Source organism: Aeoliella straminimaris (assembly GCF_024054565.1).
Classification (GTDB): domain Bacteria; phylum Planctomycetota; class Planctomycetia; order Pirellulales; family Lacipirellulaceae; genus Aeoliella; species Aeoliella straminimaris.
On the sequence record NZ_JAMXLR010000006.1, the window covers coordinates 172,576 to 230,246 of the forward strand.

Consider the following 57,671-nt stretch of genomic DNA (forward strand, 5'->3'; position numbering starts at 1 on the left):
GCTGGCGGCAGACCGCCTGTGGGTGTAGACCCCTCGGAGGCTCGCGACCAACAAAGGCGAGTGGGGCGAAGCGACCGCAGCGATGCGAATAGCAAGCTCCCTCCGGTTGCTTCGCCGTCCGCTCGCTCGCCGGGGTAGAAGGCCTGCGGCCCGCTGGAGCGACCCCGACGAGCGACCGGCCGACGAAGGCGAACTCAGCCAAGCCACAGGCTGCTATGCAACAGCAGGGCGACGGGCTGCATAACGCTTGGTGACTCCAGAGGCCGTGGATTGCCCGCTGGCATCCCGGCCGTTCTTTCTCACTCGCGGCTTGAGCAGAAGCGTGCCCCGAGCCTGGTTGCGTGCTGCACCGCAGCTCGCGACGAGGTTCGGCGGCGTACCCTACCTCGCATAAAGGTTTTTTGTGCACCTGCCCGTCGGGCAGTCTTCTTTCACCCCTTCCGAAAGGATGTTCTTCCATGACCAACTTGATGGCCGCGAGCACGGAACTATTCCATCGCTCGCCGGACGAACGGTTTGACTCCCTGGAATCTTTGGCCGCTCACGTCAAACATGAGCAGGCCGTTTCCCGCGAGCACTGGGAACAGCACGTGGAGCCCGAGTCCATCGACGGAGAGACCCTTGGACTTCGCCTGGAAGACGGTTCCCTGCAGTACCTCAATGACTGGAGCTTTGGGCAGCTCTGTCGGCATTGCCGACTGCCCAAGGACACCATCAATCGGCTCTCGCCCGCGACTGCCACGCAGGTGGTTCGCGAGACGTTGCCACGCAGCGGCCGCAAGCCGCTGCAAATCTACAGCGTCGGCCACCAGGCCCATGCTATCCACGGCACGAGTTACACCCGGCTCTACAACGCTGAGTTACTCGACGCCGTGCGTGATTCGGCCTGCGGATTCACTCCGCCGCCAGTCGGCTTTAACGGAGCCACCGGGCTCTACGCAGGAGAGCAGGACATGTTCTGCTTTCTCATCGACGACGACGGCTGGATTGATATTCGCGGGGAGCAATTCGCTCCTGGCTTTTTTGTGTGGAACTCGGAGGTCGGCCGCCGCTCGGTCGGCCTCACCACGTTCTGGTTCCAGGCGGTGTGTCAGAATCACATCGTTTGGGACACGACCGACGTGGTCGAGTTCACGCGAAAGCACACGGCGAACGTCCACGAATCACTCGCCGTGGTTCGCCGGATGATTGGCGACTTGGCCCGCAGGCGTGACGAACGTCGCGATGGCTTCGCCAAGATGGTGAGCCAAGCGATGGACGCCCGCGTCGGCGACACCGACGAGGCGACCACACTGCTTGCCAAGCACGGCTTTGCTGGGAAGCTCGCCCAACAGGCGGTCGAGCTGGCAGAGCTGCGGGACTCGATGAACGTGTTCGGGCTCGTGGACGCCCTGACGCGTATCGCTGGCAAACTAGAGTTTGCCGGTGACCGGTTGGAGCTGGACACGAAAGCGGCAGGGCTATTAGCCCTGGCCGCTTGATGCGTTCGGTTCGATTGTTTTTCTGTTTGGTTTACTAGCTCTTGAAAGGAGCAACTATCATGGCTAAGCAACCAGTCTTTGAAGTTCGTTTGGGCCGCATCAAGGCGGTCGTGTGGGAGAACGAGACCGAGAAAGGGACGCGTCACAACGTCCAGGTCTCGCGGCTCTACAAGGAAGGCGACGAGTGGAAGAGTTCGTCCAGTTTTGGGCGGGACGATTTGCCGCTGGTGGGCAAGGTCTGCGACCTGGCCCATAGTCGCCTTTACGGCGAAGCGGCCTAGCGGTTCTTCAATCGGCCGCTAAGGTTCCCTGCGAGGTTGTCCGGTACGCCGTCAATCTCGCATTTGAAAAGAGCGACAGCGCTATCATTCTTGGCGTTTCGTGCCTCATGATGAGAGACGAGCCGTTTGTTCGGCGACGCCACTCCGCACCGACGCATTTTACACCCAGGAGCCATCCATTCGATGCAGGATGTATTGGTTGACTACGAACACTTGGAGAATTTGCTCGTGGGCTATCCCTACCCACTCCTGTACGTCTCCGCGTGCGGACCTCATCAACAAGGATTCGGCCCCGCCGATTCACGCGTTGAATTACGTGGTGTGCACTCCGTGCCACATAGCCAGATTTCACCGGACGGCTCGTTCGAGGAACTAATTCACCGCTCCATCTACTACAAGAATGGCAGGGTCGACATAGTAACCCTGGATATTGAAGTTTTTAACCGCATGCTGCTTGGAGGTGACAGTCGGGCCTTAGAAGATTTATACTCCCCGTTGATTGTTGTTACCTCTGCCGTCCATTCACTACTGAAAGCGGCTGCCACGCACTACGTCTCTTGCACTCATTTCGACGATTACCAAAAGCGTGTGCAGCACTGGAAAGGTGTATGCTTTGCCGACGGAGCGGCAGCACCGACTCACGCACTGCTACAAGTGTACCGAATCCTGCTGACAGCCGTTCGCTTTCTCAGAACAGGGGACGTGGAAACGAATCTCCTTGCTCTCGTCCGAACGGCAAATCTTAGCCATTTAGAAAGCATGCTAGATGGTGATCGCTTTGAGAAGGAATTCGGTCGGCATCCTGTATGCGACCCGGGATTTCACAAACACCAAATCAGCCAGCTCGAAGCAGAACTTGAGTCCGCAATGTCGAATGCGACCTTATCGGAGTCGCAGTCCGACGAAGGGGTGTTCGGCCAGATGTTAACCTTCTCAAGATTCTATCTTCCCTCTTCCTCGAACGGTACTGACCAATGAGGCCGTCCGCATCGATGGTAGATCGCAATCGCAGCAGAGCATTCATTCACTCAAACAATCAATTGGTCGCTGCTATATCGACCACGTTCTGCACTAGTTTGGACGTGGGTCGACCAGATAGCGAGGGAAGAGTGAATGGCCTTTCTGGACTCTCGCCCCTGGGACCAGTTGTCCCCATCTTGACCATGATTGGAGGTCGCCCACTCCGGTATCTGCCAATGCTTCTGTGTAGTGCGAGCAGTCAAGCCATCTCCAGAACCGTTCACAAGCATCTGGGATAAATGGCCACAGCATGACGGATGCAATTCTAAGTGCTTCTGCGCTCTCGTAAAGAACCGAACCAACCTGCGGTAGTAAGGAGGCGTCCTTCGCCATACGGAACGGTTGCGTCCGTTCAATGTGGGCATCTACTTCCCTTATGCCAAACAACGCTGCTTCACCTGCTCGTCCCAGCTCAAGGTCATTAAACTGGCGGATGTAGTCCGCCACCCACTCCGACGCCGCAAAGGTAGGTTTCTCCGTGTGGACGTTCACCAAACATTCCGGCAAATGGCCATCGAAATACTTCAAGATCATGTTGACGACCCGGGAGCAGGAGTTACCGAATGTATTCGCCAAGTCCGTGTTATAGACCTCCATGAAGAGACTAGGGCTGAAAGCGCTGTCGGAGACCCCAAGCGGACCGCGGGTGGCTAGAAAATAGCGGAGTGCGTCCAGGCCAAACTCATTGACATAGCCGTGGAGCGCTTCTGGATCGAGAAAATTGGCAAGCGACTTGCTCATTTTTTGCCCCGACGCGCTAACCCAATAGCTGTGGGCATACACTTGTTGCGGTAGATTGACCCATTCGTATCCGGGGCATTTTCTAAGTGCCAGCAAGAGGGCAGGCCAAATCGCTGCGTGGAACCATAGAATATCTTTCGCAATGAAATGCACCGCCCCAGCCTGCCAGTAGTGACGACGATCATTTGTATCAACATAAGTGAGGTAGTTGAACAGCGCATCGATCCACACGTAGATCGTTTGCGCTGGGTCACCAGGAACAGGTATCCCCCAACCGCCAGACCCTGTGCGGCTAATGGGGATGTCCTCCATCTCCTTTATGCGGTTTACCACCTCGTTTTGGCGTGCCTGGGGTTGGACGAAGGGACGTTGCCTTCGGATGCGGTCGTCATAAAACCCAAGTAACGGTTCGCGGTAGGACGCGAGCTTGAAGAAGTAGTTTCTTTCGGCCTTGCGAACCAGCGGTTTCCCGTTCACTTCGGATTTGTAGTCGTTTTGGTGAGCCTTGCTTTCGGTGACGTACTCCTCCTGCCCCGTGTCGTACCAACCTTCATACTCCCCCTGGTAAACATCGCCAGATTCAAGCAGTGCCTCCACATACTGTGACACTCGCTGCTTGTGCCTCGCGCCGCTCGTGCGGACAAAGTCGTTGTTCGTCATCTCAAGGCGGTCAAACACTTCACAAAATGCACCGGCATTCTGATCAGCCCACTGCTGTGCTGACAGTCCTCGCTCCGCTGCCCGGTCTGCTACTTTCGACGCGTGCTCATCGACGCCAGTAAGAAAGAAGGTATCGGTGCCCTTCAAGCGGTAATAGCGCGCAACCACGTCGGCGAGCATCGTGGTGTAAACGTGCCCCAAATGTGGCCGATCATTCACGTAATAGATCGGAGTTGTGACGTAGAACGGAGTTGCGCTGGCCATGTCGAAATTGTACCGAGAAGTGCCCTCGGACTCAAAGTCTGATGATGACCCCCAGGAAGTCATCCGTGAAACAACAAGACGCCCCCGAATTTCGCACTCTCGGCTGCCGATAAATCCGATTGCGATCTGCTAGTTGGTCAGGTCGAGAAAACCTTTACGATTTTCCGCCGATGCCGCACGACACGTTTCGCGTCCAGCGGCCTGCGGCCCCGCTGCCGCCGCACGCGATTGACCACTCGGACGATATTGAGCACCTGCTTTCGTACCGGAGCGTAGGGCTCGTAGGGGAACTGGTAGAGCTGGGCAGCCAGTCGCTCAGCAGTCGAACGCTGAGCGAACTCCTCGAAGTAAGCCAGCCAATCGAGATAGACTGGCCGAGTCACCTGCACGCGACTCCGAAAGCGACTATCGCGAAGGGCTTGCTTGCCCATTTCCTTGCGTAGGTAATCACCATGCTTGCAGCCAATCGAATATCCGGCGAACTGAATCGCCACTTCGCGAGCGTCGCGAACTTGCTGTCCCTCATCGGCGAAAAAGTGATGCTTACCATGCGTGGCAAGCAGTACGAAGTAGTACTCGTGTCGCAGGTAGTGCATGCTGGCTGTACCTGTTTTCTTGCGTCGGCAACGCGTTGCACGCGACACAGCGATGTCGTACTTGTCGATAAGCTTGGCGTCGACGTCGCGTGGATCTTTGTCGGGCGGAATCTGGCCGGTGACGTAGAACCAGTACCCGTGGGGCAAGTAATTGCAGGCAAGCTGCTGCACGAATCCAATTTCGGAACTTGCTTCACAGCGGTATTTGGCTTTGCTTCGCACTACAGCCTAGAAATAAAATGGGGCCAGTTTTAAAGGGTCGACCCCGGACCCCGGATTTGCGGAGGGGTAGTGAGGTTAGTTGGATACGGCCCAATTGCTACCCGCCCACGATGAGCATCAGACACTATTCGCAATTAGCGGGAAGTATGCTTCAGAAGAAATGAGGGCGTACGATGCCCGCCCTCAAGGCATCTGCATTCGCGGCAAACCTTCGCTGCTTGGGTATCATCGCTTCGTGCGACGACGCCCGGCAGCAAAGTCCAATCAAAAACCAGGAGAACCTTCGGTAAAACCTTCAGTTCGAACCTAGTTGCAGGAAGCGACGCCTGGCGACGTTGCTATCTGTTTTCCAGATAGCACGTCGCCAATTCCATTGGCGTTCCGCTTCCTACGGATGCCGCCCGGCTGGGACGTTGCTCCCGCAACGCCCAGTCGGACCGCATCCCGTCAAATCAATGAAACGCCCTGAGCTGTGAGCGTCAGGACGTTCGACGCTTTCAGTCGAAAAGCCAGTCGGCCCTTTCGTCCTGCAATGTGCCCGGCACCACCCGTTAGCACGCAGACGGCGTCGTGACTGCCTTGCCACGACTCCGCCGACCGAGCGAATCCTCGCTCGGTCGCTCCTACTCAGGCCCCACTCCCCCACTGCGGCGTTTGAATCACCCAGGCGACCAGGCCCAGGCACCGGGAACCAATCCGGCGGCCACAGTGGTTCCTGCGTTAGTTCGACATGTCACTACCAAGTTCACGTGGCTAGTGGGCTGATGGGCCCACGCTCCATTGGTCGTATGTCCAGCCTCCCGGCACGGCATACTTTCCGTACGCAACAAATGCGTACGATTTCAGAGGACAGAAAACAGAAGCTTCCTCTTACCGACCAACCAACGGACTTCACCGGCGAGCGACTCCAACCGTCGCCCGCACATTTCGGCATCGTCTCCTTGGCAGCTTACCGACAAGCCCTCGCGGGCCTTTCATGGTTGAGCTTTTCACGTTCGCAGACTTGCTGCGATACCCGGATGCGGTCGGCATCCGGCTCGGCCTGTCGCCAGGCACGAGGCTCCCCACGTCGGCCAGAGTTGAACGGAGTCGCCTGAGGCGACTCGCGAACCCCTCGGGAGGATTTGGTCGCTTTGCGACCTCACCTGCTTCACATCGAACGGCTCTGATTGCAGCCAGCGCAAACAGAGTCTGTCCGCATCGCCCGGATTCCTACCGGAACGAACTATCGAGTCGAACGACGGGATTACTCAGTACAAACTCACAACTGCGATACAAAGGCAGCAGTGAGCACAAACAACTGGATTACTCCGCCGAGCCCTCGTTGAGCTGGACAAGCCATTCTCATGGCATCCAGCTCGACCGGCACAACTCTTAGCGGGCGGTTAACTCCGCTCCCTTGGTCGAATGGTGAGTTCGACGTAAATGGGTGAGCTGCTCGACTGAAAGCGTCGCCTGGGATGCGTTGGCATCGCACGCGACGAGCACGGGAATCCTTCCCGTGCTCTCGTTCTCTAGTCGAGTTGCTTCGGCGGGCTGCTCCCGCTGGGCAAAAAATCTGAAGACTGCTGCGGCTCGCTGGCATCCTATCCGGCAGGAACTCAAAAGGAGGACATATCCATGAACCAACCTGTCCAACGTTATCGCTACGGCGCCGTATCGGTCGCTGTCTGGCTCAACCAGTCGCGAACCGGCATCCATTACAACGTCACGGCCAAGCGGTCGTACAAAGATAAAGAAACCGACGAGTGGCACGACTCCGAATCGTTTTCCGACTCAGACTTGCCGGCGCTCGCCAAGGCGGCCTTCGATGCTCACAGCTGGATCCAAGAGCAGAAACGGCAAGCAACGACCACGGTCGTCGGCGAGGATGCTGAGCCCGACGACATCGATTAGGCGTGTCACCGCACCTGCGCCAGCCGCTCCCATAGCAGCGAAAGGACGCGCTGGTTGGGGTCGTAATCGCCGCCGAGAAACGGCTCGGCGTCCAACCCAAGCGACTGAGCCACCGCAGCCGCCACTGCCGACGAGCGACTGACGCCCTCTTCGCAATGCACCATCACGACGCGAGCACGCCGGCAGTTGGCTGCCACGAAATCAAGGATGTCGGCCGCGTCACTGTCTGAAAACAGCCGCCCTTGGGGATGCTCTTTGGTGATGTCGTCGAACGACAGCTCCAGCAAATCGACCCGATTCTCTTCACTCATCTCCGGACGCTCATCGCCCAGCGAGACGATACTGATGCACGCCCACGGCACGCTACACTCAAACTCCTCGGCATGCTCCCGGGAGCAGACAATGACTTCGGTAACTTCTCGCAACCGATAGAACCCTTGGTAATTCGCGTGGCGGACGTCCCGCACCACACAGTCAGACTTATTCACGTAGGGCGGCCCTTAAGCCCAGCGCCCAGCACTTCGCAGGGCCCACGTTTCGCAGTTCGACTGGACCACAGCGCTGTTCACCCCAATCGCCGTCCGCAGCGTTGGCAGACTATTATTCGCCCCGCATCAACTTCGGCAAGATCGAAAACAATAAGCGCGAACCACGACGTCCATCGTGAAACTAATGCGCGACGTTGCCTGCTGCAATGGCGCTCGCCAAGACTGCAATGAATCGGCTATAATGGTGACCAACCGATTCTTTTCACCAAAGTCGCCAGCTATCCGCCTTCACCCATGGAATCCGCCGGGGGCTTGTTGTTGGAGCGTGTTCGATGCCGGACGGCAGTTTGTCCATTGCGCAACTCATAGCGGACGCCAAGTCTGGCGATGCTGTTGCACTGGAGCAACTGCTCACGCAATATCGCCCTTTCTTGCGCATCATCGCCGAGCAGAAGATTGGACCCGCGCTGCGGCGTCGCCACGACGGTTCGGACATCGTGCAACAAACTTGCGTCGAGGCGGTCACCGCTTTCCCTGCATTCCGAGGAGCAACCGAGCCGGAACTCTCGGCATGGCTCAAGCAGATCCTCCGTCGCAATGTCGCCAACCTAGTCCGCGACAATCGGGCCGCCAAACGCGATTTGAGACGCGAGACTGAACTTGACCGCCGCGGCAACGAGTCAGCGACGCTCCAGTGGTTTGAACCAGCGGGGGAGCAATCCTCACCGAGCCAGCGAGCGGTCCGAGGAGAAGACGCGATTGAACTCGCTCAGGCGATAGAAAGTCTGCCAGACGACCAGCGTCGCGCCGTCCAATTACGATATCTGGAGGCCCGATCCTTGGATGAGATCGGTGAAGCGCTGGACCGCAGTTCTTCGGCCGTCGCCGGCCTACTGCATCGAGGGATGCGGTCGCTGAAGTCAAAGCTCGAACCGACTTGACGAAGCGCACGCTGCGTCGTTGGTAATCGTTACTAAAAGTCCGGCTCAAAATCGACGTCGCGTTTTTTGGGCTCCTTCTCGTGGGCCTGGCTCGAAATTCTCGACTGGTCGTGACTAGTAGGTTCGTTGGCAGGTAGCTCAGGTTGCCCTGCCGACCACTCGTCAGACCTGACCGCCGCCCGTTCCGCTGACCATGGCAGGGTTGCCGCGCGGAGATTCGTATTCCGGGCGTACTCCGCGTCAATGTTGGGTTCTGCAGCCCACGCTGCCTCTTCTGGTAAGTTTCGAACAGCGATCACTCGTCGTGTCTCCCGATCGATGACGGCATACTTTGGGCGCGCCTCCAGTTGCTCCGGACCAAGGCCAGCAACCGCCACATAACCGACCCGCTCACCATGCGGATCATGACCGATCATGATGTAGTCACCCTCTTTCAAGTCGACTGTGGATTGAACGCGAACGATATCAACCGCGGGCGAAGTTGACTGTAGCGTGAGAGGATTCTCGGGAACGGGATATTGCTGAGCTATTTCTGCATCTAAGTTAAACGGAATTGGCCGTCCCAGTTCCCGAGACGAACCGACGGCGATCGTGCGTGGCGGAAGTTCGCGTTGGGCTGGCCACGATGTTACGCTCAGCTCAGGTAAACGGCCATGTTCGATGCGATCAGCCAGCGCCAACTCAACGGCCCGTTCTCTGGCGGCATGCGGATCCAGCTCATATCCGCGGCGCCGGAGCGTCCCGTCGCCTCGCGTCTCCCAGATCAGGTAGTGTGGCGGTTCTCCCTCGACTTGAGGCTCTGGCTCGGAGTCCCTTGAACTACGGACTTCAAGCACTTCCTGCTCACTGACCAATCGTCCCAGACTGTGGACTGCGAACTCCGTAGGTTCTCCTGGCTCGTCCCATCGCTCTAGCGCGATCTCAAGGGGAAGCTCGCCAGGCTCATTCCATTCGGTGACAATTACAGCTGGAAGAGGTTGGTTGCACTCAGCTAGCTCCTTCTCATACCGGGAGCTGACGTCGACCACCCTCGCCAGTTCTGTAGCGCTCGTGTACTGCTCGGCGCGGCCCTGCTCGTCGACGACCCACATCACGAACAGTCTGTCTCTCGCCGCAACGGCTCCATACCCCTGACAATCTTGCTTTACCTCCAACCGCTCCGGCCCTAGTCCGTAGTCCAGCGTTTTGGCGGCAATGGCTACCGCCTGCCGCTCGTCGCGAGCCTGGACCAAGCCCAGCAATGCCTCCGCCGCTGACGAGTGCAAGTCTCCACGGCGCACAATCGGCCACCACGCAGCGAGTTGCTCGTCGGCAGTATGTTCTGCAGAGTTCCGTTGGGGCAGCGGAGTCTCCTTGAGTAACACTGCTTGCGGTTGTTGCTCCTGGCTGCTTACCCAGTCTCTCGCTGCACGGAGCGCCTGCTGAACGCCGTTGTGGCTGGCGTCAACAACCGTGGGTAACTCACCCAACGGATTGAAGAAAGAAATGACGTGAGCGCTGCCGTCGTTGAGTCCCGCCGCCAGAGAAATGCGGCATTCTAGCTCGCGATGGATGGCCATCACGTGCGCCGTCTCCAGGTCGACTCGTTCGAGCGGTCGATTGCGCAGTTCAATCTTTGCCGAGGGGTACAACGACGCCGACTCCCACGGCTCGAAAACACCCACCCATTCGGTCGAGTACAGTTGGGACTCGGTGGTATGCTGAGCGCCTTGCTCTACCCCCACAGCATCCTGCTCAACCTTCTCTTGATCGTGCGAGTGAGGGTCCAGCAGCAGCAGATCCTCCTCGCGAAGCCTTGGGCGATTATCCTGGGCCGTAGGACCAGAGCTCTCATGCTGCCAACGCTCGTCGACCCAAGCAGCCGCCTGCGCGGCGGCTACCGCCAGATCCGCAGCGTCGATGTTCGAAGTCCGGGTGAGTCGCTCGGCGTAGCACGAGTGGCTAGGCAGCTCCCCGAACGTCAATTCGTACCAGCGGTAAAGATCGTTTAAATCGCGTTCCTCATCGAGCAGTTCACTCCGCTCCCATAGGAAACAGTGTTGAGCACCGGGCATCTGAAAGCGGGCGGCAAGTTGCGCGTCGGCGCGATCCGTAGGATTATGCGACATGATAGGGGTTTCCGTTGGTGACCAGGTGCGACACTGCCCGATGCGATTCCAAGTGTGCTCGGCTACGGTCTAGGGAACCACCCGCGTTGTCGGCCAGTGGTGAGCTTCTCTACGCAGTCCAGGCCCACTTCAAGATTGGCGTCGATGAAAGGATTGTGCTCGGCGTTCAGGCGCTCCGCCGTGCAACCCGCGACGCTAAGCGTGACGACGGATTTCGCCGCGTCGCGACGAACAATCTCCCGCGCTAAATCGCACCCCAGGTCTCCATCTCCACTTCCAATCACAACAACGTCGATCGACTCTCGGCCGGTCAGATACCCCGACCAAAACAGCATCACGTTGTCGCTATTCGCGCGCCGCACCAGTTTCCCGCGACGACGCACGGTTTGGATTTCATTGGGATGCGGCGTCCAACCCGCTTCGCGACAACGGGCAGCTTGCCCCTGGTCGCCCGCGCGACACGAGAAAAAGGCGTGCAACTCGACCGACTTGAATTGCCGCTGGAGGAGCTTGGCCAACTGGTCGAACTGCAGGCTTAGTTCCCACTCCCTGACGCTACAGTAGAGGTTCTCAATGTCCGCGAGCACCAACACGTGGCGTCCTCTAAGTCCGTCAAGCGGCCCAGTTGTTTTAGCGATCGCAGGCAAGTAAGCGGCCTTCCAGTTTCCGTCGTCGTGCGCGCCATTTAGTGTCGTGAGCATCGATTGTTCCTCGCGAATTGGGGATGGATAGTCATTGTCTCGTTGCCGGCACACGGCGTATTGATGTAAGACTCGCTAGCGCGAGAACATTGCCGCTAGTAAGATTCAGCTCTGCTTGCCTTTGCGCTGTCGCCGGCCTCCCCAGAGTCGTTTGGGTTGGCCTTTTTTCTCGACCCAACCTTCCCGCCAATCGCATCCTTGGAACGGGCACGCGTAAATCGCCATGGGTTGACCTTGTCGACTAGTGCTCTGCCCAATGCATTTCATTTTCACTGGGAGCGGGTGCTTGCCGAGCTGGCAGCACAGCACGTGCAATTGAGTTGTTCGGTGCTTCGGCTGTTTGCGCGGCCGCTGTTTGCTATCAGAATTCAGAAACAAAGCCATGAGTATGCCTCCTCGAATGTGATGTTGGTGAGTTGGGGTTAGGAAAAGCACTGCTGTTTGTAATGCAGCAGCTGCATCAAAACGTCTTGCACGACCTCGATCTTTGGCCGGCCCTCCATCGGGTCCAGCATGCTGTAACTGAGGTCGATTGCCAGGACTGTGGTTTCCGACCGACGGCTGCCACGGCGCCGCGGTGGACCGCCGCTGCTCTGGACGAGAGCCGCGGTAAGCTCCCGCATGGTTCGCACCGGAATGAACTTGCCGTTATGCGTGCCGCCGCTAATCCGTCGCAGTAGACGTTCGTCGTACTCGTCCCCAAAACCGATTGTGTTGACGTTCACCCGTGCCTGGCGCGCCGCCGCCACGGCGTCGTCGATGCCGCTTTCCTCCCGATTGGGGTAACCGTCCGAGAGGAGCCAGATCCGCCGCAAGATACCCGGCGGCGTCTTTTCGCAGATGCGGACCGCCGTGCGGAGCCCATCGGTAAGGTTCGTGGCCGCCCCGACCTTCGCGGGTAACTGTTGAATTCGAGACTGCAGCCAATCGGCGTGCGGGGCCGCCGGCCGAGCAATCACAAACCCTTTGCCGTGGAAACCGACCAGCGCGATGCGGTCCGGGCCGAATTTGTTGACTCGCCGCGGGCCGGGCGGGCGTTTGGGTCGCTTGACCGCACTCGCGCTGGGGCGCTGCGTTGCTCCTCCGAAGAATCGCTGAAATAGGCTGGGCATCTCACACCTCGCTGGGAATGTGCTGTTGTTGGCGACGGCCTGCAACGCAGCGCCGACTGGCAGTCGCCAGGAATCTCGTCGCGTTGCGTACCTATTCAGGCACGTCTGGCAAGGAAACTGTGCGCGCAACCTGAAACTTTTTTGGGCCTTGGCGGACAAGGCTCCACTGCTATCGTCTTGCCCTCTCCCCGCAAGATCAGCCTTGGTCGCTACGCGACAGCGGGGATGGAAATGGTTGTCCTTCAACACAAGGTGTAAGGACAACCATTTCCAGGAGGAGTGATGAATTACGACCTACTTGAAACTAACTTGCAACGACTTCGTGCAGCGTGTGGCGAACGATTCGCTGGGAGGGCCAGCTAATGCCTAATCATGTTCAACAGAGTCTTACCTGCGTGGGTCAGCACGTCGCCGACCTGATCAATCACGTCAAGGGGGACCAGTCGCCCTTCGACTTCAACCAGGTCATCCCGATGCCCGCCGCGCTCGACATCGAAGCTGGGACCACTGGTGAGATGGGCGTCGCTGTCTTGAACGATCGATGCCATCCATTCCTTACCTACCCGTGGGTGAAGCGGAAGGGGATCAGAACGGCACAGCAGTTCAGGCAATACGTGGAGCGTGAACGGCCGGAAGCGATCGAGTTGGGAAAGCAGTACCTCGACAACCAACGGCAGTACGGACACACGACCTGGTACAGTTGGCGCCTCGAACACTGGGGCACGAAGTGGAATGCTTACAACGTGAGTGTGCAGGAAGAGAGCCCCTTGGAAGCGATCATCCGTTTCGAGACCGCATGGAGCCCAGCCATCCCAGTGGTCGCTCGGCTGTCGGAGTTGTATCCAAACGTGCGGTTCACGCTCGATTACGTCGACGAATGTCTCAACTTTGCCGGCACGGCTTGGATAGTCGCCGGGCAGGTTGTCGACACCCCCTGCGACCCCTGCGCCCAGCACTAGCGGTCGCTCAGGGTTAGGGGCAGTGGATTCTCCCATGTGAGTTTGTCCTTCAACACAAGGTGAAAGGACAAACTCACATGAGGAGGACACATGCAGCCAGCGACAAACCAAGCAAAACCATCGCGACTCGCTCTCTTTCCTAGCGGCGACCCCAATACGGCATTCGGCCATCTATCGCCAGCAGAGATCCTGAAAACGTACGGCCATCCGCGCTACCTGCTCAGTTCCTCGGCCAAGGCCAAGAAATGCCTGCTGGTCCGGGTGCTCACGCGGATTCTGTACCTGACATCTGGGCTGTTTTGTTCGCACGCCGACTCGTGCCTCTACAGTTGCCTGGCCCACACGTCCGGAAGAATGCCGATGGCCGACTGCGTTCGTACGCGGGACCAACGCACGGCCTTGTACCTAGAGTCGCCGGAGCTTTTCATCAAACGACTGCATGCGGAAATCGCCTTGCATGAAGTCGAAGCCAATCGCCGCGGGCTGCAATCTGCGGTGCGACTCAACGGCGGTAGCGACCTTCTCTGGGAACGTCGTCACCGCGAATTATTCTTCGCCGCGCCCGATACGCAGTTCTTCGACTACACCAAAATTCCCGTCCGCATGAATCGTTTTCTGGCGGGCGAGATGCCGGACAATTACCACCTGACGTTTTCGGCAGGAGACGCCAACCACGACCAGGCTAAGCGAGTCTTGGACAAGGGTGGCAACGTGGCGGTCGTATTCTGGCCGGAGCTGCCAATTAACTGGTGGGGCTTTCCGGTGCTGGACGGTGACACGCACGACGCCCGATTCTTGGACCCGGCCGGCTCGATCGTCGGCCTCCGCGCCAAGGGGGTGGCACGCGTCGACCTGGCGGGCTTCGTCGTGCGGCCCTGTCCGGAGTGCAACGACGGCAGCGAACTCGTCTTGGAATCGATGCACGAGGATACGCACCGACACACTTGCCATCGGTGCCGACGCTGTCGCTACCAACTACGTTCTCGCTGGATGGCGCCGCGACGACGACACAAAGACCAGCTCGTTCAGTCAAAACGCCGCGAGGTTGTAGTAGCTCAATGCAGCAATGCGAAAGCCGCTTAAAGAGTTTATTAAACGTTACATGGAGGAACCAACATGCCAACAATCAACGTCCCACTTGCCATTCCCGAGACAACCAGTCCAGTCCCGACGCTCGCGAGCGTGCATGTCGAAGGGGGCCGCGGCGATTACGGCGACCCCAACTACCGCGGCAACTGCTCGGGCCTGCTGATTCGTGACCTGGTGGCGTACTTTCGCCCGCGAAACCTGCTCGATCCGATGCAGGGCGGCGGCACTGCCGGCGACGTCGCCCGGTCGCTCGGCATTGACTATCAGGGTTTCGACCTCAAAACCGGCTTCGACGCGGCCGACGCCCGTAGCTTTGACGGCCTTGGCGGGTTCGACATGGTGTGGCTGCACCCACCCTATCACGACCTGATTCGTTACAGCGACGACCCGCGGTGTCTATCGCGGTCCAGTTCGCTCACCGAATTCTGTGACAAACTCGCCGGTGTCCTGGCCAACTGCCGCGACGTCTTGACCCAGCGAGGACACTTGGTCGTGCTGATGGGCGATATCACCCGTCGCGGCAACTACTATGCCTTGCCGTTTCATGCTTGGCGGCTGGCCACTGAACTTGGGATGGAACTCGCCTGCCCGGAGATAGTCCGCCTCAGCCATGGGGCGACGTCGACCGCTAGGACGTACCGGTTCTCGTTCATCCCCCGGGTCCACGACGTTTGTCTCGTGTTACGGCGAAGAGCTTCGAAAACAGCTCCAGTCGCTCAGCAGCAAGGAGGTGCGATATGACACGGTCGGACGATACAACTGAGAACCGCATCTGCTACAAGGTATGGCTTGAGATTGAGCGACACGACGAACTCACCGACGCGAGCGAGACCCTAGACGCACCGGGAGGCGCCCTGGCGAAGTTTGCGACGTATGACGAGGCGTACGCCTTCGCCACTGCAGTCACGAACGCGCACGCCACGACATCACTCAGACGTTGTATGCAGCTATCAGTTGCCCAGGGACAAGCAGGCGCATTTCCGCAAGACCCACGAGCTGCAGAATGGATGCGACCCTACCCGATAGCGTCGGTCACCAAGAACGACTTGCTAATTCGGTTTTCGCGCGAAGAGATCGACGGCCTAGACTACCGGGACCTTGAGAAACTCGCTCGGCGGATGGCAGACGCCTACATCCAGCGGTCGTTTTGGGAGGACCTGGAGTCCTTTGTGAGAGAGTTGCTCGAGGAACATGGGAAGACCTGCTTTGCGGAGGAGGACTAATGTCTCTCCCCCCGACGCCTTCCAGTTCGGCCCGCGAAGCGCTCCGCCAGTTCCTGGCGGCGCTCTACGACCCACGCGACCTGGTTGAGGTGCGTCCCATTGAGATTTGGGACGGCCCGACCGGACGCGAAAGTCGGCCGCTGTCCGCCATGCGCCGGTGGCTTTCGCCCGCGGAGCTGCTCTCATCAATGGCTGAGCTCTATGCTCTCAATTTGGACCGCAACGCGAACATCTTCATGGGAGTTAACCCGCGGAAAGCGGCAGGTGGCGGCACAAAGCACAGCGTCGAGCGGTGTCGTTGCGTGTGGGCGGAGGTCGATCGCGTGTCGGCGGAAGGAGCAGCCCTGGCTTGGCGACAGGCCCGATTGCCCACACCATCAATCGTTGTCGCCAGCGGTAACGGCGTACATGGTTATTGGTTGTTGGACGAGCCGCTTTGGTTCCCAACTCTCCCTTCGCGGCGGCGATTTGAGTCCATGCTCAAGACGCTCTATCGCGACCTAAAAGCCGACGCGACCAGCGACGTCTCACGACTGCTACGGCTCCCGGGGTTTTGGAACGTAAAGAACCGCCGCCACGGCTCCCGGCCGCTTCCCTGCACCCTCGTTCATTGCCGCAGCGGCTTACGCTATCCGCTACACACATTTGACCGGTGGATGCAGAAGAAGCCCCGTGCAACAACGTCGCCGCCAAGCGGCAAGGCAACCACATCGATCAACGACGTCCGCGTTCAGCAATTGACAGCCCGGCTCGACCTAGACGTCGCAGACCGCAGTGCACGAGATTTTGCGATTATCTGCGAGCTGCTGCGATTGGGCCTCACAAAGCGAGACATCTGGCCGCTCGTCCGTGACAAGAGCAAGTTCCGCTGCCGCGGTCGTGACTACTTTCTCCGCACCGTCTACAACGCTGCGTTCCACGCCGACTACCTAGCGGCGCTCGACTGAAAAGACGGCCGTCGTCGCACGCCCGTACACCAGTGTTGCGCGTTCGCATCTGCCTGCGCCGGTCTTCAAGCCCCGCTCTCCTCGATTGCGTTGTCGGTGGCAGCTTCTCCAAGCCGAGTTTCTCGCACGCCGCAGATGACGATCGAGTCCTCAACTCGCTTGGGACGCTAATTGTTCGTGCTGTTGTACAAGCGTGTCTCCTGGGTGCCCTGAGCCCGCAAGCGGCGTAAACCGGAGCCGCAAGACCGTGCCAGGCAAAGCCTGTCACTTGTCTTGCAAGCTCCGGTTTTGTTTTGCCGCTTGCGAAGGCCCAGGGCCTTCCTCCTTTGGTCACGAGGATTGCTCCTTCAGCCGGAGGTGAAAGGAGCAATCCTGAAACCAAATGGAGGAAAAAATGGGAAACACGCAAGACAACAGACAAACACCATTTCGCAAGCGAGTCGGACGATTGAACGTCACCGTCTTCGAGAACGTGAGCAAGAAGGGCGAAATCTACTTCAGCACCTACATCCAGCGCCGCTACGAAACGAACGGCACTTGGAAAGAAGGGCCGCTATCGGAGTTCGACCTCGACGACCTGCCCGTAGCCACGCAGATGGCGCAGCAGTACATCGCCAACCAGAAGGCCAAGTACAGTAAGCAACAGCTGCCGCAACCAGCAGACCCGAGTTGGGTTGCCGATACGCACGAGCCGAAAGCAGCCGCCTAAAACTTTCCAGCCCGTCGGGTTCGCTCGACGGGCTGCTTTTACTTTTGAGGAGTAACGCCATGTCAACAACAAACCTGGACAACCAAGCCCAAACACGCGAGCTACACCCGCTCACGCGGCGGCTACTTCAGCCGATGCGAGTGGAGCCTAGTTCGCCGTCAGCCGAGTACTCGCTGGTCCTGTGCCTCCTCGACCGAGCCGTACGTGACCTGAGTGCCGCGGATGCAACAACCTCCCGCTCGGCTCGCCAGTGGTTCGAATCTTGTAGCCAAGAGAGCTTCGCTTTTCAGTCGGTCTGCGACCTGTTGGACTTGAGCGGAGATTTCATTCGCCGCATTCTTCGCCGAGCCTCGCTATTGAAGTAGCGTCTCTACACCGGGGTCCTGCGGTTCAGCCTAGCAAGCCGCCGCAGGAACCGCTTGCCTTCTAAGTACCCTTTGGTCGCTTCCAATTCTCGACTCCGCCCACAATTGTCCCTTCTTGCAGCTTCGTCCACCATGCTAACACCCTTCGCCACCTTCCCATCGCATCCTGCCTCCTCGACGGCTCTGCCTTCCCCTGCCGTACTGCCACTCGCTTCTCTCCGCTCCTAAGTCGCTGCTCTTACTCCTGCTAATCGCCAGCCTTGTAGGTCCCCCCGCAACTTGTGCCCTCATTCTCCACGTTTCCACCACCTATCGCCGCCCATTCCTGACCCGTCTCATTCTTTGTTCTCTCTATACACCTGATGCACCAAAGGTGCACTTTTTCGGAATCCGCCGCAAAGTTTTCCAAGAATACGTGCCTCAATAGGCTGTCGGGCGGTCGACCAACATTCCACAAGCGGTGACCACGCGGTGCTAACTCCTTACGCAACAACGTTCTACGGAATCTACCATGTCAGCCACCAAAATTAGTTTCAGCCTCAACTCCGAGGAGGGTATCGAGGTTCTCCAGCAGGCCGCCACGGCAGCCGGCGCGAAGAGCGAAAGCCTCCACGCCAAACAGATCGTCATGGCAAGTCTCGGCCAAACCGACCAAGCGCCAGATCTATCCGGACACTTGGAAGACGTGTTTCGAGAGACGATCGCTTTGAGACGGCAAATCGATGGGCTCCGGCAGATAGTGAACGATGGCGTAACACAACTTGCTGCACAGGTCGCCTCTTCGCAGTCTGCCGTTACGGACAGAGAAGCCGTCACCCGGGAAGATCTGCGCAACGCGCTTTTTCTCGTGCTGCTTGAGAAGAATCCAAGCTCTCAAGAAGAAGCGGGCCAAATAGCGGCAGCGGCGGTGCCACTTCGAAAGGCTGAGCCTCGCTAACGGCGCCAACGCAAACTGGCTTCATTCCTTGCTAATTCGGACTACTCACGTGCTTTCCATCGCTCACATGTCGCTCGGCTCCGACAGCTACTACCTCAGACTCTCGGCCGAAGACTATTACCTCGAAGGCGGCGAACCACCGGGGCGTTGGCTAGGAGGCGGAGCCCGCGCTTTGGGCCTGTCGGGGAACGTGGCGGCAGACCAGCTGAAGGCGTTTTTTACCGGCTATGGGCTGGACGGTGAAGCACTCGTGCGCAACGCGGGGATAACCACGGGAAAGCTCAAGCGCAAACCTGGCTGGGACCTCACCTTCTCCGCGCCCAAGTCGGTAAGCCTGCTTTGGTCCCAACTCGACGAAAATAGTCGCCGCAAAATCCAGGAGGCGCAATTAATAGCCGTCGAGCGGGCGCTGTCATTCGTCGAAGAGCGAGCAACTTTCGCACGACGCGGTCGCGGCGGGGACGAGCGCATTGCGGCAAAGCTGGTGGCCGCGGCTTTTGAGCACAGCACGAGCCGAGCCCTCGACCCACAGCTGCACACGCACTGCCTGCTACTGAACTTGGGAGTCTGCGACGATGGTAAGATCCGCGCCCTGCTGAGCAAGCCGTTCTATCACAACAAAATGCTTGCTGGCGCTGTCTATCGACTGGAGCTAGCGCACCGCTTGAACCACACGCTAGGACTGGAGACTTTTCGCAAAGACTCGTGCTTTGAGGTTGCAGGCGTGCCCGATGAAGTGCTCACGCATTTTTCAAAACGCCGCCAGCAAATTGAAACCGAGCTTGGCGAGATGGGCGTCGACACTGCCAGTGCTGCCGCCTATGCCACATTGAAGACTCGGCAAGTCAAAGACCTAGTTCCTCCCCGCCGAGAGCTCCTGCAAAGATGGAAGCACGAAGCCCTGCGGGAAGGATTTGGCGCCGCTCATGCGAGGCGGCTGGTCGGGGGCGATATCGAGCCGCCGCAGCCTGCGGCGACTATTCGTCGCGCTCTTCACGCAGCCATCGCCAGAGTGGAAAGCAACCGCAGTTATACTTCTTCGAATAAGCTTCTGCTGGAGACGGCTCACCAACTGCAGGGAAGCGGCGTTCCGCCGGACGAACTCTTTCGTCGCTTTGAAGAAGAGGTGCAACAAGCGCCTGGTCTAAGGAAGCTGGGCGTCCGGAATGGAATCAGCTACCTGGCCACCGAAAGGCAACTGAGGTCTGAACGCGGGCTCTTAGACACAGTCGCCAAGCTCCAGGAACGGCGGCTCGCCCCAATTGCCGAACGGTTTGTCGACGAGCTACTTACAAAGTCAGTCATAATTGGACCCCAGGTGGGCAAAAAGACGGCTATTACGTTGAGCGACGAACAACAGCAGGCCGTTCGCCATCTGGTTCTCGGCGACAGCCCGCTTAAGGTCGTTACCGGAATCGCTGGCTCCGGCAAGACGGCCATGCTGGCTGCGACACGGCAAGCATTCGAACGGGCAGGCTATCAAGTAATTGGGGCGACGCCGACCCACCGAGCGCGACAAGAGCTGGCAAACGGCGCTGGGATTGATAGCGACACGATTCGCAAGCGGCTGTTGCAGCTTTACCCTACGAGCGACTACCTCCTGCGACATCACGCTCGTCAACTGGTCCGAGCTGCACGGCGATGGCGAACTCATTTGCCCGATCAACTGAAGCTCTCTCACAAGACAGTGCTCGTGGTCGATGAAGCGAGTATGGCAGCGACAGAGGATATGCGCCGGTTGCTGCAAGCGGTTCATGATCAGGGAGGGCGCATCGTGTTTGTCGGCGATGACCGGCAATTGCCCCCCGTCGGACCCGGCGGCGCGTTCGGAGCCATCATCCGGCGTGTTGGCAGCGTCGATCTCACCGACGTTACCAGGCAGCGAGAGCCGTGGGCCCGACAAGCGACCCAGTCGATTGCCACCGGCGATGTGGAAAGCTTCTTAACTGCCTACGCGAGCAATGGCTGGCTAACCACGGAAAAAGACCGCCAGTCTTTAGAGCGGTCGCTGCTCAGCGACTGGCAAGCAGCGGGTGGAGCCGCTGCGCCAGAGCAGCATATTATCGCGGCTTCGACCAACGAGCAGGTCGACCGTTACAACTCCGCCGCGCAGCAGCTGCGGCTTGAAGCCGGCCTGCTCGGTAAACATGAAAGCCTCGACTATGGCAGCGAATGCTTCTACGCCGGAGACCGAGTCACTATTCAAAAAAACTCTCGTAAGCTCCGCGTCTACAACGGCGACACCGGAACCATCCTGGCGGTGAAGGATTGGGGCTGGACCAAGGCGGTCGCCATTCGATTAGACCTCCCCGAGCGGACGCTGGCCGCCCAAACGAAAGAAGTCCTCAAACATACGGCAGTTCAGTTGCTCCGCGCCGCCAGAAAACGAAAGACGTATCGCTACGACCCTGATGCATACGACATCCGCATCGTCCCGATCCGCACGCTGCTCGGCAATTCCAAGTTTGCGGATTGCAGTCAGCCCGGTCAACGACCCGCCATCCGATTAGCGTATGCGTTCACGACTCACAAACTTCAAGGGGCCACGGTGGATCACACGTACGTGGCGCTGGGCGACTCGATGACCGATCGGGAGATGTCGTACGTGCAAGGATCGCGACATCATAAGTCGCTACAGCTGTACGCCACGGAAGCAGCCGCAGGGGAAACGCTCACCGAACTCGCCAAGACGCGCGAAGCGCCCAACAACCCAGATCAAGGCGACGAACAGTCTCAACAGTTCGCCGATTCACCGCTCGCCAAAGAGATGCTGCGCTCCCGCCGGCATTCTTTAGCGCACGACATGGAGCATGACGAGCTTCCCATTTCCCCATAGCCCAAAGATTTTCGCCGGACAGTTCTATGCCACACCAAAATGACGACGTTGCCAGAGCTAAGACTCATCTGAGCCTGAATCTGAGCGCCGCCCTCACTGCGGGGGCGCTTACCTACGGTTGGTTTGTGCTGGGGATGAACCACAAAGAGTGGCACGAGTTTGCCCCGATCACATCGATCACCGTGTTTGGCGGCGCGCTAATGCTACTTTCCACCTATCATCGAAGCCTTAATCTGCATGGGTTTGGCAGGTCGCTATTGCACTACCCCGTTGCAGCGATTGTTGTCATTAGCTGGAGCCTAGCGGGCTACATGGCCAGTGCAGTGTGCGCCGAGGGCCTGGTGTTTTACGGATTCCTTATTCCACCGCTCAAACACGTGACATCCGGCTACCTCGAACAATCCAGTCTGCGTCCGGACCCCGTCGAATGGTAAGCACCATTTGCCAATCGGCCCGTCTTCACGACCATCTACGCCCTCATTGTAAAGAGTGACAATGTTGAATCCCTTCGGTAATCGCAGTAACGGTAATGACCCTCCGCTTGAACAGCGGACCATCTTCTGGGGAAACCGCAAGCGTCCTTTGCCGTTTGACCAGGCGCGCGAACACAACTTCTTGATAATGGGCGCAATTGGGAGTGGCAAGACCAGCGTGCTCTTGGTGATCTTGCATGACATCATGCCGTATATCACCGAAGGCAGCGGTCAACGGGCCATCGTCTATGACCCCAAAACAGAGTTTCTACCTTACTTGGCGTCGATGGTTCCCGAAGGCGCCGAACGACTTCGCATCCTTCATCCTCGCGACCGACGGGCGTACGCCTGGGATATCGCCGCCGATATTGCCCACCATGAAGACGCAACCGGAATTGCCAATACGCTGATCCCCGACCGCAGGGCGACGGGCGGAGGCAGTGAGCAGTTCTTCACTGAAATGAGCCGCGGGCTGGTCCTCCACACGCTGATCGGCCTCAAGAAGCTGCTCGGGACAGATTGGAATTTCCGGGACTTCGTCAACACCATGCTCACCCCCGACCTGCGCGGACGGGTGGTGGCCGTGACCGACGAAGGTCGAAATATGCTCGCGGAGCTGGGGGCCGACCGAACCGAATCGAATATCAAGGCGGATATCCGCTCTCGCTTTGAGCGGTTCCGTCGTCTAGGCGACTTTATGGACCACCACGCGCGGGAGGGACGCAAGCTCAGTCTGAAGGAGTGGGTAAGAACGGAATCCGTCCTAGTGCTCGGTAGAGACCGAGAACCAGCCTCCCTATTGGACGATCTGAATCGCACCATTATGCAGCGCCTCCAGGCAACCCTGCTCAGTGCGGAACACAACCCTGTGTCGGTCTCGCCAGACGGACGCCCTACGTCAGGGACCGCCTTGATCCTCGATGAGTTCTCTGGATTTGCCGAGAAGAACTCCTTAATGCAGCTGTTGCTTGAAGGTCGCTCCTACGGACTATGCACCCTGCTTTCATTTCAAACCCGACACGCCTTGATCTCCGCCTACGGGGGCGAGGCAGACGTCAAGACGCTCACCAGCCAGCTGGGGAATATCATGGTGCTACGACTGGGCGACTTCGAGGACGCCCAATGGGCAGCGGACGTGCTCGGTAAGCAAGAAATCAAAAAGGACGAGACCGAGCAACTTGACGACGCGGGACGCACGACGGGTTACTCACTAAAGCGGCACGGGCCGCGCGTCGAAGAGCATATCTATTCGCCCTCGGAAATTCGCGGGATTTGCGCTGACGGTACGGTTGGCGGGTTCGCCAGGTCGACGCTCGACCAAAAGCCGTTTCAGTTCAAACTGAATTGGAAGAATCTGCAAGCTTTTCGTAGCCGCGACGAGTCCTTTCCCGCCCACGACTTTTTTCCCAGTGACTGGAAACCACGACCATGGGACCGTCGCCGCATAGAGGCGGCGTTAGACGCGTACGAATCTAGGTTTGTTGGCACCGCAGGAAGTGAAGGCGATTCCAAAGCCGAGAATGCCGAGGCAGTTTTGGACGCCCTAAGGAGGTTTCAGCAGTCGCATCACGTCCGATAGTCACATTATTCCACCACGTGGCGCAACGGCGTCGCCAGAATCGGGCCTAAGCAATAGATAACATGCCCGCCAGCATGAGCTCGCGACGTTCGCCAAAAATCCGCCGGAGCCCAATCATGAACGAATCCCTAACCGCTATCTCCAATGAACTTCAAGAAGAACATGCACGGCTTAGCGAACAGAGTGAGTCGCTTGCGGCTGAACTCCGTAGAGTCGAACAGCAATTGAAACAAGTACGTTCAGCCGTGAAGGCGCTCACCGGAAAGCCCTCCGCAAAGCCCGCCGGCAAGACAAGCAAACCCTGCGCTTCGAAGGCGGACGTGGTTTTGGTTATCGAAACCCTGCTTCGCTCTCAGCCCGCGATGTCGCTAGCTGACCTCCGCACTCGCGTCGAGCAGCGGATCGTCAAGGCCGGCAAGTCTCGAATGGGTCTGGCGCTGAGATTCAAGGAGGCAATAGCAACCTCTCGCTTCAGAGAAACAGAGCACGGCGTCAGTCTCGCGACCAACGACCGGCTTCCGGTCAATTGTCCTAAAGGAGAGCCGCATGGCGACCAAACCGATTGACGACGATTTCGATGGAGCGTGGTTTTACGGACTAGCCATGGGTGCGGTACTGGTTTTCAGCTGGCACGAAATCGTTACTTTGTTTGCCGGCGAGGCCGTCGGAGCCCGCATCATCGCCGCCTGGTTCATGTGCCAGCTAGCAGGTCGCACATTTTGCATCTTCGTGGACGGACTTCATGCTTGGTTTGTGAAGCGGCTCGGCCCGTTAGTCGGCGTCGTCACAACGATACTTCTGGTAGTCGTCCTAGTCCGCGGGTCGCTCATGATCGCCGTCCACGCAAAAACGGAACAACCGGAGACACAACAATCACACACCAGCAGCTCAGACGACTTAAACACCTTTCACTTCGCCACAGCACACGACACTGCCGCCTGAGAAATACACTCCGTTAAGAGTGGCGAATGGACGACTGCTTATCAGAAGAGCCGCGAATGCGTGGGCCCATGAAGTCCCCCACTACACACACGTGTTGACCTAGGATCGTTGGCCCACACCACCTTGGATGTTTCACTGCACTGCTGAGAGCCTATCGGCGTCTAGCCGTTATTCAAGCCACAAGAGGCTCAAAGCTTTGCCGTACCTCGGCATTGGTATGACATCTTCGTAGAAGCACTCCGCGTCCAGGCCGCGGTTTTCCGAGAACCAGTCTCCGACGTCAATCTTCTGCGGGGCATCTGGCAGGGACTCGCCCGCAAAGAATTTGGCTGCCACGCTGTAGCGCGGTACGCTGCCGCCGTTCTCAATCCAGACATACTCAGCAAGTGCATCACTTGCCTGCCACCACGCGACTTTACCGTCTTTGGACATGACCAACGCGAAATAGTCTTTGGTCAGGTCGGCTATGCGAAATGCCGTTGACGTGCGCGTCGTGCCGAATCGCTCAGCAAGCTCATTCACGAAACGTGCCGTGGGCTGCGATGCTCCGAGTGCCGGCTGAAACAGATGCGTGGGCATCAGAAGCTCGGCGGCAAACATATTCGCTTCAATTTCTGGTGCACTCGCCTTATAGCGTGCGAGCATGTCCGCCGACGTGCACGACAACAGCTGAGATAACGTCTTGTGCAGCGACCAATGACCCAATTCATGCGCAACGGCAAACCTGCGCCGACCCAACTCTGGGATCGCGTCACTTACGCGAATGATCCCTTTTTCACCTTTCCTGATTAACCATGCGTCTGCGGCTTTGAGATGGCCTTCAAGAACCACGACCCCAAGCGCCATCGCAAGGTCTTCGAGTACGAGGTCCTTACTCGACTCGAATCCGTAAAGGTTCCACAGCTTCTTGGCCGCTGCCGCAGAAAGCACCGAACTAGGTTTGGCTGTCGGCATCGTTGTCCTCCGTCAATGCTTCCAGCCGTTCGATGTCCTCCATGAGCGCGCGCAGATCATTCTCGTCGGCAGCTTGCTCAAGTTTCCGAAAGTAGGCCCCTTGCAGCGAACCATGCAATCTACCGGCGATCAGATCGTTGACTGTCTGGCGCAGGCTCCCAACTGGCGGCGCCACCAACCCACTGAGTTTCTTGACAATACCGGGGCGGGCGTTCCTTGCTTGCTCCAACTGCGCTCGGGCCTTAGCTGAAGCCACTGCCCGATGCACTCGTGCCACCGCGTTCGTGACGTCGATGCCGCGTTTCTTCAACTCTGAGTCGACCTCCGTAGGAGTCATGATCTCCACGGATGGTGTGACCTCATCGAAGAAGCGATCCCATACGTCGTCTCCAAAACGTCCAAGATTGCTCATCGCCTTGACCTCCCGAGTTTCCTAAACGCCTTGTCCGCCGACCGAGCCAGGCGTTTCTTGGCGTTGTTGACCTCATCAATCCCAATTCCCATCATCTCGGCGATCTCGCTGGGTTTGGTAATGTCCGCCTCGAAACATTCGAAGACAGACACGGCCGTAGTGTCTCCGTCTAATTCACTGATCACCGCGTTGTGCAAGAGGTCACTTTGCTCTTGATCGGCCACAACCACATCGGGCCGCTTTGCTCCAGACTTCACTTGGAAAGCGGGCTCAGAATCGCGGTCGCAGGTGTCGATTCTGCGAGTCCTGCTGTTCTCAGCACTCTCCACCAAATGGCTGATCTTGCTGTCCACCACGTTAAACAAGAACCGCAAAAACTCCGGCTCTGTTTCCTTGTTCCATTTCCGACTGCCGTCCAGGAAACTTTCGATCGCCTCCGCTGCGAACTCATCAGGCCCCATACCACCCGGCCCAGATCCACCAGGGGCGTGAGCTGCTCCGCGCCAGTACACCTTGCGCAGTTTTGAGTCAGCGTAGAGCGTCAGTCGTTTGACCAGCAGCTCCCAGTCATCATCCGAATAGTCGGGGATTTCAACCAATTTGGAGGCCTCCAGAGGCGTTGCCTTCCTACCCACATCGGGCGCCCTCGTGGCTCTATCTTACTCATGCCGGACTTTTTTGAGAATTTGCCATTTCAGGTGGAGAAATATCCTCGCTCGTCGGCATGGAAGTATAGGCAGGGTGGAATTGGTCCGCCCCGCGCGATGGATATACAAGAACAACGAAGAGGTAACCAGATGCTCACTGAAATCCAAGCTTCGGCAAATGCCGAGCTTGATAAAGTGCTGGAGCTGCTCTGCGAATTGCTCCAGCCGACGCCCTCGCTTTGGCAAGACGCCCAGCAGAAATACCAGGCCGCAGCAAATTGGCTTTCGGCACAGGAATCTCAGCTCTATTCGCTACGACCTGATATCAAGTACCAGGGTTCGGCGCTGATCGAAACTGTGGTCCGGCCGTGGCAACGCGAAGAGTTCGACGTTGACCTGCTCTGCATTTTGGAAACTGACCAACGGCGCCACCCTGACCCCATGGCCGTTTACGATTTGGTAGCTGATCGTTTGGCCGAACACGCGACGTACCGACGGTTGATGAACCGCAAAGCGCGCTGTATTGAGCTCGATTACGCGGGCCAGTTTCACCTTGATATCGTGCCCGCGATCCTGCAGCTAGGATCGGCAACGAAGCTTCTCATTCCCGACCGCAGCCTCAAGACATGGCTCCCAACCGACCCGTTCGGGTACGCCGACTGGTTCTTCGGCAGGACGCCCGTAACTCAGCCGCTCGTCGAGCACTACCGGGCTCGTGCCGATGTCGAACCATTACGGCCTGCTAAGCGCGCTGCGCAAATTTTGCCGTTGCAGCGGACTGTACAACTCATGAAACGGCGTCGCGACCTGTATTTCGATGGCAACGCCGCCGCGCCCAAGTCCATCGCGCTCACAACGCTGACCGCCAAACATTACGGTGGTCAGGCGCTGTGTACGGACGCGCTGCTTGGAGCACTCGACGGCATCGATGCCGAAATCCAGCAGTCGGCCGCCATCCTAGCGATTCCAAATCCGGTCGACCCCAGGGAAAACCTGGGACGCCACTGGAACGCACATTCCTACACGCGGTTCACCCGTTTCATTCGTCAGTTCTCCGAGGAAATGCGGGAGTTGTTCGCGATGCGGGGCTGGGACCGAATCACCGAAGCGCTTGAAGCGCTCTTCGGGGAGCGCGCCAGGACCGCCGTCGAGAATTACGCCAAGAACATGGAAGCCCGGCGCCGCAGCAGCAACCTGGGTTATTCGGCAGGGCCGGTGATCCTTACGCCGTCCGCCGCCCCGACCCATACCGTGCCGCGCAATGAGTTTTACGGAAGATAAGTTTCACACCCGTGTTTACGGGCTGCCAGAGCAGGCGGCGCACATCCGGCTGATTTGCAGTGACTTCAAATACACCATTCGCCGCGGCGAGTTGGCGGGGAGAGGTTCCATGCAACCCGCCCCGCACTGCAGGACCTACGTCTTCCAACTCTCCTATCGGGTCGGCAAGCCGCCCAAAATCACCATCACCGAACCCGAACTGCGGTGTCGCGACGACCAGGATGATGTCCCCCACACTTACGGTCCCAACGAACCGTGCCTGTTCCGCCCTGGCGTCGATTGGTCCCACAAGGACCTGATTGCGACGACTATTATCCCCTGGCTTGCCGCGTGGCTCTTTTACTACGAGCTTTGGCATGCAACCGGCCAGTGGTTTGGCGGCGGGGAACACCCCGAAGTGCCCGAAGGCGCCGTAGTGACTGAAGACCCCAACGACACAAATAAGGAGTAACCATGTTCAAGATACTTAGCCTAGACGGCGGCGGTATTCGGGGCGCATTCACCGCTGCCGTTCTCGCCGAAATTGAAAGCCGGCTTGACCGACCGATCGGAGACTACTTCGACCTGGTCGCAGGCACTTCGACCGGCGGGCTGATAGCCACCGCGGTGGCCAGCGGCCTTTCGGCTTCCAAGATTGTTGACTTCTACCAGCAGGACGGACCTGCGGTTTTTGCGCCGCGCCCCCCCTTCAAACCGGAGAAGCGCGCACGCCGCTTGGCCATGCCAGCCGGGCGCTTCGTAGTAGAGAAAGCAGTCGGCGTCTCGCTGGACGACGTCTTCCAAACCAAATACCCGAGCCATCCGCTGGTCGATGCCGTAAGCCGAGTTTTCGGGGACCTACTCCTCGGAGACATCACAAAATGTCGCCTCGTCATTCCGGCTGTCGATGTAACAGTAGGTCGGACCGTTGTCTTCAAGACACCCCACCTGCCGAACCTCACCCGCGACCGCCACTATCGGGTATCAGATGTGCTGCTGGCCACAACCGCAGCCCCAACATATTTTCCGCACGCGATGTTGAATGGCCACGGCGCCGTCGTAGACGGCGGGCTGTGGGCCAATAACCCGAGTCTAGTAGCTTACACCGAAGCGATGAAGATCCGCGAGTGCGCGCAACGGGAGTGTGATCCTAGCTTTGACTCGTCGCAGATCGAGATCCTGTCGATCGGAACCGGGGAGCCGCGTTACTCGCTAGACCCGCCCGGCGACCACGCGGGCATTGGCTGGTGGGGCCCTCGGGTGTTTGATGTTGCCTCTATTTCACAGTCGCAAGGGGTCAGCTTTCAGCTCCAGTACCTACTCGATAACCGCTACACCCGCGTCAACTTCGATTTGCCTGACGAAAGCTGGACTCTCGACTCTATGAAGCATCTGCCGTCACTATTCCATAAGGGCCGTACAGCTGCTCACGACCAACTCGCTGAGCTCCTGGACCGTTTCTTCAGCAGAGAGGCGCCCGACTACGTGCCCTTCGACGACTGCACCCTAAGGTCGTCCGCGAGGACTCACTCCTAACGCCCTGCAGAAGAGTGGTGGGTCGATTCCGGTTCCGGCCCCCCATGGCTCTAACCACCTCGGGTGTCAAATGTCCCATTTCCGTGGCCCAATTCCCTGATTACCTACACTCCCACAATTGGGGCATTTACGTACCCCGAAATGCATCCCTGACAAACGGGATTAGAGCCTCGCTTCCTGCCGAGGTCGAAAACACCGATGCGACTTCGTCCCCGAGCCAATCCGCTGAAGTTGATGCAACCGACGCACCCTGGTCTGGCCGCAAACTGCGGTCGGTGGCTACACCGTTGTAGTTAGCGGAGGCCAGCAACGCCACGCTATGGCTGTGAAGCCTCGTCTCCGGAAACTCGTAGTTTTACTATGGCTTCTGGGAAGGCTCTCTTGTAACGCTCAGCATCCGCCCTGACATCAGTCCAGATTGTGCTAACTGCTGGGTCGCCCCATAGTTCTTGCCACCAGCTTTGGGTGGTTACCGTCTGGCGAACGTTCTGCACGGTTTCGTACTTCGGCAAGTCCAGGGAACTACCTGGTGGCCAAGGAATGGAGGTGCCTTGTGGCGCCGAGTCCGCGGTAACCCAGCGATCGCTACTGTTGTAGAATGATATCCACCCCGGAACGCTGCCGTCTAATATCTGCTCCACCAAATGTTGGCGTTCGTGTACGGTGTGGATTTTCCATCCAAGCAAACACGAGAATAGCGCCACGGCGACCATAATGGCCTTTAAGCTAATGCGTGGCTTCGGTATTCGCATGCTCGGTTTCCTTGAAGGCTAGGGCTTTCATGGTTCTTGCCGCCTGTGGGTTCTGGGTTGCGTTAAGAAGACGTGCAGACGAGATCTCTGTGATTATCGTTGAGGTGGAGTCCGATTGCCATAGCCCAGTGGGCGGCCCGGAGCAGCTAGTCTGCCTACTCGCACCCGCCTGGCGTCGCCGCTAAACTGGCGGTCATGACACGCACAGCCGCCGTTGCCGTTCTAAACACGCTCACCAGCGCCGCCCACGCCTAGAACAAGCCGGGCCACTCCGCCATCGGCCTGATTGCCTGGTCGCAGATGGATGAGGCGACACAGAATCGAACGCAATATGAGCAACATGAAACATCTTCTGACATTGCTGACCAGCCCCGTAGATCGCTTCTTGCGAGGTGTAAGCATCGTTGTTGCCTACGCTGCTAGCGGGGTCCTGTTGTGGTTGGCCCATCTTCCCACTCCCAACGTCGCGGCCAAACAGGGTCAAGCCTGGTTTATCATTGTTGCCCTGCCGCCATGGCTCTTGATGTGTCTAATTGCTATTCGCTCGGGAATGCTTCTCGAAGGCCGCTGGAAATGGGTGGCCTGGCTGCCGCTGGCTGTTCCTACGCTGTATTTTACAGTAAACGGGCTGATGCAGGTTGATTGGAGCAGGCTTATAGGTGTTTGATGAACTGCCGTAGTCCCGACCATCCGTGCGTTGTACGCAGGGAACGAGCCTATCTACCTGCTCACCGAGTTCGATACTGTTTTACCGCTCCCAGCGGCAAGTTTCAGAGGGCGAGGACCAGAATTTCTCATGCTTGGATTAGCCACGAGGGAAAAGGACATTGTCGTTAAATAAAGTGGCCGCTTCTGATGCTGTTTGATAGATACATTATCGCCTGCGGGGGCCTTTGCTACGCTAGGCCCGAGGGGGATAAACTGACGGGACCGCGAATGGGCTACGCCATGCAGGACCCTATAGTTTTTCGTTACACCCAGTCTAGTGAATAGGTGGAGGACGCGGCAATGCATTCAACAATCGTCATGCTGATGCTTACACTCTTGGTTTGCGGATGTAGATACACCCCCCAACAAACACCAACAGGTGCTGACAAGGAGGAGGGGACAACTACTGCTACTCACAGGCTGGATATCGATGGAATTACGGTGGCTGCCGAAGGAGTAACGTCGAGAAGTCAGAAGTCACCAGAGGGACATCGAGTGTTTCAGATTGGCCAAGAGTTTTTCATCAGGGATGGGGAACTCAATGTAAACGGCAGATCATACGGGGGAGTCTCCGAAGGCGACGAAGTGGAAATCACGACGAAAGGTTCTGTACTAGTGAACGGTGTCATTCGTTCGCCGCTCTGATTCCTTCAACCCCTCCCTGTCGATTTCGGCCATAGCTCGTACGGTTGGACTTTCCCTTCCAACGATCTACGCCACCATGGCGGATGATTAGAAATCTTGTAGCTTGCTATTGAATCCTGGTCCACGTGTTATGAAGATGTAACCAGCCCTTCGGCAATGAGACCTTTGGATGAGTACTACGCGACGTCGGCTACATTCGCGGGAGCAGATCGTCAAGAATTTGTGAGATGCGATGCTGAATGCTGGGCAGCCCCCGGCGGCTCGTATTCGTGCAAACAACTTCCGCTCTGGTTGCCTGGTTTCTAGTCAGCTGCTCTATAATGCGGCCGCCGCTTAGACTGCCAGCTGTTAGCTGTCATGCAAAATCGCGTCGGTCGCGCGACCGCTGCGTTTTGGTAGGTTGTCAAAGTGAGCGAAGGTGGACCATCGAATGGCACATAGAAATACGTAAGCTCCTATCTGCCATCGCTTAAGCAACGCTATCGCAGCACTGCATTGCGTCCGTTTTTGCGAAGTGACATCGCCGAAAAAGGCCCCGCTTGCTCGGATGGTTTGTTCCACCAACCCATCTTCTGCAAGGAGGCCTTACGGTGCGTTGTTCTAACCCAGCGAGGTTCCGCCAGCAAGTTCGTTTTTTGCAGCGTCAGTTTCTTCAGACTGGCGACTTGCCCTTCACGGATGTCTTGTCAACTGACATCGTGTCGCAAGCGTTGACGGCTGCTGGTGTGGCTTGGAAAGATCGACTCTACACACCGCTGGTCACGCTCTGGATCTTCCTCGGTCAAGCCATGAGCGCCGATCATTCCTGTCGAGCCGCCGTCGCTCGGTTCGTCGCTCATCGAGTCTCACGGGGCCAGCGAGCGTGTTCCTCACATACGGGCGCCTATTGCCAGGCGAGAAAGCGACTACCCGAAGAGTTCTTCGCACGCATCGCTCGGGGCGTCGGTCGAGCACTGCACCAAGCGTCCGAGCCGCAGTGGCTTTGGCGGAATCGGAACGTGTACCTGTTTGACGGCACGACCCTCTCCATGCCAGATACGCCGAGCAACCAGGAGGCTTACCCGCAGTCGAACAAACAAACTCCAGGTGTTGGCTTTCCGTTGGCCCGTGTGGCAGGGATCTTCTCGCTCTCGTGCGGTGCGATCCTCGATCTAGCAGTCGCTGGGTATTCGGGAAAAGGCCAAGGGGAAGTCACTCTGTTTCGCCAGCTGTGGGATCTTTTTCGTCCCGGAGATATCGTTCTCACCGATGCGCTGATGTGCAATTGGCGAAACCTGTGTTCGCTCGAGCAGCGTGGTGTCGATACGGTCACTCGACTGAACAAAGCTTTGAGGAGGGCCGACTTTCGGCGTGGCAAGCGACTTGGAAAGGATGATCACCTCGTTCGATGGGGTAAGCCAAGCATGCGAGATGTCGATCGAGAAACTTGGCGGTCGCTTCCCGACTTCCTCACCGTTCGTGAGTGCCGATTCTGGGTGAAGCAACCCGGCTTTCGTTCTCGTGAAGTGATCATCGTCACAACGATGCTCGATCCGCGTGAAGTCTCTGTTGCGGAGTTGGCCGACCTGTATCGCATGAGGTGGAATAATGAAACCGATTTTTCGTCACTGAAAGTGACCCTGCAAATGGATGTCCTGAGGTGCAAGACGCCGGAGCTCGTTCGGAAAGAAATCTGGACGCACGTGATCGCCTACAATCTGATCCGTACCATCATGGCCCAGTCTTGTCACCGAGCAGGCATGCTCCCTAGGGAGATCAGCTTCAAAGCAACAGTCCAAATCCTCGAGGCATTTCAACCATTTATCACCGTCTATCGAGGTTACAACCTGGCAGATCGAGACTTGCTTTACGAGCAACTCATCGACGCAATCGCAGTTCATCAGGTCGGCAATCGGCCGGGGCGGAGCGAACCTCGCTTGCGAAAACGGCGTTTTAAGAAGTACGACTACATGATGAAGCCGCGAAACGAAGTCAAACTCGATATCCTGAAACGACTTACGAAATAAGCATGCGACATTCGGTGGACCATCTTCGGCGACTTAGCTCGCCAAGCTAAGTACGGAGGTCTTGTCGGAGATTTGACACCGCTGCAACTTACCGAAATCTCTCCGAGCGGTCGGGTGATGCAACCTCACTCAGTTTGGACGCCCGCGAATTGCAGGCGGTGGGGTGATCTCAACAAGAAAGGGGACGGGATTATGTCGATGCCAGGCCTCTCCTTACGTCTGCTATACTGGTGCCCATGGCCCACGTCACCCGAATCTTATCCCAAATCGAGCGCTCCGATCTCTCAGCGGCGGACCAACTACTGCCGTTCGTGTACGACGAGCTACGAAAATTGGCCGCGCTTCGACGTTGCGGATCGTGATCGCAGAAGTTTATCTGCAGTTGGAAAGGCAGGGACTCGAACAGGCTGACGGTGGGAATGGCCGCTAATCGCGTTGCTTTTCTGCTATCATTTTAATCTCATTGTTTACTCGTTTCTCAAGGTTCAGCTGTAAAACTACCCTTGGGGTTTGGCGGTTTTGTGTTCCTGCAGGACTCAACCTCTCATCTCTGGTTGCAGAGTCTATTGATCTTGCAAGGGCACCCGAGACAGAGAGTCGATTCTAAGCTTGAAGACGATATGGTCAGGCTCACCTGAGGGGCGGTCAACTGCCTGTAGACTGCCAAAGAAAATGTCGCCTTCCTTCAATCCCTCCGCTACCGGCGGCCGCCCACCATTGAACTCGGGCGATAGGTCAAGGGCGCCTTGGGGAAGGCTGTCAAGATTCGTGAGATCGATGTCACCGAAGGTCGTGCCTGATTTCTGCCCCTGTAGTCGATAGAGACGGTAGTCATTTCTACCAATGGGATAGCTAGAAGGATTCATCGACAAGGACAATCTAAGTTCATCCTCATGTTGACTAAAGTGCAGCCACCCAGGACCATAGCCTGGTCGGCTATCAGCGGACCACTCAATGGTTGACGAGCGTGGCCGATCAATGGTTGACGAGCGTGGCCGATTGGCACTCTCATTATCTGCGATCGCGAGCGTGACGCTAGCGCGCAGGCCGCGATAGAGTGTGAGCGTTATTGGATCCATTTGATCTTCATCACTTGTTACTGCAAAGCGGCCATTTGCTCTGATGTAGCCTGGGGCGTTTGCGGTAATCGAGTACCTATCGAAAGGAAATAGTTGAATCGCAGCTTTGCCATCAGAGTCTGTTGAAATGGCGGTAGTATCAACCACTTGGTTCGAGCGGTAGCCACTCCAGCTAAGCTGCAGCCCCGCGTTTGACAACGGTTGATCGTTTGCGTCAGTAACGACAACCTCGACACGTCGCTTCTCCTCATCAGAGAAGCGATGAAGAATGATGTCGCCGTTGTCATGTACAGAATACACTCCTCCACGGATCGAATGCTGCTCTTGGCGATAGCCCGGCATGACGACGGCGAGTTTGCACTCCTGACTGCGGCCATGGCCGGTATGCTGTTCGTAGGTGAATAGATAGTAGCCGTCGTCGAATGCTTCGAGATCTTCTCTGATGCGTGTGGACGTCAAGGAGAACGATTCACGTTCTACCGGATTGCCGAACTGGTCGATCACACGAAACAGCGCATAGAACCGTGTGTTCCGAGCGTTGCGTGACTCCTCGGTCAATTGAGCCTGTCGATGCTCAATGGCGTCGAGTCGATTGCGCAAATCTTCTGGGAGCTGTTGAATTGCCATCGCTTTCTTGATCTTTTCTTCAAGCGAAGCTGCAAGCAACGGGTAAGCGGCGAGTGTTGTCTCGCGGTCCACACTCAGTACCTGTTCGGCCTGCTTTCCAAGAGTGACATCGGCGAGTGCGTCGGCGTACCAGAATGCGATTTGTGGATTTTTTGGTTGCAGTCGATACGCTTCGGCCAACAGCTTAACACTCAAGCGTCGTTCCTCATTCGTGTCACTTCTCTCAAGTGCGAACTCTAGAAAATGAGAAGCTTGAGTGGAATCGCTCAACGTCGCCGGAGTCACCGAAATCACTTCCGACATAGAAAGCGTCATTTTGGATCCGTCCACATCGATCTTTAATTGGTCGCCCTCGAGGTCAACGTCACCCACAATGATGGCGCCGGTTTTGAGCGTGATTCTCTGCTCGGCTATCGCCTGGGGAATTGTGCCAGTAGAGACTATGGCCGATGTGACGAGAATAGCTGGAACGAAGTAAGCCAAATTCAACTTGGTCATTAGGTTTGTTTCCTTGTGATCTGCGGTGAAGAATCAACTGAAAGTATCGTGTGCGATCTCGTGCCTGCCTACGACGCCGATGTGTGAGAGCTTCAGACCATTACCGAGACGGAGTTTTATCACTTCGACGCGAACTGCCATCGGAATACGGATGCTGGAACGGCACACTTGCAGTCCCGGACGCTACATGTGATCTCGCTCGACAGCCACATTGAGTGATTAAAGGAACGACGCCAGTGCAGTTTTGTGGCTTTTGTGTCCTGCCAATGGGCGGTACTTAGTTGCTGTTCATATCCCAAGCAATCACGCTCATAAGTTCTGAAAGACTACGATGTGAGCGTGAGAGGCATGCATATAATTGGGGTGCGTCATCTGGACTTGATGTCCTTAGCTCGCTCAGCAAGGTCTCAAAGTTCAGCCTTGATAGTCTGGCGAGCCCGGTCTTGCTCCTTTCTTTCAAACTGTAGTTCCTTTTCCCTTTGCTTGCTTAGGCACCAAGTTTCAGCAACGCAAAAACATGGCACCCTCAGCCCACACCAGGGGGCCAATAATATAGATGCAGCAATCCGAGACGCTCCAATGGTCAGCTGGAAAAAGAATTTGGCTGGGGCGGTCGAGAATCATTCCAATGCATATGGTACAAGCACCGCAGGTAGTGCATATTATTCCTGCATAGATTGCTAGTCCACGTAGAATGCTGCATCGAGACATAGTGGAATCGTCTGTAAAATACACAACTCAGAAGTAAAGAATCTTCTTCCTGGTGGGGAAGTGAAACGCGACACACTTGACCTGGGCATTGTTCAGCGCCTCCCTGGAGCTAAGCGTGTCGCCTACAGGACCGATTACGCAAAAACTGGTAATTGTGAAGAAAGTCCGTAATACTTGGGTCTCGGACACGCTCACCTCTTCTAGCGGCAGGCTTCTCTTTCCTTTGTGAACGATCACGGTGCCGAATCAGCACGACAACACGGCGAATCTTCTCAACCAGTACCGGGACTACCTTGCATTGCTGGGGCGGCTCCAGCTGGACCCGATGCTGCAAGCTAAGGTCGACGTTTCGGGCGTTGTCCAAGCCACCATGCTTGAAGCTTGTGAATCGGATTGGGCCTCATTAGAAGAACTTGACAAGCTGCCCTGGTTGCGACGGGTATTCTCCAACAATTTGCTGGACGAGATTCGTAAGTTTCGCACCGAAGCGCGAGATGTGCGCCGCGAAAGACGGCTGTCTCATCGAGTCGATCAATCGGCCTCTCGCTTACAGATGTGGCTCAAAAGTGAAAATCCTTCGCCAAGTCATCGGGCCGTCCAGGCCGAAGACGAGCTCCAGTTGGTAGGCGCACTCGCCTCGCTTCCTGATGCCCAACGGGAAGCGATTGAGTTACACCATCTCAAGGGACTTCCTTTGGAGGAAGTCAGCCGGATCATGCAACGGACCAAGGGGTCTGTGGCAGCCCTTATTTTTCGAGGCACGACGCGACTACGCCAAATCATGCCACCCAAGCAAGGCGAGCGCGATGAGTGATAGCTTCGATTCCAAACTGATCGACGATCCGGCGTTTCAGGCGGTGCTTGTAGCTTGTCTGGAAGCCTTGCAGCGGGGTGAAAACGTTGATCGCGAGCGGTTGATGGCCGACCATCCGGCGCATGCAGCGGCAATCGATCGGTTTCTTGAAGACCAAGCCCTTCTTGAGCAAGCAACAAAGCTATTCATGCTGGAGCAGGTGTCAGTGGCGAATAGCGATGACGTCATGACCATTGACACGAGTTCCCATAAGGACACCTTGTCTGCGGGGGACACCGTCCAATACATCGGCGACTATGAAATACTCGAGGAGATCGCTCGAGGTGGGATGGGGGTGATCTTCAGGGCCAGACAGCGGACGCTCAAGCGTATCGTCGCGCTGAAGGTGATACTCGCCGGGCGGCTCGCCTGCGATGCCGATGTCAAGCGGTTCCGACGCGAGGCCCGTGCCGCGGGACGTTTGAAACATCCCAACATCGTGCCGATTCACGAAGTCGGCGAGCACGAGGGTCACCATTACTTCACGATGGACTTGGTGGAAGGTCGCAGTCTAGCCGATTTGGTCCGTGAAGAGACGCTCGCTCCGCGGCATGCCGCCGAAATCGTTGCTAAGGTGGCCGAAGCGGTCGAGTACGCCCACCAAAACGGAACGCTTCATCGCGATCTCAAACCAGCCAACATTCTCATTGATGGTAATGGCGAGCCGCATATCACAGACTTCGGTTTGGCAAAACTGGTCGAGGTCGACGACGCGGACGATCTGCACGAGTTGACTAAGTCGGGGCAAGTCCTCGGGACTCCTAGCTACATGTCGCCCGAGCAAGCTTGTGGCAAGTCGGCGATAATTGGCCCTGCCTCCGACATCTATTCGCTGGGAGCGATTCTGTATAGCAGCATTGCTGGCCGGGCGCCGTTCGTCTCCGAGTCCACTGTCGACACCTTGATGCAGGTGATTAAGAAGGAGCCAGTGCCGCCCCGTGATCTCAACCCATCGGTGCCTCGGGACATCGATACGATTTGCCTGAAATGCTTGAACAAGGAACCTCACCGGCGATACGGGACAGCCAAGTTGCTGGCCGACGATCTACACCGGTTCCTACAGGGTCTTAGCGTGCTGGCAAGGCCGGTTGGCCCATTCGAAAGGGGATTGCGTTGGTGCAAACGAAACAAGCTTTCGGCAACGCTGCTTACAGCAATAGCTGTGTCGCTGGCCGCGGGTAGTGCAGTCTCGACCTATTACGCGATCGAAGCCGGTAGGCGTGCAGAGGCGGAAGCAGATGCCAAAGCCAAGCAAGTGCAGCTAACCCAAATAGCCGAAGCTAGGAGACGCAAGGCGGAGCGACTGGCCGTGGAAAACGAAAAGCTGGCGCGCGCCGAACAGACTGCCAACGAGACGCTTCGCACCCTGAATTCGCGCCTGACATTAGAAAAAGCCACGAAGATGCTACGCGAGGGCAAAGTTTCCGAGGGCCTTCTTGTCCTGGCAAATGCCTTGGAATACGCAGATACCGACTTTTCCGATCTTGTCAGCTCCAACCTAGCGCTTTGGGAATCAGCATCCCATAGCCTTGAGAACGAGCACACTTTCGGGCGACCGATCTTAAGTATCGCGCGTACACAGAACGACAATCGTGTCTCGATTCTGCTGGGAACCGACAATACTGGTGTCGAAGAAGTGCGATTTTGGGATTTAGGCAGCGACCGAGCGGTTGGAGAGCCCATAGCTGTAAGCACCTTGGTCAAAGACGATCGCAATACAGAGATTCTGCAGCGAATCGCCAAGGTTGGCAAACTCATGGGCGGCGCCAAAATCGGCCCGATATTTGCGGTTACAGCCGCTACACTCTCGCCAGGTGCGGAAACGCTCTATTTGGCGACAAGGGCTGGCACGGTCCTACAGTACGATATTGCCAATCGTTCCCTTATCGGAAATCCCATCAAGCTCCAGCTGATTGTCGATCGCCAAACATCTCACACAATTGACCTTCTTGAATTGAGTGCCGACGGGAAAGTTTTGCTGGCTGCGAGCCGACAAAATCGTATTGCCCGACTCTTTTCCGCCGATAGTCTGGACCCGATCGGCGAGTCGATGACAACGCGAGGATGGATCTCGTGTGCCGCCTTCCACCCGAGCAATTCCACTGTGACACTGGGGATTGGCGGAGGCGAAGGATTCACTCGGCGCGGTGAGGTTCATTGCTACAGCACGCGGACCGGCTTGCCGGACGGCAACCGGATTGAGCACCCGGGGAGAGCACTGGCTCTTGCCTTCGATTCGGAAGGTTCACTTCTCGCAGTGGGCGGCTCTGATGGCAGCGTGGTGCTTTGGGACTTTGATGAGCGGCTGCCAACTGGTGTGCGATTCGTTCACAATGCGCCCGTCAACCAGGCAGTCTTCGGACCACTCCGGGGTATGCTACTAAGTTCGGATAGCGAAGGACAAGTCCAGCTAAACGATCCAGTCAGCGGTCGTGCACTCGGCACATTGCCGCAGAGGAAGCCGATTACTTCGGCAAGCTTCACCAATTCTGGAACACAGATTCTGATCGGAGATAGTGACGGTGCGCTTCAACTTTGGAGGCTAGGACAACAATGGCCGGTAGACCTTGAGTGGCAATCGCCCGGACCCGTTGCCAGCATCATAGCGAATGACGAAGGAACTCGAATCAATGCAGCGTGGCATGGCACCACTGCATTGGCTGGCGGACTCGCAGCCTGGGATACGGTCAGCAACGACCAAATAGGTGAAGTTCAAGAGCTTGGGGCTCCCAACTCGAGAGTCACGGTATCTGCTGATCTAACTCATGCAGCAACCTGGGCTCCCCTGGGCACCAAAGGCGTAGACGGTCGCAACCTTGCCATTAATCTAAGGAACCTCTCCACTGGAGATTCGCAACGAATTATGTTGCCGCATGTTGCCCAACGACCTTCAACCACCCAAGGCACCCTATCATCCCTTAGAACCGTTGCGTTCGCACGTTTCAGCCCGGACTCGAACACGTTGATGATTGTTGCCAAGCCAATCGCAGGGCGAAAGGGACTCATATGGCTTTATGACCTTCGTACAGGGACCTTCAGTAATCAAACTCCTATGCAATTTGCGGATGCGAGCAATCCGCGGGCATTGCACTTTGACTTGAGCTATCCGTTGGTGGGCTTCGATTCGCTTAGCCAGCACTTGTTCTGCGGCGATCTCCATTCGGTGAAGGTATGGAGAGTCGATGACGGAGAAACCGCATTCATCGGCCCGCAAGCAGACGGTCCCATTCGAGATGTTGCTCTTGTCTCCAGTGGCGAACTGATTGCCATCGCAGCCGGGAGCAAGGTCAGCATCCATCCTGTAGGTGCCTCACACATCGGACAAGGGACAGCTCTCTTCGAGTTCTCTCACGCCAACACGGTGCGGCATATTGCATTCGCACCCTCTGGAGAATTGCTTGCTACCGCATCTGATGATCGACTCGTCCGTTTTTGGGATACGGACACCGGCGTCGAATTTGGCACCGACCTATCGCACGTGGGTCCAATTACCGGGATGGAATTCAATCACCAAGGCAGTATGCTGGCTGTCGTGTGCGATCGTGTACTTCATTTATGGGATGTAAACACTGGGCAGCCGATTGGACCACCAATAGACCACGCAGGGTCTGTCCAGTTGACAAGGTTTACGGTAGATGGCTCAAGGCTGATCACTGTTGACAGCCTGAACAGCCTTAGAATGTGGACCATGACCGATGGTTCGACGCGCTCGCCTGATGAGTGGCGAAGTCGTATTCGAAACCGTGCCTATGTAGGTTCGGTGGAGAAGTCAAGCGATCCGGCACCGTGATGTAGAGGAACTCCAGACTCCACGCGACGACGAGTGTTTCAACGTAGGACCGCATCGCGATGCACAAGACAACCACGTGGACGTTCTGTCTACTCGTAACACTGGCCCGCGAATTCTGTGTGAACGTTGGGTGCGAGAAGTTGCAGCCAACCCCCAAACCTGTTTTCGTGGAACCTGGGCCCGACCCACTCAGAAACAGGGTACGGCGCTGCTGGAAGCATGAACGCCATCGAAACGTATTTGACTTATTACATTTGCAACTTTGGGGGTGTTCCAATTGTGACCTCTGTCGTCGGTGCAGGCTTAGGCATATTGGCAGCGCGAGTTATCTCGCGAAAGAGGTAAGTCGAACTGATACCTCAATCAAGGTTTCTCTCTAACCGTAAAAGGTGCTCAATCATGGCTCGAGAATCCACACAAGCCAATGACCCAGAGACTACCCAGCGCAACCGTCAGGCAACTGCGTGGATTCGCCGCGGTCCGGCTATCTTGGTTGCTCTCCTACTAGTAGTAGTGACGACTGGAGTTCTTACCTGGCGCTGGCGAGAGGCACGGAAAGAAGCTAGTCGCCAACGTCTCGAAATAGCTGCCAATGAGTTCAAAGCAGCAGATGGTTTCGTGGAAGTGTTGGAGGTGCGACGTTCGCTGCTTGAAATACCCGAGTCACATCGACACCAGGATTGGACGGAGTTGTGGGAGTCGACTTATCTCACCCCATTCCAGGGTTCCACCCGTGTTGATCACCCGATTATTGCGGCTGCAGTTGGCGACAATGGTAAGCAGCTCGTCACACTACAGCAGGAAGGCGTGGTCCAGACCTGGGAGTTACCCGGCTTGCACCCAAAGCAAGAGTTCTCTGTTTGGAAAAAGGAGAAGAACACGACCGGTTCTGTATGTCGCTTCAGCACTGATGGCCGATTGTTAGCTTGCTCTCACCCAAACTATATAGCCGGCGAGCTTGGGGAGGCCTTGATCTTCGATATACAGACCCAAGACGTGAAAACTGAGTTCCTCGCAGAGTTCAACCAGATCGTGTTTGCGCCAGACGATTCCGTTGTTTATGGCCTAATCGGCCACGAAGGACAGAGAATTGGCGCCTGGAACACTGGCAATGGCGAGCCGTTGTTCACCATCCCTGGTAAGCTTGCGTCGGGCGACGTGTTAGTTGTCAGTGATGATGGACGCCGGTTATACGACCTCGAACTCCGCCAGGTCTACGACGCGCGTACTGGACGGCAGCTTGAAGGGTCGAAACTCCAAGGCGTTGCTGATGGGCGTCGTGACATTGTGGCACTCAGTACCGATGGGCGATACGTCGCTTCACTACGCGGAAGTGCCAGTGGGTCTCAGCCAACCCTCGTTCTTGAATGTACCGATCAGCTATATCAGCAAGAGATACAGATCAGCGAGCGACCGGCCCACGTAACTTTCAGCCCGGATGGTCGAGAAATTGCCTGCGTTGTCTCTCACCCAAACTTAGATGTCGAGGTGCTCGAATTGGCAGAGGATTCTTTCGCGATGGGCATGGTTGGTGCGATGATGAGCGTCGGCCTAAAAGACAGGCCTGTATTATGGGACGTGCATGTTTACGACGTTCCTACTGGCGAACATTTGCGGACCCTGCGCGGATTTCCAAGCGTACCGTACGACCTAATCTTTTCTCCTGACGGAACGAAGTTGGTGGTCTATGGGGGAATAGACAAATGGCGCAATGCCGGCTCCAAACAAGGTGTCCATGGTGACGTAGTGCTGTGGGATTTGGCGGGGGCGAGAAGTTCGCAAACGCCTCTCATCCAAGACGAGACTGTCGAGTACTATATCGAGGCACTTGATGACGATGATGTCATTGCCAGACGAGAAGCCGCCAAGGCGCTCGGTGAACTTGGTCGTGGGGCCAATGAGTCTGCAACGGCGCTCGGCTCGGCGATCCAAGACGACGATCGTTACGTGAGAAGATTTGCTGCCCGGGCACTTGTGAATATTGGCCCAGAGGTCGCCGCGCCTCAGTTCGTCGAGTCGCTTCACCACGACGATCCCCTAGTGCGGCAAGATGCGGTGTATGCTTTCGCACAGCTCAGCATGGCGGCTAGTGTGTCAGCTCCGGCGCTCATTGAATCGCTCCATGACGAGGATGAGCATGTGCGCAGGTTCGCAGCCCAAGCGTTGGGCCAGCTAGGCTCCCAAGCAAGTGCAGCGGTGACAGACCTGATTGGATTGCTGAATGACGATAGTAAGCAGGTGCGACGTGCTGCGGCTAATTCCCTTGGCGCGATTGGCTCTGACGCGAACGCAGCAGTGTCTACACTGAGCGAATCGCTGCGGGACCAAGATCCGTACCTACGTAGAATTGCGATCGAAGCACTTAGGAACATCAGCCCGGACGCCGCTGTTCCAGCCTTCATCGAAGCTCTACAGGACGAAGATGTGGTGGTGAAGGAACGTGCCGCGGCTGCTCTGGCAACGAATGACGTTGTGGCAGCATCAACGGCGTTGGCGCTTATCGACTTTCTACAACACACCGACCGTGACATTCGAGACGCCGCCACGAGTGCCCTGGTAAAGATCGGACCAGAAGCGGTACCCCCGCTAGTTTCACGACTAGATGACGAAAAACGAGACTACAGAGCTGCTGCTGCAACAGCCCTGGGCGCACTGGGCCCCACAGCGAAATCTGCAATACCGGCACTGATTGAGGCATTGAAAGACGAGGATCGGCGGGTACAGAGCAGTGCCGCCCAATCTCTGCATGAAATCGGTCCAGAGGCGATTCCCGAGCTGATGAAGTTGTTCAGGGAGGAACGCCCCAGGGTAGGATTCGATGCAGGTGATGTGCTTTCGAAGTTTGGCTCGGAATCCGTGCCGATCCTGGTCGACGCGATAAATGACGAAGATCATTACTTTAGGCGGCGCGTGATCATCCTGTTGGGCCGGATAGGCGCCAACGCAAAGACTGCGGTGCCTGCCTTGGTGGCAGTGCTTAACGAGCAAAACGATTCGATACGCGTGGCTGCCGCTGGTGCGCTTGGCAGGATAGGGATAGATGCAGCCCCTGCAGAACCGGCTTTGACCGGTTTGCTTCAAGACGACGAAAAATCGGTGCGTTATTCGGCCGCCATCGCTCTGGGGCGAATTGGTGTGAGCGACGAAGAAGTGGTACGCACGCTTGGTGAGGCCATACAGCATGGAACCACCGAAGTAAAGCGTTTCGCCGCGGATGCCCTTGGCGGAACGGGTGCAGCGGCCGAGCCGATTCTGCTCGACACGCTGAACGATCGCGACCCATTCGTGCAAGTCAACGCTTCGAGATCCCTCGGCAAGATTGATGCCAAGGAGAAAGCACTTGCCGTACCAGTACTGCTTGAGTGGATAGAAGCTCCCTCTGACCTTGGCCACGCAGCAGCTTCGTCGTTCGGCGAGTTGGGCTCAGCAGAAACCGAGGCCGTTCCGGAACTCGTTGCGATATTCAATCGCGGTAGGGGAGCTTCCCCGAGCCAGAACGCCGCCCGTGCCCTCAGCCAAATCGGTGCCGCGGCCGTGCCGGCTCTTGTCAGACTCCTTGAAGTCGAAAGGACCTCGCACGATGCCAATGGCATTAACGATATCGACAGCAGTATCAAGAAACGTCTCGCTGCCCAAGCACTTGGCCGCATCGGTTCGGAAGCGCAGTCAGCAGTGCCGGCACTTAGAAACGCGATGAAGAGCAATGACGTTAGTGTCGTAGAAGCAGCTGCTCGCGCATTGAACCAGATTGCTTCGGCGAGAGCTGAGATTAGCGCAATAGAGCGCGATACTTCTCAAAAAGCAAATTCGCCTGAGGACTAACTGATGAGGTGGTTCATGGTAGTGATGTTCATTATTTCTGCGCTATACTGCGGGTGGTGTTACTACGCGACTTCGCCAAGTGGCCAACCGGTCGATGTTAGGGCAGCCTATGCTATTGGCGTTTACGCGTCCTGTTTTGGAGCACTGGTTTCACTTGTGGTGCGCCGACGGTCGACATAGCGTCGCATTCCACAGATTGCTGATGGCTCCACTCTCTCCAAAGGAGCAAATTACGACGAACTCCCATCTCCGGAAAGAACGTGTTGACTGAAATGCCCCAACAAAATGTAGATGTGCCGAAGGCAAAGTCGACTTCCGTTTCTATCTTCATTGCCGGTCTTATTTTGTCGGGTTGTTCATCACCGAAGCCGATCGGAATGGTATTCGACGATTGGGAAAAAGCCAAGACATATGAGAACATTGCCGAATTGGAATCTTGGCTTGGGGAACCCGAAGATGTCGAAGTGATCCACCGTTTGGAAACGCGGGATTTTCCTCAAGGAGCGAGGATTGTCAATGAAGACGGGGATGAAATCGACACGCGAGAGTACTGTTTCACCGTGCCAACGGGGACCGAGTATAGAACCTATGCTCACCCCGATGTGCCCGAGGTGAAGTTCTATGTTCGCGTTCACTTCGAACAGATTAAGGATGTTTGGGTGACCTTGCCTGAGTGACAGACATGGCTCGGTCATGGACAGCTCGATTCTGGTCGAAGGCAATTCGCCGAGTGAACCTCAGCGCTGATAGGTGGGATATATAAACTACAGGCCACGGGTCTCATTGTGTACCTCCTGAAATCATCCGTAGAGCATTTCTTACGAATACTCAGTGTTCTCTCAGCCTATATTGCTTGTGGCGTGCTATGGTGGTTGTCACAACGTCCTGGCGAAGGGGTCGGGGCAGATGCGGCCCGAGCATGGCTGGTCTTCATGTCCCTCCCACCATGGTTATTGACTTGCTTGATGGCCATTCGCTCAGGCAATCAGTTGGGCGGTTTCTGGAGGTGGTTGCCTTGGCCACCGCTTGCTGTCCCTACGCTGTATGTCATAGTAAACGAGCTAATGCAAGTTGATTGGAGCAAGCTTATAGGTGTTGCTGAACTTCTGTAGTCCCGAAGATTTGTGCGCTGTACGCAGGGAAAGAGACTATCTACCTGCTCAGCGTGTTCGATACTGTTTCACTGCTTCCAGCGGTAAGTCTCAGCGGGCGAGGACCAGTCTTTCTCTTGCTTAGACTCGCCAAAAGGGAAACGGAGGTTGTGGTGAAATGAAGTGGCCGCTTGTACTACTGTTTGTCGGATGCATGATCGCTTGCGGATGCCTTTACTACGCAAGCCCCGAGAGGCATGGACCGACGGGGCCGCGAATGGGCTACGCCGTGCAATATACGACAAAAACGTTGCTCGTCTTAATGTTTGCTATTGCGGTCGTGTTTTGTTTGTATCCATTTGAGTCGACACTTACGGCGCTCGCGCCTGCTCTGACATTTGCAGTCTGCGTTTCCTCACACGCGGCCTTTATAAAGCATCGATCGCCCGTACGCACAATTTTCTACGGTGCTACGAGTGGGTTTCTCACCGCTGTTACATACGGTAGTCTGTTCGCGATCTACGAGTTTAATTCGAAATGGAATTGGGACCCGCCTCTTGTAGCTGGATTAGCGTGGCGTCTACGTGTGACGACGAGCATTCTCTTCGAGGTTGTCGTATTTTTTGGTGGTCTTGCCCTCGCTGGTGGAGCCATGGCTGGTCTGTTCGTTTCCCTACTGGCCCTGCTCTATAGAAAAACATTTCATAGGAATGGGGCATATGGCGAACCAAGCGACGAACCGAAGTCGCGGTAGCCGAGTGATTTCACCATGGACAATCGACTCCCGAGACTCAGTGAACGCCCACGTTAGGTAGCTCGTCGGCAGCGCTCGATCTAACAGCGGGCCGGGTGGCCCTGGGTGTTACCACCCAGGGCTCCCACAGATCCGGACGTGCGGACATTACCGCATCCGGTTCCTCGACCAGCAGATTCACCATCCGTAGCGGTCCCCGCGGCTATTCGATCGACTTACGTTGACATGCTTGAGAACCTCGATGTGTTCAACATGTTGCCCTCGATCGATTCTGCTGGCCGACGCTTCGCTTTCCTCCACTGGGTCTTCCAGGGCGAGTTCCCCAGTTTCAGCGGTACTATCAAAGCGCTACGACTTCCGGGCGCCCATCCCGCCGCCCAGTCACAACTAACTCTGGGTTTCCTTCGTTTGGCGGTACCTCGGTTGCACTCGTCGGTTTGCTCCTCGACGGCCGAGTGCGCCGCCGAGGCCTGGAGTTGGTCACCCGGTGGCTCCGTCCGGGAAGTCGCCGAGGAGACGACAGGATCTCCCAAGTTCCTGGGGAATCTCGATTGTCCGTTTGCGCATGTTCCAAACCGACGCCGGCAGGACTGCTTGCACCAAACCACTAGAGTGCAGCAGCGTGGCCCTTGCTGGCACAAAGACAAAGGCTCCCACAATTGGGTCTTTCGACGCTCCATAGCATGGCTTTCGGACTCGCTATCTACGCTTCGTGGGGCCGGTTACCCGACACCACGCAAGACTCGCTTCCAGTTGCTGGTCAGGCTCTACTGGACGGGCTTTCCACCCGCAAGATTCCAACAGAAGGTTACAGGTCTGCTAGTACATTCCATTCCCCTCCCCCAAGCTTTGCTTGGCGCAATGTGCCCATCCGCTGTCTTTTGGCCCAAGTTCTACGCCGCTGAAGTGTACATCACCTCGTTCAGATTCGGCCTCGATCAACTTGCTGAAGATGATTCTATGAAAGAGGCGACGGGGTCAAGAAAATAGGTTCTCCTGGTTTAGTTAACGAAACCCGGCGTAGCCGTTTGGCTCGCCAAAACTACCAGGAGAACCCAGTAATGTTGTACCTCGCCATCGACCAGCATGCCAAGCAGCTCACCGTTTGTGTCCGCAATGAGGACGGAGACACCGTTTTGCGGCGGCAGGTTAGCACCCGTCCTGAGAAGATCGAAGCGTTTTTCGAGCAGTTCACCAAGATGGCCCCCGAGTTCATGGCGATTCTCGAAGTGTGCGGTTTCAACGATTGGTTGATCGAAGAGCTGCGAAAATGGAATTGCCGGGAGATTGTGTTGATTCACCCTGAGAAGCCCTCCAAGAAGAAGACCGATCGACGGGACGCTCAGAAGCTCGCCGATCTGCTGTGGCTGAATCGCCAGCGGCTGGCCGCTGGACAGGTTGTGCGTGGACTTCGCCGCGTCTATATGGTGACACAGCAAGAACGCGAAGACCGTCAACTCACTTCGCTGCGGAAGAATCTGGGACAACGTCGCATACGCGTGCTCAACAAGATTCGCCGGCTCGTCAATCGCTACAATCTGATCTGGCAGTACCCCACCAAGACGTTTCAAACCAGAACCGGGCGGAGTTGGCTCGCCGCCGTTCCGCTACCGCCCATCGATCGACTCGAAATGGATATGCTCCTCAAGGAATGGGAGATCTGCGACGAACAGATTGCCCAGGTGGATAACGAGATTGCCGAGCGCGTGAGTCGCACTGTTCCCGTCGGCCTCATGAATGCCACACAGATACTCATGACCATTCCCGGAGTCAGCCATTACAGTGGACTGACCCTGGCGAGTCGCATCGGCCCGATCGAGCGATTCCCGCGTCCGCGCAGTCTGGCCAACTACTTTGGATTGACGCCCGGGTGTCGCAATAGCGGCAACGCTCAGGACCGGTTGGGCTCGATTACCAAACAAGGAAGCAAGACCGCGCGATTCATCCTGGGACAGCTGGTAGTACACCTCCTGAAACATGACCCAAAGATGCGAGAGTGGTACCGGCAGATCAAACTGCGGCGTGGCTCTAAGATTGCGCGTGTCGCAGTGATGCGCCGAATCACGACGATCCTATGGCACATGCTCACGTATCAGGAACCGTACTCGATTGGCGGACCGCCGCCACGACTACGCAAGGATGGGACTTCCGCAACCCATGCTGCATGATGATCGACACCGAAGGACGGGGTGAAACGACACGAACGGCGAAGCTGATTGCATTGGCCTCTGCCAAGGCAGAGGCCCCTGTGGGCTTGGTTCAGTCTGAGATGGTCCATGGATCTGGGCGTTGGCCTGCCAGCGCACCATGACGGGAAGTTGATTGAGACGAACCATGCCACACAGGACGGTCGAATGAAGAATGCTAAGTGCCGGCCGAACCGGTCGGGCGACTCCTCGCATCGAGGAGCGGGATCCACGAAGAGATGTTTAGGGGTGCAATCGGCACGTCAAAAGAACGTTGCGAACGAACCCGAAAATGAACCGTATCAATCGACTGGCTTCGACACACAATTCCCCCACCAAGGAGACATCCTGACTCGCTTTCGCCGACCTCGTGTCGGCGAGCAGGGGGCTCATTGCCGCCCCCTGCACCCCGCTAGCCTTTCTCTGTGTTCCGCTTGAAGGAGAAAGCTTAGCACCGACGCCACGCTGCAACGAACCCCAACCATCGCCGCCAGGACTGCGAATAGAGAACCCACGCACCAACCCGTGACAAAATCAGGAAAAAGCCACTTGACGGGCAACCCTCTTTCAGAGATGGACCAACCGACCGGATTTGCGCTCGAGGCTAGCGTGCTGAGGTCTTGTCCGAGATTTGCCACCTCTGCGACTTGGAAATATTTCTTCCTGCGGTCGGGTGATGCACCCTCGCTCAGTTCGAGTGGCAGTGAACTGCAGGCGGTCGTCTCACCCCGGCGCCGGTCGGATAAAGCCGGCCCCTACGGTGGAGGGGTGAGACACAAAGTGTGCTACCCCCCCCACAATAGGTGTTCTGAGTTGACTTTGCGGCCGGAAGGCGTTTCGGATAAACTGATCACTTCGAAATTGCCGATTGTAACTAACAGTCTCAAGAAAAGTCCTTTGGGAACTCCCATGTTTCGTCGCGCCGACAACCTGAAGCAAGCAATCGCCTTCGCGGCGATCCTGCTGGCGTTGTCGTCGATCGCCCAGAATGCAGGACTCTACTGTGATCTCGGGGCCTGCGACGCTGAATCGGTTGCTAGCTCCGTCGAGGGCGGATCGTGCTGTCACCACCATGCTACCCATGGACAAGATCAGCCGGCACCACCGTGCAATGAGCCGTCAAGACATGATTCATGTCCCTGCCCCGAAAGCTGTTGGTGCCATAAGGCACCGCAGCCATTCGAGCTGCCGAAGTCTTTCGATGAGCCTTTTGAATTAGCATTCCTTGGTGTCGTTGCGATCTGCAGCGACTTCACTATCGGCAGCGTGTCTGATCGGCGGACGTCTGAAGCGTGGGCCATGCCGCCCGACCTAGGTAACGAGTCAGCTGTCGAACGCTGCGCTAAGCTCTGCCGGTTCTTGATTTGAGTTCTCTGTCGCGTAAGGCCTTCTGCCTGCGCATTTCGCGTCTGAGCGGTCGTCGTTAGCCGACCCAAAATACTCAGGCCATCTGTAGTATCCCAACTCTGGCAGCATGCGTGCACGTTTGCGCGCTCGTATGTGACTGTCACGACCTTCCCAAACCATTGCAAGGAGGAACTATGCGCGAATTAGGAACAAATCTGGTCGCTTTATCGGCAATACTCGCGTTGCTATCGTCGACCTCATACTCACAGTCGCCCGCACCCCGATCGGGCGAAAGTGAAGTGCAGATCACTGCGGAAAAGATGTGCTGCAAGGGCTGCGCTCAGAAAGTGTCCGGCCAACTCTACACCTTGAAGGGAGTCAAATCGGTAAGTGTCGACCTCTCGACGCATACGGTAAATGTGATGCTCCCAAATCCTAGCGCTTCGACGCTGGGGAGAATCTGGCACGCCGTTGAGCAAGGAAACGGAGGCCCCACGTCGTTGAGTACGTCGACCGCAGCCTATCAGCTCGTTCGTCCACAGGATGAGCAGGAGCTGGGTGCCGCTCAGCAGATGGGATCGTCGATGCACATCGTCATTGACAACTTGCACTGCAAAGGATGCGCCCAGAAGGTCGCCGCCCAGCTCTATGCCATTAAGGGCGTCACGAGGGTGAACGTGGATATGCAACGTGAAACCTTAATTGTGGAAACGAATCAAAAGACTCCGGTCTCACCCTGGCTCGTGATCGATGCGGTATCTGCAGCTAAGGAGCGTGCGGTGGCGGTTCGTGGAAACTACGGAACTTTGGCGATTACGTGGTCCACCGAGGCCGCGCCGAAGTCGAATCACCAAGCCCAACAAACTTTAAGTGGAGGAATCCAAAGATGAATCGGTACTACCTATCACTCTTGGCACTCGTGCCGGCGCTAGCCGGTCTTTCTGGTTGCGGTAGCGCACCGGCTACGGAGTCACACGCAAGTACAGCTGCTACTAATGTAGATGCAGCTCAGTTCCTGCTGAAGGAAGAACCCGATGGGGCCGTCGGCGTGATCGCCGGTCGTGAGTCGGCAGTGGACGGCGCGCCTTTGGTGCTGGTGGGCCGTATTGGTGGAGCGGCGAACCCGTGGATCGATGGCCGAGCGGCCTTCACGCTGCTCGATGCGTCAATGTCGGTGGTCGCCAATGGGCAGGACTCTGGCGAGACAGAACTCTGTCTTGACGACTGCTGCGCCTTGGATCGGCAAAACTGCACGACGCTCGTAAAAGTCGTTGACGGACAGGGCAAGCTCGTGCCGGTCGATTCACGCGAACTACTCGGCTTGAAGGAGTCCGACATGGTTGTCGTAAAGGGGACCGCTCAGAAGGACAAGACGGGCAATTTTGTCATGCTTGCTAGTGGCATTTTCGTCCGCAAGTAACGCCTTCCGCCTGAACTAACTAGTGTCGGGAAACCCCGACTGTGGAGTCTTTACCATGCTGGGTCAGAAACTGCTGCCTTGGGATTACGGTGTGCGGAACTTATTCCGTCGCCCGTCGCGTAGCGCGCTCACACTTGGCGGCCTGACGATCGTCGTGCTGTTGGTGCTGGTCGTCGTAGGATTTATCCGCGGACTCGAAAAATCCTTGGCCGCCACGGGTAATCCCAACGTAGTGTTGGTCTACGCCCTTTCGTCGGGCGCCGACATCGAAAATTCGTCGATCCCAGGCCGGACGCCTGCACTATTGTCCGCGAGCGTCGATGGTGTGCGTCGCGGGCACGGCGTCGAGTATGTCTCTCCGGAGCTCTACTTGGGGACACGGATCACCACCGCCGGCATGACTGAACCCGGCATGGGACTGGTGCGAGGCGTCACCACAACCGCGCCCCTTGTTCGCGGGCAAGTGCAAATCGTCGAAGGCACGTGGCCACAGCGTGGTGAAGTGATGGTGGGTCGGCTCGCCCATTCCAAACTCAGTGCGAGCAAGGAAGACTTGGCGGTAGGCCAGCAGGTGACGTTCGATGGCCAGACCTGGACCATCAGTGGTCTGTTCAACGCCGCTGGGTCAGCATTTGAGTCAGAGATTTGGGCGCCGTTGGAAGAACTGCAGACGGTCCTCAAGCGGCAGGATCTGAGCATGGTCGCCGTCAGCATGGACTCACTCGACGGCGCTGCCGATGTCGAGTTGTTCTGCCGCGAGCGAATTGACCTGGAACTCAAGGCAGTCGCGGAAAGCTCCTACTACGCCGCGATGCAAAAACACTATAAGCCAGTCCGCATGTTGGGCTGGGTGGTGGTGGCTTTGGTGGCGGGATCGGGAATCTTCGCTGGTCTCAATACCATGTATGGCGCCGTCGTCGGCCGCGTGCGCGAGCTGGCGACACTCCAGGCGATCGGTTTTCGTCGCCGCGCCATTCTGCTGACGCTCGTACAAGAAGCCACGCTGCTGGCGTGTGCCGGCGCAATCGTGGCGTGCGTGGTAGGGCTGCTGCTCGTCGATGGAACAGCGGTCCGTTTCACGATGGGGGCGTTCATGCTATCGGTCGACAGCGTCGGTATCGCTGTAGCCTGCGAAGTTGCGGCGCTGCTGGGCGTGGTCGGCGCATTGCCACCAGCGATCAAGGCGATGCGACTTCCGGTCGTCGAAGCCATCAAATCCATTTAGCTGGCGATCGAAACGCGATCCTAATTCGTTGCAAAGGCGAAAGACCTCGGAACACTCATGTCAGATTCATCTTCACAACTCGATCTCAGCCAACTCGCTGTTGACCGCAGCGGGCCGACAAAGAAAACAGCCATCCAAGTCAGACGGTCGTGGTTCACGAAGTACGTGTTGCCGCTAGGCATTCTGGTTGGGTTTTTGAGTCTTTTCGGCTGGGCGGCCAGAGATAGTTTCCTGCCGGCTCAGTCGATCACGATCACTCCAGTCGTGGTGAGTCGGGCCGAAGTGAAGCAGGAGGGGACGCCGCTGTTCCAAGCCGCCGGTTGGATCGAGCCCCGGCCAACCCCCGTGATGGCCTCCGCGCTTGCTGCCGGTGTGATTGAAGAATTGCTCGTCATTGAGGGCCAGCACGTGAAGCAAGGCGAGCCGGTTGCTAGGCTGATTGATGCCGACGCACGATTAGCCCTCGCCGAGGCGCGAGCCGCTCATGCCTTACAGGTGGCCGAAGTAAATCGTGCAGAAGCTACGCTTGTTGCGGCGAAGACCAACTTTGACCAGCCGACCGAGCTGCAAGCGACTCTTGCTGAGGCTGGAGCAAGACTCAACGAAACCGAAGTCGCCATTAGCAACCTGCCTTACGCGATCGAAACCGCCCGCGCGCGGCTCCAGTTAGCGACGGAGAATGTGCGTCGGAAAGAGTTAGCTGGCCAAGCTATCTCTGGGCGTGCGTTACGCGAAGCACGCGCCGACCTGGCGGCGGCGAAGAACACCCTTGCCGAGCTTGTTGCCCGCGAGCCAAAGCTCGAAGCCCAAGCCAAATCACTTCGAGAAAAGCGAGATGCTCTAGACGCACAACTTCGGCTGCTGACCAACGAAACGCGGGCCGTCGCCGAAGCGAAGGCCAATCTCGCCGCGGCACAGGCCAAGCTCGATCAGACCCGGCTTCGGGTGGAAGCGATGGAGCTTCAACTGGAGCGAATGATTGTTCGATCCCCCATTGAGGGTTGTGTGTTGAGCCTCGACGCCCGTCCGGGACAATGGCTCTCTGGAGTGGGCTCCAGTTCCTCTCAAGGTTCAACTGCTGTCGTCGGACTCTATGATCCTGAGAGCCTCCAGATTCGCGTCGATGTTCGCCTGGAGGATGTACCCCAGGTGCAAATTGGTCAGCCGGCGCAGATTGAGACAGCAGCACTTGCCGCACCAATTGAAGGCGAAGTGATTTCGGTCACGACCTTCGCGGACATTCAGAAGAATACATTGCAAGTGAAGGTGGCAATCAGCGCTCCCCCGGCAGTCATCAAGCCCGAAATGCTAGGCAAGGTGACATTTCTGGCGCCCCGGTCCCCCGTCGTAAAAGAAGAGCCGGGCGACTCACCGCTCAAACTCTTTGTGCCGCAAACATTGGTTTCGAGAGGCGAAGGGAGTGCATCCGTGTGGGTCGTCGATCTCACCGCAGGGATTGCCAAACAGAAAGCGGTGGAAGTGGGGCGTGGCGCTACCGAGAGCGGACTCGTCGAGATCACCAACGGACTCCAACCGACCGACAAGCTGATCGTCTCGGGCCGCGAGTCGGTCGTGGAAGGGACACGTGTTCGTGTTTCAGGCGAAGACCGCACTCTGATGGGGGGCGGCTGGAATAGGGGCACCACCAGTCCCGAAACCCGCACCGCTCAAGCCAATCCATAGCACAAGACCACCCTCTCCCTCTTACGCACCCACTCCGAAAGTAGGCCATTTATGCCCCTTGTAGAAGTCATCAATGTCTCCAAAGAGTACGCCAACGGTGAGGAGACGATCCGCCCATTGGACGAGGTGAGCCTTAACGTGAACGAGGGCGACTACGTTTCGCTGATGGGCGCGAGCGGTTCGGGCAAGAGTACGCTTCTGAACCTCATCGCGGGGATCGACCAGGCGACCTCAGGTGAGATTGTCGTCGCCGATACCGACATCACAAAACTCGCGCGAGGCAAGCTGGCCGATTGGCGAGCAGCCCACATCGGCTATGTGTTTCAAACGCACAATCTGATTCCCGTCTTGACGGCTTACGAGAACGTCGAGATGCCGCTGCTGCTATTGCCCATGTCGGCTTCTGAACGACGCAAGCGCGTTGAGATCGCGATGGAAGCGGTGGACCTCACTTCAAGGGCATCTCACTACCCCCGACAAATGTCGGGTGGTCAAGAGCAACGGGTCGGTATTGCACGGGCCATCGTCTCCAATCCGACGGTTGTTGTTGCCGACGAACCGACCGGTAGCCTTGATGACAAGACGACGGAACAGATTCTCTCGCTGCTGAGCCGCATCAACGAAGAACTCGGCATGACCTTGCTGATGGTCACCCACGATTCGGAAGCAGGACAGCGTGCCAAACGCCAGATTCGTCTCGAACGGGGCCGTTTGATGGAGAATGGCAAAGAGACGACCTCCGCTCACCTAAGGACGGCCTAACTATGTTCAAATTCATTCCCTACGTGCTGAAGAGCCTCTGGCGGCACCGCGCTCGTACACTGCTCACCGTGAGCGGCACTGCCGTGGCCCTATTGGTGTTTTGCTTTATCGGAGCTGTGCAGCAAGGGCTACTTGCGCTGACCTCAGGCGGCGACGCCGGAAGGACGCTGATCGTCTTTCAAGAGAATCGCTTCTGCCCGCAGAGCAGTCGGCTGCCGCAAGACTACGCGGGCGACATCAAGAAAATGCCCGGCGTGGTGGATGTTGTGCCTATTAAGGTCTTCACGAACAACTGCCGGGCGAGTCTCGACTCCATCGTGTTCCAAGGGATGGAGCCGGAGAAGATCAAGGCATGGCGAGATTTCGACCTGCAATCGGGTGACTGGTCGTCGTTTTCCGGTCAGGACGACGCCGCTTTGGTCGGCGCCGACGTCGCCGCGCGACGTAACCTAAGCGTGGGAGACAAGTTCACCATTGGCGATGTGACCGTGGTCGTGCGAGGCGTCTTTCAATCACCTACTGCCGCTGACAACAACCTGATTTTTACCCAGCTTGAGTTCTTGCAGCGTGCTCGCGGCGCGAGCGATGTGGGAACCGTCACGCAGCTAGAGGTTCACCTCAACGATACGGCCGATCCCGAGGCGCTGGCCAAGCAAATTGATCAAACTTTCCACGCCGGTCCGGTCGGCACGACGACCCGCACCAAAGGGATGTTCCAGGCCGACACGCTAGCCGACCTCGCAGAACTGATCGGCTTTGTGCATTGGCTAGGCTATGCTTGCGTCGGGCTGGTGCTGTCGCTGGTCGCGACGACCACCGTGATGGCCGTACAGGACCGAATCAAGGAGCATGCTGTGCTTCAAACCTTAGGGCTTCGCCCGTTGCGAGTCTTCGGATTAGTGCTGACTGAGAGTCTCTTGCTCAGCACATTAGGTGGTATTTGTGGCGTCTTGGGGAGCGTGTTGCTCTTATCGATGAGCGGGATGTCGATCGCCGCCGAGGGAGTAACCATTGCCTTTGAACCTTCGCTAAATCTTGCGATTCAGGGAGTCTTGGTGGCCGTTCTTGTCGGCGTCCTGGCGGGTATCGCGCCCGGATGGCAAGCATCGCGCACAGAGATCGTGACAGCGTTAAGGCATGCCTGATCCATGCATGGAGACAAGAGGATAATCGGTGAAAGCCGATAGGAATGGCAAGGAGGCCAACCATGGTAATTGATAGACTGCTGCTGTCGCTGCCGCTATTGCTGGCAGTCGGCTGCGCATCCGGACCGACGGTTTCTAAAGACGCACTCGGCCCACCTGCTGTAGTGGACGAAGTGCTCTCGGCCAAAGAGTCCTCGATTCATCTCGTCGACTACGAACCGGCTGATTCGTCGCTAGAACAGCCTCGACTCACGCAGGACAGCGATGCTGACAAAGGGAATCGTGAGCAGATCTTTCCCACTGCACCGCTAACTCTTGAGGCGATTGAGGGTATGGCCCTGTCCAGTAACCCTTCGATTGGGCAAGCTGAGGCACGGGTTCGAGCCCTCAGAGGCAAATGGGTACAAGTGGGACTGCCACCTAATCCGACCGTCGGTTATGTGGCTGGAGAAATTGGCGACCAGGGACATGCCGGTCAGCAGGGTGGGTATGCGGGGCAGCAATTCATTACGGCGCACAAACTTGAGCGTAACCGGGCGGTTGTTGCCGCGGAAATTGACAAGGCCCAGGCTGAACTGACAGCAACCCGGCAGCAAGTACAAACGGACGTTAGGCTCAAATACTATGCAGCACTTGTTGCACAACGCCGACTCGATGTCACTGACGAACTGGTAGAAGTTAGTTCAGAAGCGGTGCGGGCGTCGAAGTCACTCGTCGAAGCACAAGAAGTTCCGGTCGCTGGATTACTTCAAACGGAAATCCAAGAGCAGAACGCCATCGTTCTTAGACGTACATCCGAAAACGCGCTCGAACGGGCCTGGCGACAACTCGTAGCGGTGGCTGGCACGCCGGGGTTACCGCGTCAACCGCTGGAAGGGGATGTCACTACTCTTCCGGCTGAACTTGATTGGCAGTCAGAACTGATGCGACTTCAGTCTTCAAGCCCCGAAGTGGCAACCGCCATCGCGAACGTCGAGCGTGCACAACGTGAGCTAAATCGGGCAAGGGTTGAGCCTGTCCCGAATGTCAGCACGCAAGTGAGTGTCCAGCAAGATACAGCATCCGACACCACAATCGCGGGTGTTCAAGTTGGTATACCTCTACCGATTTGGAACCGTAACCAAGGTGGCATTCGGCAAGCCCAAGCTGAAGTGACCGAAGCCAACCGAAATCTGAACCGCATTGAAC

At 57.1% G+C, this 57,671-nt stretch carries 46 protein-coding genes (1 of these 46 running past the window's edge); 36 read left to right on the plus strand and 10 right to left on the minus strand.

Going from position 1 to position 57,671, the window contains the following annotated elements; all coding sequences use genetic code 11:
• Window positions 1-458 precede the first annotated feature (458 nt).
• From NG895_RS02045 to NG895_RS02055, 3 genes are all read left to right on the plus strand, one after another.
• Window positions 459-1,481, plus strand: coding sequence for a DUF932 domain-containing protein (locus NG895_RS02045; protein ID WP_252850774.1), 1,023 nt, complete (start codon window positions 459-461; stop codon window positions 1,479-1,481).
• A 59-nt stretch (window positions 1,482-1,540) separates the two neighbouring features.
• Window positions 1,541-1,762: a hypothetical protein gene (locus NG895_RS02050; protein WP_252850775.1), complete on the plus strand. Its 222-nt coding sequence runs from the start codon at window positions 1,541-1,543 to the stop codon at window positions 1,760-1,762.
• A 183-nt stretch (window positions 1,763-1,945) separates the two neighbouring features.
• Window positions 1,946-2,740, plus strand: a complete 795-nt coding sequence (locus NG895_RS02055) for a DNA polymerase beta superfamily protein (RefSeq protein ID WP_252850776.1) — start codon at window positions 1,946-1,948, stop codon at window positions 2,738-2,740.
• A gap of 93 nt (window positions 2,741-2,833) precedes the next feature.
• On the opposite strand, the gene metG is transcribed toward NG895_RS02055, so the two are convergent.
• A complete protein-coding gene (gene metG / locus NG895_RS02060; RefSeq protein WP_252850777.1) occupies window positions 2,834-4,447 on the minus strand; it encodes a methionine--tRNA ligase in 1,614 nt (537 codons plus the stop codon).
• A gap of 137 nt (window positions 4,448-4,584) precedes the next feature.
• Window positions 4,585-5,214 carry a hypothetical protein gene (locus NG895_RS02065; protein WP_252850778.1) on the minus strand — a complete coding sequence of 210 codons (630 nt, stop codon included), beginning with the start codon at window positions 5,212-5,214 and terminating at the stop codon, window positions 4,585-4,587.
• Window positions 5,215-6,885: 1,671 nt separating this feature from the next.
• On the opposite strand from NG895_RS02065, the gene NG895_RS02070 reads away from it, so the two are divergent.
• Complete coding sequence (locus NG895_RS02070) at window positions 6,886-7,161, plus strand: hypothetical protein (RefSeq protein WP_252850779.1); 276 nt, start codon at window positions 6,886-6,888, stop codon at window positions 7,159-7,161.
• Between the two features lie 5 nt (window positions 7,162-7,166).
• Here NG895_RS02070 and NG895_RS02075 read toward each other — a convergent pair whose 3' ends face one another.
• Window positions 7,167-7,649 (minus strand): hypothetical protein, encoded by a 483-nt coding sequence (locus NG895_RS02075; protein WP_252850780.1) that lies wholly within the window; start codon window positions 7,647-7,649, stop codon window positions 7,167-7,169.
• A gap of 332 nt (window positions 7,650-7,981) precedes the next feature.
• Here NG895_RS02075 and NG895_RS02080 point away from each other — a divergent pair, with 332 nt between their 5' ends.
• Window positions 7,982-8,590 carry a sigma-70 family RNA polymerase sigma factor gene (locus tag NG895_RS02080; RefSeq protein WP_252850781.1) on the plus strand — a complete coding sequence of 203 codons (609 nt, stop codon included), beginning with the start codon at window positions 7,982-7,984 and terminating at the stop codon, window positions 8,588-8,590.
• Between the two features lie 32 nt (window positions 8,591-8,622).
• Here the strand turns inward: NG895_RS02080 and NG895_RS02085 are convergent, their stop codons facing one another.
• The 3 genes from NG895_RS02085 to NG895_RS02095 form a co-directional block, all read right to left on the minus strand.
• Entirely contained in the window at window positions 8,623-10,698 is a 2,076-nt protein-coding gene (locus tag NG895_RS02085) for a hypothetical protein (protein ID WP_252850782.1), read from the minus strand.
• Between the two features lie 62 nt (window positions 10,699-10,760).
• Window positions 10,761-11,399, minus strand: a complete 639-nt coding sequence (locus NG895_RS02090) for an NYN domain-containing protein (RefSeq protein WP_252850783.1) — start codon at window positions 11,397-11,399, stop codon at window positions 10,761-10,763.
• A gap of 422 nt (window positions 11,400-11,821) precedes the next feature.
• Window positions 11,822-12,511, minus strand: a complete 690-nt coding sequence (locus NG895_RS02095; protein WP_252850784.1) for a vWA domain-containing protein — start codon at window positions 12,509-12,511, stop codon at window positions 11,822-11,824.
• Between the two features lie 362 nt (window positions 12,512-12,873).
• On the opposite strand from NG895_RS02095, the gene NG895_RS02100 reads away from it, so the two are divergent.
• The 13 genes from NG895_RS02100 to NG895_RS02160 all read left to right on the plus strand — a co-directional run bounded on the left by NG895_RS02100 (window position 12,874) and on the right by NG895_RS02160 (window position 24,570).
• Complete coding sequence (locus NG895_RS02100) at window positions 12,874-13,470, plus strand: DUF1281 family ferredoxin-like fold protein (protein WP_252850785.1); 597 nt, start codon at window positions 12,874-12,876, stop codon at window positions 13,468-13,470.
• A 90-nt stretch (window positions 13,471-13,560) separates the two neighbouring features.
• A complete protein-coding gene (locus NG895_RS02105; protein ID WP_252850786.1) occupies window positions 13,561-14,553 on the plus strand; it encodes a GP88 family protein in 993 nt (330 codons plus the stop codon).
• A 33-nt stretch (window positions 14,554-14,586) separates the two neighbouring features.
• On the plus strand, window positions 14,587-15,300 hold the full coding sequence (locus NG895_RS02110; RefSeq protein WP_252850787.1) for a TRM11 family methyltransferase: 714 nt from the start codon (window positions 14,587-14,589) through the stop codon (window positions 15,298-15,300).
• A complete protein-coding gene (locus tag NG895_RS02115) occupies window positions 15,297-15,782 on the plus strand; it encodes a hypothetical protein (protein WP_252850788.1) in 486 nt (161 codons plus the stop codon). Before NG895_RS02110 ends, NG895_RS02115 begins: the two co-directional genes overlap by 4 nt.
• Window positions 15,782-16,729 (plus strand): DNA-primase RepB domain-containing protein, encoded by a 948-nt coding sequence (locus NG895_RS02120; protein ID WP_252850789.1) that lies wholly within the window; start codon window positions 15,782-15,784, stop codon window positions 16,727-16,729. The genes NG895_RS02115 and NG895_RS02120 overlap by 1 nt, the downstream gene beginning before the upstream one ends.
• 394 nt (window positions 16,730-17,123) lie before the next feature.
• Entirely contained in the window at window positions 17,124-17,438 is a 315-nt protein-coding gene (locus NG895_RS02125) for a hypothetical protein (RefSeq protein ID WP_252850790.1), read from the plus strand.
• A 59-nt stretch (window positions 17,439-17,497) separates the two neighbouring features.
• On the plus strand, window positions 17,498-17,803 hold the full coding sequence (locus NG895_RS02130) for a hypothetical protein (RefSeq protein WP_252850791.1): 306 nt from the start codon (window positions 17,498-17,500) through the stop codon (window positions 17,801-17,803).
• A gap of 511 nt (window positions 17,804-18,314) precedes the next feature.
• The gene (locus tag NG895_RS02135; protein WP_252850792.1) at window positions 18,315-18,740 is read left to right on the plus strand and encodes a hypothetical protein; all 426 of its coding nucleotides are present in this window, start codon (window positions 18,315-18,317) and stop codon (window positions 18,738-18,740) included.
• Between the two features lie 49 nt (window positions 18,741-18,789).
• Window positions 18,790-21,576, plus strand: coding sequence for a MobF family relaxase (gene mobF, locus NG895_RS02140; protein ID WP_252850793.1), 2,787 nt, complete (start codon window positions 18,790-18,792; stop codon window positions 21,574-21,576).
• 26 nt (window positions 21,577-21,602) lie between these two features.
• Window positions 21,603-22,010: a hypothetical protein gene (locus NG895_RS02145; protein WP_252850794.1), complete on the plus strand. Its 408-nt coding sequence runs from the start codon at window positions 21,603-21,605 to the stop codon at window positions 22,008-22,010.
• 61 nt (window positions 22,011-22,071) lie between these two features.
• Window positions 22,072-23,628, plus strand: coding sequence for a type IV secretion system DNA-binding domain-containing protein (locus NG895_RS02150; protein WP_252850795.1), 1,557 nt, complete (start codon window positions 22,072-22,074; stop codon window positions 23,626-23,628).
• Window positions 23,629-23,744: 116 nt separating this feature from the next.
• Window positions 23,745-24,194, plus strand: coding sequence for a hypothetical protein (locus NG895_RS02155; RefSeq protein ID WP_252850796.1), 450 nt, complete (start codon window positions 23,745-23,747; stop codon window positions 24,192-24,194).
• On the plus strand, window positions 24,175-24,570 hold the full coding sequence (locus NG895_RS02160; protein WP_252850797.1) for a hypothetical protein: 396 nt from the start codon (window positions 24,175-24,177) through the stop codon (window positions 24,568-24,570). The genes NG895_RS02155 and NG895_RS02160 overlap by 20 nt, the downstream gene beginning before the upstream one ends.
• 168 nt (window positions 24,571-24,738) lie before the next feature.
• On the opposite strand, the gene NG895_RS02165 is transcribed toward NG895_RS02160, so the two are convergent.
• From NG895_RS02165 to NG895_RS02175, 3 genes are read right to left on the minus strand one after another with little or no spacing between them, the layout of a single operon-like run.
• Window positions 24,739-25,524 (minus strand): ImmA/IrrE family metallo-endopeptidase, encoded by a 786-nt coding sequence (locus NG895_RS02165; protein WP_252850798.1) that lies wholly within the window; start codon window positions 25,522-25,524, stop codon window positions 24,739-24,741.
• Window positions 25,505-25,936, minus strand: a complete 432-nt coding sequence (locus tag NG895_RS02170; protein ID WP_252850799.1) for a hypothetical protein — start codon at window positions 25,934-25,936, stop codon at window positions 25,505-25,507. The genes NG895_RS02165 and NG895_RS02170 overlap by 20 nt, the downstream gene beginning before the upstream one ends.
• Complete coding sequence (locus tag NG895_RS02175; protein ID WP_252850800.1) at window positions 25,933-26,535, minus strand: hypothetical protein; 603 nt, start codon at window positions 26,533-26,535, stop codon at window positions 25,933-25,935. Before NG895_RS02175 ends, NG895_RS02170 begins: the two co-directional genes overlap by 4 nt.
• Window positions 26,536-26,733: 198 nt before the next feature.
• Here NG895_RS02175 and NG895_RS02180 point away from each other — a divergent pair, with 198 nt between their 5' ends.
• The 6 genes from NG895_RS02180 to NG895_RS02205 all read left to right on the plus strand — a co-directional run bounded on the left by NG895_RS02180 (window position 26,734) and on the right by NG895_RS02205 (window position 33,852).
• Window positions 26,734-27,864 carry a nucleotidyltransferase domain-containing protein gene (locus NG895_RS02180; RefSeq protein ID WP_252850801.1) on the plus strand — a complete coding sequence of 377 codons (1,131 nt, stop codon included), beginning with the start codon at window positions 26,734-26,736 and terminating at the stop codon, window positions 27,862-27,864.
• Window positions 27,845-28,315, plus strand: coding sequence for a type II CBASS E2 protein (locus NG895_RS02185; RefSeq protein ID WP_252850802.1), 471 nt, complete (start codon window positions 27,845-27,847; stop codon window positions 28,313-28,315). The genes NG895_RS02180 and NG895_RS02185 overlap by 20 nt, the downstream gene beginning before the upstream one ends.
• Before the next feature lie 2 nt (window positions 28,316-28,317).
• Window positions 28,318-29,379: a CBASS cGAMP-activated phospholipase gene (locus NG895_RS02190; RefSeq protein ID WP_252850803.1), complete on the plus strand. Its 1,062-nt coding sequence runs from the start codon at window positions 28,318-28,320 to the stop codon at window positions 29,377-29,379.
• 1,083 nt (window positions 29,380-30,462) lie between these two features.
• The gene (locus tag NG895_RS02195) at window positions 30,463-30,798 is read left to right on the plus strand and encodes a hypothetical protein (protein ID WP_252850804.1); all 336 of its coding nucleotides are present in this window, start codon (window positions 30,463-30,465) and stop codon (window positions 30,796-30,798) included.
• A 1,276-nt stretch (window positions 30,799-32,074) separates the two neighbouring features.
• Window positions 32,075-33,490, plus strand: a complete 1,416-nt coding sequence (locus NG895_RS02200) for an IS4 family transposase (RefSeq protein WP_252850805.1) — start codon at window positions 32,075-32,077, stop codon at window positions 33,488-33,490.
• 236 nt (window positions 33,491-33,726) lie between these two features.
• Window positions 33,727-33,852 carry an ECF-type sigma factor gene (locus tag NG895_RS02205; protein WP_252850806.1) on the plus strand — a complete coding sequence of 42 codons (126 nt, stop codon included), beginning with the start codon at window positions 33,727-33,729 and terminating at the stop codon, window positions 33,850-33,852.
• Between the two features lie 201 nt (window positions 33,853-34,053).
• Here the strand turns inward: NG895_RS02205 and NG895_RS02210 are convergent, their stop codons facing one another.
• Complete coding sequence (locus NG895_RS02210) at window positions 34,054-35,694, minus strand: MSCRAMM family protein (RefSeq protein ID WP_252850807.1); 1,641 nt, start codon at window positions 35,692-35,694, stop codon at window positions 34,054-34,056.
• Between the two features lie 949 nt (window positions 35,695-36,643).
• Here NG895_RS02210 and NG895_RS02215 point away from each other — a divergent pair.
• The 12 genes from NG895_RS02215 to NG895_RS02270 all read left to right on the plus strand — a co-directional run.
• Entirely contained in the window at window positions 36,644-37,219 is a 576-nt protein-coding gene (locus NG895_RS02215; protein WP_252850808.1) for a sigma-70 family RNA polymerase sigma factor, read from the plus strand.
• A gap of 328 nt (window positions 37,220-37,547) precedes the next feature.
• Window positions 37,548-41,048: a WD40 repeat domain-containing serine/threonine protein kinase gene (locus NG895_RS02220; RefSeq protein ID WP_252850835.1), complete on the plus strand. Its 3,501-nt coding sequence runs from the start codon at window positions 37,548-37,550 to the stop codon at window positions 41,046-41,048.
• A 399-nt stretch (window positions 41,049-41,447) separates the two neighbouring features.
• On the plus strand, window positions 41,448-44,870 hold the full coding sequence (locus NG895_RS02225) for a HEAT repeat domain-containing protein (protein WP_252850809.1): 3,423 nt from the start codon (window positions 41,448-41,450) through the stop codon (window positions 44,868-44,870).
• A 260-nt stretch (window positions 44,871-45,130) separates the two neighbouring features.
• Complete coding sequence (locus NG895_RS02230) at window positions 45,131-45,547, plus strand: hypothetical protein (protein WP_252850810.1); 417 nt, start codon at window positions 45,131-45,133, stop codon at window positions 45,545-45,547.
• 2,229 nt (window positions 45,548-47,776) lie between these two features.
• The gene (locus NG895_RS02235; protein WP_252850811.1) at window positions 47,777-48,883 is read left to right on the plus strand and encodes an IS110 family RNA-guided transposase; all 1,107 of its coding nucleotides are present in this window, start codon (window positions 47,777-47,779) and stop codon (window positions 48,881-48,883) included.
• Window positions 48,884-50,442: 1,559 nt separating this feature from the next.
• On the plus strand, window positions 50,443-51,138 hold the full coding sequence (locus NG895_RS02240) for a cation transporter (protein WP_252850812.1): 696 nt from the start codon (window positions 50,443-50,445) through the stop codon (window positions 51,136-51,138).
• Window positions 51,135-51,668, plus strand: a complete 534-nt coding sequence (locus NG895_RS02245; RefSeq protein WP_252850813.1) for a hypothetical protein — start codon at window positions 51,135-51,137, stop codon at window positions 51,666-51,668. Before NG895_RS02240 ends, NG895_RS02245 begins: the two co-directional genes overlap by 4 nt.
• Before the next feature lie 55 nt (window positions 51,669-51,723).
• Window positions 51,724-52,893 (plus strand): ABC transporter permease, encoded by a 1,170-nt coding sequence (locus NG895_RS02250; RefSeq protein WP_252850814.1) that lies wholly within the window; start codon window positions 51,724-51,726, stop codon window positions 52,891-52,893.
• 57 nt (window positions 52,894-52,950) lie between these two features.
• Complete coding sequence (locus NG895_RS02255; protein ID WP_252850815.1) at window positions 52,951-54,576, plus strand: efflux RND transporter periplasmic adaptor subunit; 1,626 nt, start codon at window positions 52,951-52,953, stop codon at window positions 54,574-54,576.
• Window positions 54,577-54,627: 51 nt separating this feature from the next.
• Entirely contained in the window at window positions 54,628-55,338 is a 711-nt protein-coding gene (locus NG895_RS02260) for an ABC transporter ATP-binding protein (RefSeq protein ID WP_252850816.1), read from the plus strand.
• Between the two features lie 2 nt (window positions 55,339-55,340).
• The gene (locus tag NG895_RS02265; protein ID WP_252850817.1) at window positions 55,341-56,483 is read left to right on the plus strand and encodes an ABC transporter permease; all 1,143 of its coding nucleotides are present in this window, start codon (window positions 55,341-55,343) and stop codon (window positions 56,481-56,483) included.
• A 62-nt stretch (window positions 56,484-56,545) separates the two neighbouring features.
• On the plus strand, window positions 56,546-57,671 hold the 5' portion of the coding sequence (locus tag NG895_RS02270) for a TolC family protein (RefSeq protein ID WP_252850818.1). Its footprint extends 290 nt past the window's final position; only the first 1,126 of its 1,416 coding nucleotides appear in the window; its start codon is at window positions 56,546-56,548; its stop codon lies beyond the right edge, outside the window.

Coding starts and splice junctions, on each gene's coding strand:
- NG895_RS02045 (WP_252850774.1), top strand. CDS start 459: ATGACCAACTTGATGGCCGCGAGCACGGAACTATTCCATCGCTCGCCG.
- NG895_RS02050 (WP_252850775.1), top strand. CDS start 1,541: ATGGCTAAGCAACCAGTCTTTGAAGTTCGTTTGGGCCGCATCAAGGCG.
- NG895_RS02055 (WP_252850776.1), top strand. CDS start 1,946: ATGCAGGATGTATTGGTTGACTACGAACACTTGGAGAATTTGCTCGTG.
- metG (WP_252850777.1), bottom strand. CDS start 4,447: ATGGCCAGCGCAACTCCGTTCTACGTCACAACTCCGATCTATTACGTG.
- NG895_RS02070 (WP_252850779.1), top strand. CDS start 6,886: ATGAACCAACCTGTCCAACGTTATCGCTACGGCGCCGTATCGGTCGCT.
- NG895_RS02080 (WP_252850781.1), top strand. CDS start 7,982: ATGCCGGACGGCAGTTTGTCCATTGCGCAACTCATAGCGGACGCCAAG.
- NG895_RS02085 (WP_252850782.1), bottom strand. CDS start 10,698: ATGTCGCATAATCCTACGGATCGCGCCGACGCGCAACTTGCCGCCCGC.
- NG895_RS02090 (WP_252850783.1), bottom strand. CDS start 11,399: ATGCTCACGACACTAAATGGCGCGCACGACGACGGAAACTGGAAGGCC.
- NG895_RS02095 (WP_252850784.1), bottom strand. CDS start 12,511: ATGCCCAGCCTATTTCAGCGATTCTTCGGAGGAGCAACGCAGCGCCCC.
- NG895_RS02100 (WP_252850785.1), top strand. CDS start 12,874: ATGCCTAATCATGTTCAACAGAGTCTTACCTGCGTGGGTCAGCACGTC.
- NG895_RS02105 (WP_252850786.1), top strand. CDS start 13,561: ATGCAGCCAGCGACAAACCAAGCAAAACCATCGCGACTCGCTCTCTTT.
- NG895_RS02110 (WP_252850787.1), top strand. CDS start 14,587: ATGCCAACAATCAACGTCCCACTTGCCATTCCCGAGACAACCAGTCCA.
- NG895_RS02115 (WP_252850788.1), top strand. CDS start 15,297: ATGACACGGTCGGACGATACAACTGAGAACCGCATCTGCTACAAGGTA.
- NG895_RS02120 (WP_252850789.1), top strand. CDS start 15,782: ATGTCTCTCCCCCCGACGCCTTCCAGTTCGGCCCGCGAAGCGCTCCGC.
- NG895_RS02125 (WP_252850790.1), top strand. CDS start 17,124: ATGGGAAACACGCAAGACAACAGACAAACACCATTTCGCAAGCGAGTC.
- NG895_RS02130 (WP_252850791.1), top strand. CDS start 17,498: ATGTCAACAACAAACCTGGACAACCAAGCCCAAACACGCGAGCTACAC.
- NG895_RS02135 (WP_252850792.1), top strand. CDS start 18,315: ATGTCAGCCACCAAAATTAGTTTCAGCCTCAACTCCGAGGAGGGTATC.
- NG895_RS02145 (WP_252850794.1), top strand. CDS start 21,603: ATGCCACACCAAAATGACGACGTTGCCAGAGCTAAGACTCATCTGAGC.
- NG895_RS02150 (WP_252850795.1), top strand. CDS start 22,072: ATGTTGAATCCCTTCGGTAATCGCAGTAACGGTAATGACCCTCCGCTT.
- NG895_RS02155 (WP_252850796.1), top strand. CDS start 23,745: ATGAACGAATCCCTAACCGCTATCTCCAATGAACTTCAAGAAGAACAT.
- NG895_RS02160 (WP_252850797.1), top strand. CDS start 24,175: ATGGCGACCAAACCGATTGACGACGATTTCGATGGAGCGTGGTTTTAC.
- NG895_RS02165 (WP_252850798.1), bottom strand. CDS start 25,524: ATGCCGACAGCCAAACCTAGTTCGGTGCTTTCTGCGGCAGCGGCCAAG.
- NG895_RS02170 (WP_252850799.1), bottom strand. CDS start 25,936: ATGAGCAATCTTGGACGTTTTGGAGACGACGTATGGGATCGCTTCTTC.
- NG895_RS02180 (WP_252850801.1), top strand. CDS start 26,734: ATGCTCACTGAAATCCAAGCTTCGGCAAATGCCGAGCTTGATAAAGTG.
- NG895_RS02185 (WP_252850802.1), top strand. CDS start 27,845: ATGAGTTTTACGGAAGATAAGTTTCACACCCGTGTTTACGGGCTGCCA.
- NG895_RS02190 (WP_252850803.1), top strand. CDS start 28,318: ATGTTCAAGATACTTAGCCTAGACGGCGGCGGTATTCGGGGCGCATTC.
- NG895_RS02195 (WP_252850804.1), top strand. CDS start 30,463: ATGAGCAACATGAAACATCTTCTGACATTGCTGACCAGCCCCGTAGAT.
- NG895_RS02205 (WP_252850806.1), top strand. CDS start 33,727: ATGGCCCACGTCACCCGAATCTTATCCCAAATCGAGCGCTCCGATCTC.
- NG895_RS02210 (WP_252850807.1), bottom strand. CDS start 35,694: ATGACCAAGTTGAATTTGGCTTACTTCGTTCCAGCTATTCTCGTCACA.
- NG895_RS02220 (WP_252850835.1), top strand. CDS start 37,548: ATGGGGGTGATCTTCAGGGCCAGACAGCGGACGCTCAAGCGTATCGTC.
- NG895_RS02225 (WP_252850809.1), top strand. CDS start 41,448: ATGGCTCGAGAATCCACACAAGCCAATGACCCAGAGACTACCCAGCGC.
- NG895_RS02235 (WP_252850811.1), top strand. CDS start 47,777: ATGTTGTACCTCGCCATCGACCAGCATGCCAAGCAGCTCACCGTTTGT.
- NG895_RS02240 (WP_252850812.1), top strand. CDS start 50,443: ATGCGCGAATTAGGAACAAATCTGGTCGCTTTATCGGCAATACTCGCG.
- NG895_RS02245 (WP_252850813.1), top strand. CDS start 51,135: ATGAATCGGTACTACCTATCACTCTTGGCACTCGTGCCGGCGCTAGCC.
- NG895_RS02250 (WP_252850814.1), top strand. CDS start 51,724: ATGCTGGGTCAGAAACTGCTGCCTTGGGATTACGGTGTGCGGAACTTA.
- NG895_RS02255 (WP_252850815.1), top strand. CDS start 52,951: ATGTCAGATTCATCTTCACAACTCGATCTCAGCCAACTCGCTGTTGAC.
- NG895_RS02260 (WP_252850816.1), top strand. CDS start 54,628: ATGCCCCTTGTAGAAGTCATCAATGTCTCCAAAGAGTACGCCAACGGT.
- NG895_RS02265 (WP_252850817.1), top strand. CDS start 55,341: ATGTTCAAATTCATTCCCTACGTGCTGAAGAGCCTCTGGCGGCACCGC.